Below are 55,393 nucleotides of genomic sequence, written 5' to 3'. Positions count from 1 at the left end.
GCGCACCGGCGTTGGCGGCAGGGCCACGACGGGGCCGGGTGCGGGCAGCTCGTCCAGCGCCAGGCCCTGGTCCAGGTCGAGGCTGACGCACAGCGACGGCACGCTGTCGGCGGCGCCGGGGCGTTGGCGCAGCTTCTCCTCGTACCAGGCGAGGATGCCCTGGTAGAGGTCGATGGCGCGCCCGCCGCAGTGGATCACCGGTTCGTTGTTGAACGGCGGCAGGCCGCTCCAGGCCTGCAGCGGCGGCGGCAGGATGTGCCCGCCCTGCATGCCCAGCAGGCGCACGTCGGCGCTGCCCTGGCGCAGGCACTGGCGGATCTGCAGGCCCTGGTCGAGGGGGAACAGGGTATCGCGCAGGCCCTGGATCAGCAGGGCGTCGGCGTGGGGCCGGCGGCCCTCGGCGCAGTAGCGCGCCAGGCTGTGGGCGGCCAGTTCGGCGCGCACCGGTTCGGCCATGCGCCCGCTGGCGCTGTGCAGGTAGTCGGCCTGGGCGAACTTGCCCAGGTCGTAGCCGGTGGCGATGCCCAGGCCCAGCAGCACGCCGCCCCAGCCCATCTTCAACTGGCCGCCCGGGGCCAGGGCGTCGCTCAGGTCGTACCAGGTGGCGATGGGCACTATGGCGTCGATGCGCGGGTCCTCGCTGGCCGCCAGTAGTTGCACGGCGCCGCCGTAGCTCTCGCCGAGCATGCCCACGCGCGGGTCGCCCGGGCCGTCCATGCGCAGCCGCGGCAGGTGCGCGGCGGCCCAGTCGATCACCGCGCTGGCGTCGCTCACCTCGAAGCGCGGGTCCATCATCTCGATGCGCCCGTCGCTGCCGCCCCAGCCGCGCTGGTCGTAGCTGAGCACCCAGTAGCCGGCCTTCCAGGCCTTGAGCGCGGCGCGGCCGGACATCATGTTCTTGCCGTAGAAACCCTCCGGCCCGGTCACCCGCCAGCCGCCCCAGCCGTGGGTGTGGACGATCAGCGGCGCCGTCTCGCCGGCCTTGAGCGCTGGCTGGAACACGGTGGCGGACAGCCGCGTGCCGTCGCGGGCGCTGATCACCGCGTCGTACCAGGTGGCGGGCAGGTCCTGGCCGGCGCTGGCGGAATAGTCGGGGAGGTTGTCGCGGGCGGCGCAGCCGGCGAGCAGCAAGGCGAGGCAGAGCAGGGCGGGCAGGCGCATGGGCGGGGACATCCGCTGTCGGGGAAGGCGCCGAGCTTAGCCCAGCGGGCCAGGCCACGGGCCCGACGAAAGATTGGCCCGCCGCCGTTCGCCCGCCAGGCGTGACCCTGCCCGCGCTTTGGGCGACAATGCGCCATTCGTTTTGCGGAGCCTTTCCATGTCCCAACCTGTCGACGCCATTCTCGACGCCACCGGCCTGAACTGCCCCGAACCGGTCATGATGCTGCACAACAAGGTGCGCGACCTGCCGGCCGGCGGCCTGCTCAAGGTCATCGCCACCGACCCCTCCACCCGCCGCGACATCCCCAAGTTCTGCATCTTCCTCGGCCACGAACTGGTGGAACAGCAGGAAGAGGCGGGCACCTACCTGTACTGGATCCGCAAGAAGCTCGATTGAGCTGTTGCCCGTCGCCGGGGGATGTTTTCTGGGCGTAGGGCGGATAACGCTCCGCGTTATCCGCCGTTTGGCCTTGGCCACACTCCGCTCGTTGCCGGGCACGGAGCCGCCCTCGAAGCCGCGCCGGGTTCAGCCATGGAGTGGCCGGCAAGGCAGGTGTAACGGCGGATAACCGCGAACGGTTATCCGCCCTACGTCGGCCACCACGAAACACTTCGCGCGCTTGACCTTTCCATGGCGAAAACGAATGCTGCCCGTTCTCCATCATTGGAAATGGACATGCCCGCCATGAAAGCCCTGGACATCGAGGCCGTGCAGGCCTTCGTGCTGGTCGCCGAGCTGAAGAGCTTCACCCGCGCCGCCGAGGCCCTGGCCAGCACCCAGTCGGCGGTGAGCCTGAAGATCAAGCGCCTGGAAGACCACCTCGGCCGCCGCCTGCTGGAGCGCACGCCGCGCCTGGTGCGCCTGTCCGCCGACGGCGGGGTGTTCCTGGAGGCGGCCCGCGGCCTGGTGGCGGCGCACCGCCAGGCGCTGGGCGCGTTCGCCGGCGGCCAACCCAGGCGGCTGGTGGTCGGCATCAGCCACCACATCGTCGGCGCCGAACTGCCGGGCCTGCTGCGCCAGCTCACCCGCGCCGAGCCGGGCCTGCTGCTGGAACTGCGGGTGGACAGCTCGCGGGAAACCCTGGAGCGCTTCGACCGTGGCGAACTGGATGTGGCCCTGGTGCTGCAACAGGGCCCGCCGCGTCAGGATGCGGAGGTGGTGCTGCAGGAACCCTTCGCCTGGATGGGCGCCGCCGACTTCCAGCCGTTGCCCGGCCAACCGCTGCCCCTGGCCACCCAGGCCGAGCCTTGCAGCGTGCGGCGCATGGCGGTGGACGCCCTGGACCAGGCCGGGGTGGCCTGGCGCGAGGTGTTCGTCGGTGGTGGGTTGATGACCATTGGCGCGGCAGTCAGCGCCGGGATAGCCGTGGCGGCCCTGGGCCGCCGGGTGGCGCCGGCGGGCTGCGAGGACGTGGGGGCGCGGCTGGGGCTGCCGGCGTTGCCGGGGCGGGATGTGCTGCTGTTCTCCCACCCGCGGGATGCGCAGGCGCGGGGGATGTTGCGGACGTTGGTGGCGGCGGTGCGGAGTACGGTGGGGTAGGGAGCCGATCATGGACGGACTCCTGCACCTTCCAGCAAATATGACACCCCGTAGGATGGGTTGAGCGAAGCGATACCCATCACCACGACCGCATGGGTTTCGCCAAGGCTCAACCCATCCTACGAAAAGCACCTCGGCGCAAGACAGGTGCTCCTCCACCTCCAGGGAAGCACGGGTGTAGGAGCGGACTCCGTCCGCGATGGGCTCATCGATCGCACCGGATTGTCAGGGTTGTAGAGTCCTCCCTCACCCCACCAGCACCCGTGCCACCCGCGCCACGCCCCAGGCCATGCCCAGCACCATGAAGGCGCCGAAGGCCAGCCCTGCCAGCTGTGCCGCCAGTTCCCGTTTCTGCCTGTCGTTCATGGCAGTCGCTCCAGCCCTGGCCGTGCCAGGTACAGGATTTCGTAGCCGACGCTGTCCGCACGCAGCTCCAGCGCCCCGGCGCTCACGCTGAAGCGCAGCAGCTTCCAGCGTTGCAGGTCGGCCACTACCCAGACCGCCAGCACATCCTCCCGGCCCAGCAGCGCCTCGCCGGCGGCCAGGGCGCCGTCGCGCAGGGCGGCGGCGCCTCTATCTGGCAAGGGTAGTTCTTCGCGGTACAGCGCGCGGGCCGGGCGATCGAAGGCCGGGCCGCGGCGGGCGTCCAGGGGCAGCCAGGTTTCCACCGCCGGCCTGCCGAAGGCGTCGATCACCCCCTGAAAGGCTTCGCCGGCCAGGAAGGCCGCGGCGGCGGCCGGTTCGTGCCAGAGGTAGACCGAGGCGTAGAGGTGGCCTTCGGCGCCGTGGCGGCCCTTTTCCTGGAGGACGAAGGCCTTGCACGCCAGGCCCGGCCAGGCGTCCCACTGCGGGCCCTTGGCGGCGGCGCGTTGGCGGATGGCGTCGAGATCGTGCTGCGCCGGCAGGCGGTGGCTGTATTGCATGGCGAACATGGCGGGCTCCTTTTCAGCATGGGCTGGAAGAAGTCTGCGCGGCCGCTTTCATGCGAAACAGGTATGGATGATTGTTTCAGTGATTCGATCTAGAAATCATTGAAGCCCAACTCGCCCTGGGCCTGCTCCGGTTTCGGCCGTGCCGGGCGCTGGCGGGCCGGTGGCAAGGGCGCCTTGCGTGGCGCGCTGTTTTCCGCCTCCGGCTCCGGCGGCGGCAGGGCCAGGCGGCAGCTGCGCACCGTCCACCAGCGCGGCAGCAGCTGGCGCACTTCGCTGCGGCCGAAGCGGTCGTCGATCAGCCAGACCACGCCTTCGTCCTGCTGGGTGCGGATCACCCGGCCGGCCGCCTGCACCACCTTCTGCAGGCCGGGGTAGAGGTAGGTGTAGTCGTAGCCGTCGCCGAACTGGTTATGCATGCGCTGGCGGATTTCCTCGTTCACCGTGTTCACCTGGGGCAGCCCCAGGGTGGCGACGAAGGCGCCGATCAGGCGGTCGCCGGGCAGGTCGATGCCTTCGCCGAAGGCGCCGCCGAGCACCGCGAAGCCGATGCCGCGGCCACCGTTGCGGAACTGTTCGAGGAAGCCCTCGCGCGCGGTCTCGTCCATGTTGCGCGCCTGCACCCAGACCGGCACGCCCGGCTCGTCGCGGACGAAGCGTTCGCGCACCTGCTCCAGGTAGGCGTAGCTGCTGAAGAAGACCAGGTAGTTGCCCGGCCGCTCGCGGTACTGGCGCGCCATCAGCTCGCAGATCGGCCGCACCGACTGGGCGCGGTGCTGATAGCGGGTGGATAGGTTGCGCACCACTTGCACTTCCAACTGCTCGGCGCGGAACGGCGACTCCACGTCGATCCAGGCGGTGTCCTCGGGCAGGCCCAGCAGGTCGCGGTAGTAGTGCGCCGGCGTCAGGGTGGCGGAGAACAGCGTGCAGCTGTGCGCTTCCTCGAAGCGCGGGGCGAGGAAGGGCGCGGGGATGACGTTGCGCAGGCACAGCGTGGAGTAGACGCGGCCGCTTTCGGTCTGGCGGCGGGTGATGTCGAACAGCGAGTGCTCGCCGAAGGCCTCGGCCAGGCGGCAGAAGGCCATGGCGTCGAGGTAGAAGCTCAGCAGCTCCAGGCTGTTGCCGTCGGGCTGTTCGCTGAGGTGGTCGGTGATGGCGGTCACCGCCTTCTGCAGCGCGAGGATGAACAGCTCCGGGGCCAGCGGGTAGACCTGGTATTCCAGCTCCTGGTCGCGGTGCAGCTGGTTCCAGTGGCGGCCGACGCGCTCCAGCGTGCCCTTGAGCTTGGCCGGGGCGACGCGGCGCAGGTCCTGGAAGTCGGCCTGGTCCAGCTCGCCGGTGTACATCTTGCGCCCGCGCTCCACCAGGTTGTGGGCCTCGTCCACCAGCAGCGCCACCTTCCACTCGTTGAGCGCGGTGAGGGCGTAGAGCAGGGCGCTCATGTCGAAGTAGTAGTTGTAGTCGCACACCACCACGTCGGCCCAGCGGCTCAGTTCCTGGCTCAGGTAGTAGGGGCAGATGCCGTGCTCGCGGGCCACTTCGCGGACCCGCGCCTGGTCCAGCCAGGCGCCGTCCAGGGCGGCCAGGCGCGCGGCCGGCAGGCGGTCGTAGAAGCCCTTGGCCAGCGGGCAGGAGTCGCCGTGGCAGGCCTTGTCCGGGTGTTCGCAGGCCTTGTCGCGGGCCACGTGCTCCAGCACCCGCAGCGGCAGCTCGGGCTCGTCCTGGCGCAGGCTGGCCAGGGCTTCCAGGGCCAGGCGCCGGCCGGGGGTCTTGGCGCTGAGGAAGAACAACCGGTCTAGGCCCTGGCCGGGCATGGCCTTGAGCTGCGGGAACAGGGTGCCGAGGGTCTTGCCGATGCCGGTGGTGGCCTGGGCCATCAGGTGGCGGCCGTCGCGGGCGGCGCGGTACACCGCCTCGGCGAGCTGGCGCTGGCCGTGGCGGAACTGCGGCCAGGGGAAGCGCAGGCTTTCCAGGGCGCCATCGCGGGCCGCGCGGTGGGCCATTTCGCGTTCGGCCCAGACCACGAAGCGCTGGCAGTGCTCCTCGAAGAAGGCGTGCAGTTCGTCGGCGCTGAAGCTTTCCTGGAACACCGTCTCCTTCTGCGTCATGACGTTGAAGTAGACGACCGCCAGGTCGATTTCCTCCAGGTCCTGCAGGGCGCAGAGCAGCCAGCCGTAGACCTTGGCCTGGGCCCAGTGCAGCTGGCGGTGGTTGTCGGGGATGCGCGAGATGTCGCCGCGGTGCGTCTTGATCTCTTCCAGGCAGTTGCGCGCCGGGTCGTAGCCGTCGGCGCGGCCGCGCACCAGCAGGTTGCGGTAGGCGCCGGCCAGCGGCAGCTCGGCGAGGTAGCCGGGGCCGCGGCGGCCGACCACGGTGGCGTGGCCGGCCATGCCTTCCTGGGCGCTGGGCGAGGGGGTGAAGCGCAGGTCGAGGTCGCCGACCTTGGCGGTGAATTCGCAGAGGGCGCGCACCGCGACCTGGTAGTTCATTCCGCCGGCTCCCCGGCCCAGGTCACGTAGCAGACCTCCACCGGCATGCCGTGCTCGGCGCAGAAGGCCAGCCAGCGCTTCTGGTTGTCCTGCAGGCGGTCGCCGGGGCCCTTCACCTCGATCATCCGGTAGCCGCGCTCGGCGGGGTAGAACTGGATCAGGTCGGGCATGCCGGCGCGGTTGGCCTGCAGGTCTTCCAGCAGGCGGCCGAACCAGGCCTTCAGGTGCGCCGCCGGCAGGCAGGCCAGGGCCTGTTCCAGCAGGCTTTCGTCCAGCAGCTCCCAGAACACGAAGGGCGATTGCAGGCCCTGCTTCTCGCGGTGGATGCGGCGCATCTCGTCGGCGTAGGCGTCGCTGTCCAGCAGTGCCAGGCGTGCTTCGAACAGCTCGGCGCGGCGGGCGCGGAACCGGCTGTCGTAGAGGTCCGCGGGGCCGGCGTGGAAGGGGTGGAAGAAGGCGCCGGGCAGCGGGGTGAAGATCACTTCCCAGCAGAGCAGGCCGAACAGGCCGAGGACCAGGGTGTTCTCCACGTAGTGCACCGGCGCTTCGGGGCGGGCCAGGTGCAGCTGCACGCACTGCTCGACGCTCAGGCCGGGCTGCGGCTGCAGTTCCAGGTCGATGCGTGGCGGCGGCGCGGCCTTGGCCTTCGCTGGCTGGGCGTGGCCGAGCTGGCGGCGCAGGCGCACCAGGGCGCGCTCGATCAGCTGCGCCTCGGCGGCGTCCTGGGGTTGGGCCGCGGCTTGCAGGGCCAGGTCGTAGGCTTCGGCGTGGCGTTCCAGGCGCTCCAGCACGCGCACCTGGCGCTGGCGGGCGCTGGCGTGCTCGCTGGCGGCATAGACCTGCAAGGCGCCTTCCCAGTCGGCTTCGCGCTCCAGTTGCTGGCCGATGTGGAACAGCACGCGCCCGCGGCGGCGCTGCAGCTGCGCGGTGCCGCAGTCGACGCTGGCGATCAGCGGCAGCAGTTCCTGGGCGGCGGCGCCCAGGTCGAAGGCTTCGCGGCAGCGTTGCAGGAACAGGTGCGCGTCGATTTCCTCGCGGCTGGCGAAGCCGCGGGATTCGCGGCTCAGCGGCACCGTCTCGTAGCGCAGGATGCCCAGGTCGGTGAGGACGAATTCGGTCCAGTCCTGGTACAGGTTGCCGAAGAACATCAGGCGCAGGCGCTCCACCTGGGGCGCGATGGCCAGGCTGTAGACCGCCTCGTCCAGCTGCGGGCACCAGTCAGCGAAGGTCCGCGGTGCGGGTTCGGCCTCGGCCAGTTCGGCCAGCAGCTCCGGCTTGCGCAGCTGGCGGCTGGACAGCTGGGCGCCGAAGCAGTCGAGGATTTCGTCCTTGCGCAGCAGGCCGAAGAGTTCTTCCAGGCCCAGCGCGGCGGCGCCATCCAGCCAGCCGGCCTCCAGCAACGGCGCGGCGGCCCGGCGCGGGCAGCCGATCTCGGCGTAGTCCAGCTTGCTGGCGCGAAAGTGCGGGCCCTTGCGCATGATCAGCCGCACCAGCAGGGCGCGGGCCTCCAGCGGCATGGCCTGGAAGTCGCGGAGGAAGGCGCGTTCGGCGGTGTCGAAGAGGTCGTCGTAGCGTTCTTCCAGCCAGCCGAGGGCGCGGTGGAAGTTGGCCAGGTAGTAGAAGCGCGGATCGGTCTGGAAGGGCATGGGCGAGAGCAGGGGCTGTATCTTTATACAGATATCAGGTGGGATGGGGATTGGCAATCGGCGGGGGATGGGTGGGGGCGGCGCCAAGGCGGATCGCGGACGGAGTCCGCTCCTACTCCATGAGCGAGCATGGCTTTTCGTAGGGTGGTGTTGAGCGAAGCGATACCCATCCTACGAAGAGCGCCTCGGTGCGGTCCGCAGGGAAGCACGGCCGTAGGAGCGGACTCCGTCCGCGATGGGCCCAACCCCGCGCCGGTTTCGCCCGGTATCGCAAAACGCGGCTTAAATTCTCCCGCCCCCCGGTCGCCCTGCATTTCAAATCCCCCGCACGACGAGGTCGGGTATGCGCCAGCACAACCGTATCGTATTCCGCTCCATGTTCCGCATCCGCGTGCTCGACGCTGGCGGCGAGCTGCTCGGCTATGTCGCCGACCTTTCCGAAAGCGGCCTGAAGATCCGCTGCGATGTGCTGCTGGCGCCGGACAGCCAGCTGGAGCTGCGCCTGCGCATGCGTGACCGCGAGGAGCGCATGCGCGAGGCGCTGGTGAAGGTGCGCTGCGTGTGGTCGGGGGAGAACGCCCAGACCGGCCAGTACGAGGCCGGCCTTGCGCTGGAGCAGCCGTCGGTTTCCTTCAACGAGCTGATGACCGAGCTGCGCGCCGGGCGTCGCAGCCCGACGCCCAACTGATCAGCCGAGGGTGCCGAGGACGTTCACCGCCACCCGCTCGGGTATCTCGTTCTGCGACAGCACGTGCAGTCCCGGGCTGAAGACCCTTGCATAACGCGCCAGCAGCGGGCGCAGCTGCGGCATCACGGTGAGGATCGGTGGGTGGCCTTCCTTGCGCAGCTTCTCCTTCACCACCGGCATGGTGTTCTGCAACTGGTTGAGCAGGTTCGGCTCCACCGGGATGTTGTCCAGGCTCACCGGGCCGGCCTGCTGGGCGATGGCCAGGGCGCTGAGCAGGGTGTTCTCCAGGTTGTTGTCGAGGATGAACACCGACAGCTCGCCGCGCTCCCCGGCGATGCCCGAGACGATGCTGCGGCGCAGCGCGTAGCGCACGTCGGAAGCCAGCAGCACCGGGTCCTTGGTGGTTTCGGCGGCTTCCACCAGGGTGGTGGCGATGCTCACCAGGTCGCGCAGCGGCACCTGTTCCTGCAGCAGCTGGCGGTACACCCGGTGCTGCAGGCTGAAGCTCAGCTGCGCGCGCAGGTGCTCGGCGAGCTTCGGCGCCTGGGCCGCCAGGCGCTGCATCAGGTGCTCGACGTCGTCGTGCTTGAAGATGTCCGGCAGGTGCTCGCGGATCACCTTGTTCAGGTGGGTGGCGATGACGCTGGCGCAGTCGATCACCTGGTAGCCCAGGTTGAGCGCGCGCGGCTTGTCTTCCGGGCGGATCCACACCACCGGCATCAGGTAGGCCGGGTCGTGGCCGAGGATGCCGTCGACCTCGCCGTAGGTTTCCGCCGAGGGGATGGCCATCAGGCGGTCGGCGTGCAGCTCGGCGCCGTCGATGCGCTCGCCGCTGATGTGGATGGCGTACTGCGAGGCCTTCAGCCGCAGGCTGTCGCGGATGTGGATTTCCGGCAGCAGGAAGCCCAGGCTCTCCGACAGCGTCTGGCGCACCCCGCGCACGCGCTGCACCAGGGGCGCGCCGCCGGCCTCGTTGACCAGCCCGACCAGCTTGTAGCCCAGGGAGATGGACAGCCGCTCCACCAGCGGGATGTCTTCCCAGCCCAGCTGCTGGGCGCGTTCCTGGTCCATGGCCTTGCCGATGGCCTCGACCTGCTCCAGGCTCTGCGCCTCGTCCGGCGGCTCGGCCAGGGACACGCGCCAGGCGACGAAGGCGATCAGCGCGGCGAAGCCGAAGAACGCCAGGTGCGGCATGCCCGGCACTATCGCCAGCACCGTGACTATGCCCGCCACCGTGTACAGCAGCGAGGGCGAAGCGAGCATCTGCCGGCGCACCAGCGCGGTGATCTCTGCCGACTCGTTGACCCGCGTGATGATGATCGCCGCCGCGGTGGACAGCAGCAGCGCCGGAATCTGCGCCGCCAGGCCGTCGCCGATGGTCAGCAGGGCGTACTGGCGGAAGGCGTCGGCGCCGGCCATGGCGTAGACGAACACGCCGATGGCCACGCCGCCGAACAGGTTGATCAGCAGGATCAGGATGCCGGCGATGGCGTCGCCGCGGACGAACTTGCTGGCGCCGTCCATGGCCCCGTAGAAGTCGGCCTCCTTGGACACCTCGGCGCGGCGCTTCTTGGCCTCGGCCTGGTCGATCAGGCCGGCGTTGAGGTCGGCGTCGATGGACATCTGCTTGCCCGGCAGGGCGTCCAGGGTGAAGCGCGCGGTGACCTCGGAGATGCGCTCGCCGCCCTTGGTGATGACCATGAAGTTGATGATGGTGAGGATCACGAAGACGATCAGGCCGACGATGAAGTTGCCGCCGATGACCACGTGGCCGAAGGCCTCGATCACCTTGCCGGCGGCCGCCGAGCCGGTGTGCCCGTCGAGCAGCACCACCCGCGAGGAGGCCACGTTCAGCGACAGCCGCAGCAGGGTGGTGACCAGCACCACCGTGGGCAGCAGCGAGAAGTCCAGCGGGCTGCGCGAGGACACGCTGACCATCAGCACCAGCAGGGCGATGCCGATGTTGAAGGTGAAGAGCACGTCCAGCAGCAGCGGCGGCAGCGGCAGGATGATCATCGCGAGGATGGAGAGGATGACCAGCGGGATGCCGATCCGCCCGCTGCGCAGTGTCGGCAGGAGCTGCTCGAGGAAGTTCATGGTTGGCCTCTGCTTGCCAGGCTGTCGGGGATGGGGAGGTTCTTGGCCAGTTCCGGCTTGCGCTGTCTTCGCCCCTGGCGGTAGGCGCGCAGCTGCAGGATGTAGGTGAGGACGTGGGCCACGGCGGTGTACAGCCCGGCCGGAATCTGCTGGTTGACCTGGGTGCTGAAGTAGATGGCGCGGGTCAGCGGCGGCACTTCCAGTACTTCAAGATTGTGCCTGGCGGCCATCTGGCGGATGTACAGGGCCATGTCGTCCATGCCGCGGGCCAGCACGTAGGGCGCCTGGGCCTTATTCGGGTCGTACTTGAGGGCCACGGCGAAGTGCGTCGGGTTGGTCAGCACCACGTCGGCCTTGGGCAGCACGCGGTTGATCTGGCGCTGCAGCAACTGGCGCTGCACCTGGCGGATGCGCGCCTTCACTTCCGGGCGGCCTTCCTGGGTCTTGTGCTCCTCGCGGCGCTCCTGCTTGGTCATGCGCATGCGTTTGCGGAACAGGAAGCGCTGCAGCGGGATGTCCAGCAGGGCGAAGAACACGAACACCGTCAGCAGGCCGATCAGGGTGTCGAACAGCAGGCCCAGGGCGCCGCCGATGGCGCTGCGGATGTCGCTGCGCTGCAGGGCGATGAGCTGCGGCAGGGCGTCCAGCAGCAGGTACCAGGCCACGCCCAGCAGCACCGCCATCTTCAGCAGCGACTTGAGCAGCTCGGTGAGGTTCTGCAGCGAGAACATCCGCGCAAGACCCGTGATGGGGTTGAGCTTGCTGGCCTTGAAGGCCAGGTTGGCCGAGGCGAATATCCAGCCGCCGGGGACCATGCCGAAGGCCACCACCAGCAGCGGGGTGAGCAGCAGCGGCAGCAGCAGCTGGACCATCAGCCAGATGTGCTGGCCGAGGATCAGCGCCAGGTCGTCCAGGCCCACCTCGCTGCGGTTCAGGTCCAGGTAGGCGAAGCGGAAGCTGTCGGCCAGGCCGTCGAAGAAGCGCCCGACGCAGGCCTTGAGCACCAGCAGGGTGCAGAGCAGCGCCACGGTGCCGGCCAGGTCCTTGGAACGCGGCACCTGGCCCTTCTGCCGGCTCTGGCGCAGCTTGTGCTCGCTGGCCTCTTCGGTCTTTTCCTGGGAGCCGCCCTGTTCAGCCATGGCCGGTGCCTCGCAGCAGCTGGCCGAGGTTGTCCAGCAGCGCGCGGGTGAGCTGCAGGTAGGTGTCGGGCAGGTCCGACAGGGTCAGGCGGATGCACGCGAGACCGGTGAGGATGGCCATGGGGAAGCCCAGGGAGAACAGGTTCATCGCCGCCGAGATGCGGTTGAGCAGGCCGAAGCAGAACTGCACGAGGAACATGCAGAAGGCCAGCGGCAGGCTGATCAGGGTGGCCGCGGAGAACACCCAGGCCAGGGCGTAGGCCAGGGTGGCGAAGCCGGCGTAGGCCAGGCCGCCGCCCACCGGCCAGTAGTGGAAGCTCTGGTAGAGCACGCTGACCACCAGCAGGTGGCCGTCGCTGGCGAGGAACAGCAGGGCCAGCAGCAGGAAGTACAGCTGGCCGACCACCGAGGACGAGGACACGCCGTTCACCGGGTCGTTGTAGCGCGCCATGGCCATGCCCATCTGGGTGGACACCACCTCGCCGACCAGGCTGAAGATCACGAACACCAGCTGCAGCGCAAGGCCCAGCACGGCGCCCACGGCGATCTGCTCCAGCGCCGCCAGCAGCCCTTCGGCCGACAGCGCCTCGATGGCCGGCGGGCGGGGCAGGGCGCCGGCCAGCGCGAGGGTCAGGCCGATGGCCAGGAGGATGCGCACCTGGCGCGGCAGCGAGCGGTGGTTGAGCAGCGGCGCCATGGCGAGCATGGCCATGATCCGGCAGAACGGCCACCAGTAGCGCTGCAGTTCCTGCAGGTACTGGCTGGCCTGCAGCAGCGACTCGTTGGCGTGCATGGCTAGCCGACCAGGTGCCCGGCCTGCTTGAAGGTCTCGATGAACAGGTCGCTGAGGGTGCGCAGTATCCAGTGCCCGGCGAACACCAGCATGCCCAGGGTGATCAGCAGCCGCGGGAGGAAGCTGAGCATCTGCTCGTTGATCTGCGTGGCGGCCTGGAAGATGCTCACCAGCAGGCCGCCGAGCAGGCTCGGCAGGACCAGCACGCAGACCACGATGGCGGTGATGTGCACGGCGTTGGCGATGATCTCGACGGCGTATTCCGGGGTGAGCATGGTGGCCTCAGAACGGCTGGATGCTGGAGGTGAGGGTGCCCATCAGCAGCGCCCAGCCGTCGACCAGGACGAACACCATGAGCTTGAACGGCAGCGAGATCATCATCGGCGAGAGCATCATCATGCCCATGGCCATGAGCACGCTGGCCACCACCAGGTCGATGACCAGGAAGGGCACGAAGATCATGAAGCCGAGCTGGAAGGCGGTCTTCAGCTCGCTGAGCACGTAGGCCGGCAGCAGCAGGGAGAAGTCCAGGTCGGCCTTGTCCGCCGGCATCTTCTCGCCGGCCAGGGCCAGCAGAGTGTCCAGCGAGGTCTTGCCGGTCTGCGCGAGCATGAAGCGGCTGAGGCTGGCCTTGGCCTTGCCCAGGCCTTCCTCCAGGGTGATGGCGTCGGCCTGGAAGGGCTCGTAGGCCTCGGTGTACACCTCCTTCCACACCGGGCGCATGACCAGCAGCGTCATGCACAGGGCGATGCCCACCAGCACGTTGTTCGGCGGGCTCTGCTGCAGGCCCATGGCCTGGCGCAGGATGGCCAGCACGATGATGAAGCGGGTGAAGCTGGTCATCATCAGCAGCATGGCCGGCAGCAGCCCGAGCAGCGTCATCACCACCAGAATCTGCAGCTTCACGCTCAGCTCCTGGCCGTGGCCGGTGTCGTTCAGGCTCAGCAGGGAAATCTCGCCGCCGGCGGCCAGCACCACGCCGGGCAGCATGCCGGCCAGCGCCAGGCCCAGGGCCAGCCAGTGCCGCGCGCGCTTCATCGGGCCAGGTCGTCCAGGCCGGCGCCGCACAGTTCCAGCACGCGCAGGCCGTAGTTGCCGTTCATCACCACCACCTCGGCCTTGGCGAACAGCGCGCCGTTGACCTTCAGGTCCAGCGGCTCGCCGGCCAGCTTGTCGAGGACGATGACGCTGGAGGCGTCGACCTCCATCAGCTCCTTCAGGGAAATCTCGGTGGAGGCCACCTCCAGGGTGAGGTTCACCGGAATCTTGCCGAAGAAGCTCAGGTCCTGGCGCGGCGCGGCCAGCGCCTCGGGGGCGGCCGCCGGCGCCTCGTCCAGGGCCAGGCCGGCGTCGTTGAGGAGGTTGTCCAGTTCGCTGTCGGTGACTTGGCTCATGGGCTTTTCACGCTCTCGAGGGAGGTCAGGAAGAGGCCGCCGTCTTCTTCGAAGAGGGTGCCGCGGAAGAGTTTCTGCTGGTTCACCTGCACCTCGCAGCGCTCCAGCAGGCGCACCGGCAGGATGTCCCCGGGGCGCAGCTGCAGGGCCTGGGCCAGCGGCATCTGCAGCGCGGCGATGACGCAGTCCAGGCGCACCGGCAGGTGCAATAGATGCTGCGCCGGGCTGCCGCCCAGGCGCGCCGGCGGCGGGCCGGCCAGGCGGGTGGTGAGCGCGTCGGCCAGCTCGGCGTCCAGGTAGATGAACAGCGAGGCCTGGCTGCCGGTGATGTGGCTGAGGAAGTGGAACTCGGCCACGTACTCCCAGCTCACCAGCTCGTAGTCGTTGTCGTGGGGCGTCAGCTCGCCGAAGGTGTCGCCCAGCAGCAGCGAGCGGGCGAACAGCTGGGTCACGTCCACCCCCAGGCGCTTGCGCATGCGCTGCTCGGAGGTGCTGATCGGCGGGGTGTCGTGGCTGGGCAGCGAGGTGCCGCCGTAGTAGCACTCCAGGGCTTCGGTCAGCAGCGGGCGGTCGATGGCGAAACCGACCTTGCCGGAAGGGCAGCGGAAGATGCATTCGGCCGGCCGCGGCACACTTTCCTGGACGTCGACTTTCTGCAGTTCCAGGTTGATGCGGTAACTACGCAGGAAATAATCGCTGATGATGCGCGGATGCTTGTGGGCGATCTCGCGAATATATTGCGGAACCTTGTGGTAATGCCGGCCCAACTTGTGCGGCTGCAGGCGCACGAGTCTTTCCGAGGGCACGCCGTGGTGGACTTTGGATTGGCCAGTCATGGGTTGGGTCGACTTCCGGAAGTGGGGCTGCGCAGGTGTTCGCCGGTGCGTGGCCGGGGGCTGCGCGGGGCGAACCTTGGGTGCTCGCCGCGGGCACCGGTTCGGCGCGCGGCAGAGCCTGCGGATGGGGCGGAAGTCTAGGCAGGCGGGCCCTGGCGGTTAAATCAATAGATATCAAATGAGGTTTTTGATCGTCATTCGCGGGCGCCTGAGCGGATTTGACGAAAACTGACTCGGCGGTCGCCGTGTGCGCTGGTTAACGTTGCGCCTGTGACGAGGTTCTGCTGGAAAAGTTCCCTCGCACAGTTGAAGGGCGACAGGAAAAACTCATTCCTTAAGGCCCCTTCGTAATAAAAGGGAAGGTGTTCGGTAATTCCTTCCTATAGCGGCCGGAAGTTCATTCGGCCACTGCCTGCCGGCAAATGAAAGTTCATCGCCGCCATGGCTTCGATGGAATAACCGAGTGCCGTCCCGAGGGCGGTCCAGACGCAGGAAAGTTGCATTGAAACAGTTCAGTCAATTGGCCAGTTGCAATGAAGAAGCCAGCCTGGCGGAGCAACAGGTGGTGATCGTCGGCGGCGCCGGCGAGATCGGCCTGGACCTGCTCAATGACGGCCTGGCGCGCCTGGGCCGGCGCGTGCTGCGGGTGAAGAACGCGGCCGGGCTGGACGCCGTCGACCTCGCAGCCTGTGGCCCGGTCTTCGTCTTCGCCGAGCGCCGCCCGCAACGCAGCTTCCCGCAGATCGGCGAACTGCTGCAGCGCGTGCCGCAGCTGAGCCTGGTGCCGGTGGTGGAATACGCCGACCAGGAAATGGCCGCCCAGCTGCTGGAGATGGGCTGCATCGACTACCTGCTGGCGCCCTTCAGCGAGAGCCAGCTGGCCGCGCTGCTGCACCGCCAGGAACAGGCGGCGGTGGCCGGCGAGGGCTTCGTCTCGCAGTCGCGCGCCGGGCGCCGCCTGCTGGCGCTGGCCCAGCGCGTGGCGCAGACCCGCGCGCCGATCCTGATCACTGGCGAGACCGGCACCGGCAAGGAGCTGATGGCGCGCTACATCCACCGCTTCTCCGCCGAGCCGCAGGCGCCCTTCGTGGCGGTGAACTGCGCCGCCATCCCCGAGCAGATGCTCGAATCCATCCTCTTCGGCCATGAGCGCGGCGCCTTCACCGGCGCGGTCAGCGCCCAGCCGGGCAAGTTCGAGCAGGCCAACGGCGGCACCCTGCTGCTGGACGAGATCGGCGAACTGCCCCTGGGCCTGCAGGCCAAGCTGCTGCGCGTGCTGCAGGAGCAGCGCGTGGAGCGCCTGGGCGGGCAGCGCGAGATCCGCCTGAACGTGCGCGTCATCGCCGCCACCAACCGCGACCTGCAGGAAGAAGTCAGCGCCGGGCGCTTCCGCGCCGACCTGATGTTCCGCCTCGACGTGCTGCCGCTGCACATCAGCCCGCTGCGCGAGCGCAAGGACGACATCCTGCCCCTGGCGCAGCGCTTCATCCAGCAGTACGCGCCCCAGGAGCGCCACGCCGAGCTGCTCACCGAAGCGGCGCGGCAGGCCCTGCTGGCCCACGACTGGCCGGGCAACGTGCGCGAGCTGGAGAACGTCATCCAGCGCGCCCTGGTGCTGCGCGCCGGGCTGTTCATCCAGCCGCGCGACCTGGGGCTCGCGCCGCCGGCCGAGCAGCTGGCCAGCGTGGCCGCGGCGGTGCCGCTGCCGGGCGAGGGCGGCAAGGCGGCCCTGCGCGCCAGCGGCAAGTGGGCCGAGTACCAGCACGTGATCGATACCATCCGCCGCTTCGGCGGGCACAAGACCAAGGCCGCGGAAAGCCTCGGCATGACGCCGCGGGCCCTGCGCTACCGCCTCAACGCCATGCGCGAGCAGGGCGTGAACCTGTCCTTCTGAAACGAGAGTCGCCATGAACCCCATCGAGCAGGCCCGCAGCGAGATGCTCGGGCAGATGCAGCAATTGCGCGCGCTGTCGGCGGCGCCCATCCGCCCGGCCAGCGAGGCCCCCGGCGCCGAGCCGGGCTTCGGCAACGCCTTCGAGGACGCCCTGCGCGCCGTCGACGCCCAGCAGCACCAGGCCAGCGAGGCCATGGCCGCGGTGGACGCCGGGCGCAGCGACGACCTCGCCGGCGCCATGGTCCAGGGCCAGCAGGCCAGCGTGTCCTTCAGCGCCTTGCTGCAGGTGCGCAACAAGCTCACCACCGCTTTCGACCAAGTCATGAACATGCCGCTGTGACGGCGCACAAGGGCTGAACCGTGCTGCAGAAGATCAAAGACCGCCTGCCCCTGGGCAAGCTGCGCCTGGACCCGCGCCTGAGCCTGCTGGGCCTGGCCGGCGGCGCCGCGCTGCTGGCCCTGGGCAGCACCTGGTACCTGTGGCGCGACCAGGGCGCCTTCCACCCGCTGTACGGCGCCGGCGAAGCCTACCCGGCGGCCGAGGTGATGCAGGTGCTGGACGCCGACAGCATCGCCTACCGCCTGCACCCGCAGAGCGGCCAGGTGCTGGTGCGCGACGACCAGCTGGCGCGGGCGCGCATGCTGCTGGCGGCCAAGGGCGTGAAGGTCGCGGTGCCGGCCGGCTACGAACTGTTCGACAAGGACGAGCCGCTGGGCACCAGCCAGTTCGTCCAGGACGTGCGCCTGAAGCGCAGCCTGGAAGGCGAGCTGGCGCGCACCGTGATGGCCATGGAAGGGGTGCAGCAGGCTCGCGTGCACCTGGCCATCGACCAGCAGAGCTCCTTCGTGGTCAGCCAGCGCGAGCCGGCCAAGGCCTCGGTGATGCTGCAACTGGCCCCGGGCTTCCGGCCCAAGCCGGAGCAGGTGGCGGCGGTGGTCAACCTGGTGGCCAACAGCGTGCCGCAGCTGCAGCCGGACAACGTCAGCGTGGTCGACCAGCACGGCGTGCTGCTCTCCCGCGGGCTCGCCGCCTGGGGCGGGGCGCAGCAGAACGGCCAGCTGGTGGACGACTTCCAGCAGAAGGCGGTGGCCAACGTCGAACAGGTGCTGGCGCCCATCGTCGGGCCGGGCAACTACCGCGTCAGCGTGGCCGCCGACATCGACTTCAGCCAGAAGGAAGAGACGCTGCAGAGCTACGGCGACACGCCGCGCCTGCGCCGCGAGACCCTGCGCGACGACAGCACCCTGGACGAACTGGCCCTGGGCGTGCCCGGCTCGCTGAGCAACCGCGCGCCGGTCAAGCCGCCGGAGCCGCAGCAGGGCCAGGGCAACGCCCAGGCCGGCGCCGCGCCAGCCAATAACACCCAGGACAAGGCGGCCACCTCGCAGCGCAAGGAATCCAACCGCCAGCTCGACTACGACCAGAACATCACCCACGTCAAGCACGCGCCCTTCAACCTGCGCCAGCAGAGCGTGGCGGTGATGATCAACGCCGCCGCGGCTCCCGAGGGCGGCTGGAGCGAGGAAACCCGCAAGCAGCTGGAGCTGGCGGTGAAGAACGCCGTGGGCTTCAACGCCGCGCGCGGCGACAGCCTGTCGCTCTCGGTGCTGCCCTTCGTCGCCGCCGCGCCGCTGGACGAACCTGTGCACTGGTGGGACGACGCCCAGCTGCAGGGCTGGGTGCGCCTGGGCGTGTTCAGCCTGGTCAGCCTGCTGTTGCTGCTGCTGGTGGTGCGCCCCGCGGTGCGCAGCCTGACCCAGCGCAAGCCGGTGCCGGCCACGGGCGAGGAGGGCATGGGCACGCTGCTGGGCAACGAGCACGGCGAACGCCTGCTGGCGCGGGTCGGCGATGCGCCGCGCGCCCTGGGCGTGTTCAGCGAACTCAACCCGCTCTCGGAAATCCGCCTGCCGGCGCCGGGCTCGGGCCTGGAACACCAGATCGAGCACCTGCAGATGCTCGCCAAGAACGATCCCGAGCGGGTCTCCGAAGTGATCAAGCAATGGATAGGGCGCAATGAGCGAGACCTCAACCCCGTCGGCTGACGAAGCGCGTGTGCCGGTGCGCCGGCGCGCCATGAGCTCCATGGAGCAGGCGGCGATCCTCATGCTGAGCATGGGCGACGAGACCTCGGCCGGGGTGCTGCGGCACTTCTCCCGCGAGGAAATCATCAGCATCAGCCAGGCCATGGCGCGGCTGAACAACGTCAAGCTGCCCATGGTCTCGGACGTGATCGGCCGCTTCTTCGAGGACTACAAGGAGCAGAGCAGCATCAAGGGCGCCTCCCGCGGCTACCTCGCCGGCATGCTCGGCAAGGCCCTGGGCAGCGACATCACCCGCAGCCTGCTGGACAGCATCTACGGCGAGGAAATCCGCGCCCGCATGGCCCGCCTGGAATGGCTGGACCCCAAGCAGTTCGCCGCCCTCATCGCCAACGAGCACGCGCAGATGCAGGCGGTGTTCCTCGCCTTCCTGCCGCCGTCGATGGCCAGCCAGGTGCTCGAATGCCTGCCGGCCGAGCGCCAGGACGAGCTGCTGTACCGCATCGCCAACCTCAGCGAGGTCAGCGGCGAGGTCATCGCCGAGCTGGAGCAACTGATCGACCGCAGCCTGGCGGTGCTCTCCACCCAGGGCTCGCAGGTGCGCGGCATCAAGCAGGCGGCGGACATCATGAACCGCTTCAAGGGCGACCGGAACCAGATGTTCGAGCTGCTGCGCAGCCATGATTCCGGCCTGGTGGAGCGCATCGAGGAAGAGATGTACGACTTCTTCATCCTCTCCCGGCAGAGCCAGGACACCCTGCAGGCGCTGCTCGAAGCCATTCCCCTGGAAGAGTGGGTGGTGGCGCTCAAGGGCGCGGAGCCGGCGCTGGTCAAGGCCATCCAGGGCGCCATGCCCAAGCGCCAGGCGCAGCAGATGGACGCCATCAAGCGCCGCCAGGGCCCGGTGCCGCTGAGCCGTGTCGAGCAGGTGCGCCGCGACATCATGGCGATGGTCCGCGAGCTGGCCGCCGAAGGCGAGATCCAGCTGCAGCTGTTCCGCGAACAGACGGTGGAGTGAGGCGCCCATGACGGTCAAGGTGATCCGCGGCGGCGCCCGCGACTGGCGGCCGTACCGCTTCCCGCCGCGCTGCAGCGGGGCGTTGCAGGAGCAATGGCAGGGCGGCGACCCGGCCGAGCTGCAGAAGGCGGTGGCCGACGGCTACCAGCAGGGCAGCGACAAGGGCTACCGCGAAGGCCTGGAGCAGGGCCGCGAGGCCGGCCATGAAGAGGGCTTGCGCCTGGGCCGCCAGGAAGGCCTGCGCCAGGGGCGCGAGGAAGGCCGCGAGGAGGGCCGCCGCGTCTTCGAGACCGCCGCCCAGCCGCTGGACCGGCTGTGCGAGGAATTCCGCCGCTTCGCCGAGGCCTTCGAGGCGCAGCGCCGCGAGCAACTGCTGGAACTGGTGCAGAAGGTGGCGCGGCAGGTCATCCGCTGCGAGTTGACGCTGCACCCCACGCAACTGCTGAGCCTGGCCGACGAGGCCCTGGCGGCCATGCCGGAACAGCCGGACAGCGTGCAACTGCTGCTCAACCCCGAGGAGTGCGCGCGCATCCGCGAGCTGGCGCCGGAGCGCGCCGCCGCCTGGCGCCTGGTGCCCGACGAGCGCCTGGCCCTGGGCGAATGCCGCCTGCTCACCGCCGAGGAAGAAACCGACATCGGCTGCCAGCAGCGCCTGGACAGCTGCATGCAGGTGCTCGGCGAACACCTGCTGGGCGACGACTGAGCATGGCCCTGGGCGAAAGCTTCAGCCTCGACGTCGACCAGGCCCTGCGCTCGCTGGACTCGGTGCAGCTGGCCAAGGTCAGCGGGCGCCTGGTGCGCGTCTCCGGGCTGCTGCTGGAAAGCCTCGGCTGCCGCCGCGCCACCGGCCAGCGCTGCCTGGTGGAACAGGCCGACGGCAGCCTGCTGGACGCCCAGGTGGTCGGCTTCAACCGCGACACCACCTACCTGATGCCGTTCAAGAAGCCGGTGGGCCTGGCCGCCGGCTCGCGGGTGTTCCCGGCCGAGGAACAGGCCGCGCTGCGCATCGACGAATCCTGGCTGGGGCGGGTGGTCAACGGCCTCGGCGAACCCCTGGACGAACGCGGCCGCCTGGGCGGGCGCGACGCGCTCTCGGCGCAGCTGCCCACGGTCAACCCGCTCAAGCGCCGCCCGGTGACCGAGGCGCTGGACGTCGGCGTGCGCGCCATCAATGCCCTGCTGACCCTCGGCAAGGGCCAGCGCGTCGGCCTGTTCGCCGGCAGCGGGGTGGGCAAGAGCGTGCTGCTGGGCATGATCACCCGGCAGACCAAGGCCGAAGTGGTGGTGGTCGGCTTGATCGGCGAGCGTGGCCGCGAGGTGCAGGAATTCATCCAGCACTCCCTCGGCGAGGAAGGCCGGCGCAAGGCCGTGGTGGTGGTGGCGCCGGCCAACGAATCGCCGCTGATGCGCCTGAAGGCCACCGAGCTGTGCCACAGCATCGCCGCCTACTTCCGCGACCAGGGCCGCGACGTGCTGCTGCTGGTGGATTCGCTGACGCGCTACGCCATGGCCCAGCGCGAGATCGCCCTGGCCCTGGGTGAGCCGCCGGCCACCAAGGGCTACCCGCCGTCGGTGTTCGGCATGCTCCCGGAGCTGGTGGAAAGCGCCGGCAACGGCGTGGCCGGCAGCGGCAGCCTGAGCGCGCTGTACACGGTGCTGGCCGAGGGCGACGACCAGCAGGACCCGATCGCCGACAGCGCCCGCGCCATCCTCGACGGCCATATCGTGCTGTCGCGCCGGCTGGCCGACGTCGGCCACTACCCGGCGATCGACATCGGCGCCTCGGTCAGCCGCTGCATGGCCCAGGTCGGCGAGCCGGCGCACCTGCGCGCGGCGCGGCAGTTCAAGGAACTGCATGGCAGCTACGAGAAAATCCGCGAACTCATTCCCCTGGGCGGCTACACCGCCGGCCTGGACGCCCGCACTGACCGCGCCGTGCAACTGGCCCCGGCGCTGGAGCGCTTCCTGCGCCAGGAAGTCAACGAAGGCGCCGACCTGGCCGCCAGCCTCGAACACCTGCAACAGGCCCTGCGGCTATGAAGGAACAGATCGACACCCTGCGCCGCCTGGCCAGCGTGCGGAGCAACCGCGTGCGCGAGATGCTCGGCCGGGTGAACTACCAGCGCGGCCTGTGCCAGCGCTACCGCAACAACATCACCGGCCTGACGCGCCTGTGCGGCTTCGTGGTGCCCACCAGCACCGAGCTGCAGCGCGGCAACCAGCAGCAGTACAAGGCCACGCTGTTCAGGATGCTGGCCCTGCAGAAGCGCGAGCTGGAAGTGGCCGAGCAGACGCTGGAGCGCATCCAGGGCGAGCTGCTGCAGGCCATGCGCGGCGAGAAGGTGCTGGAGCAGGTCATCGAATCGCGCCTGGAGCAATGGCAGACGCAACTGGCGCGCCAGGAGCAGAAGATCCAGGACGGCCTGGCGGCGCAGAGCTGGTGGCGGAGCCAGGGCGCATGAGGCAGCATTTAAGTTCTTCGCCGAGCCGGTCGCCTGTCGGTCGGTAGAACCCCTTTTTTCTGGACGCGAACATGGAAATCACCCGGCAACTCAAGCCCGTCATCGGCGCCCCCGCGCAGAGCGCCGCACCCCAGCGCAGCCAGCGCGAGGAAGCGGCCCGCCCCGCCGCCCAGGCGCCGGCCGGCAGCGGCGCGCTGCCGCTGGAGCAGGTCCAGGAAGCCCTGGGCGCGCTGCCGGAAGTGGACCTGGACAAGGTCGCCGCGATCCGCGACGCCCTGGCCCGCGGCGAAGTCTCCCTCGACCCCGGGGCGCTGTCGCGCAGCATGCTCGACTTCCACGGCGGCGGTGCATGAGCGAAAGACGCGCCCGCCTGCTGCAACTGATCGAGGCCGACATCCGCCTCGACCGCGCGGACTACCTGTACCTGCGCAGCGCGCTGCTGGACCTGCACGACCAACTGCTGGCCCGCGACAGCGAGGCCATCGCCCGCAGCAACATCCGCATCGGCGAACTGGTGGAAGCCGTGCGCCAACGCGCCGACCGCCGCGCCAAGGTGCTCCAGGCCTTCGGCCTGGACATCGGCCGCGCCGGCATGCAGCGCCTGCTCGAACACTTCCCCGGCGCCGGCCGCCAGCCCCTGCAGCGCGACTGGCAGGCGCTGGCCGAGCAGGTGGAGGAATGCCGCCTGCTCAATGAGCGCAATGGCCGCCTGCTGGCGATGCACAACGAGATCATCGGCCAGCTGCTGGCGGGGCAGGGCGGGCATGGGGTGTACTCGCCGGAGTATTGAGGTTTTCCTTTCGCGGCGCCTTCGGGCGCCGTTTTTTTGCCTGGGCTTTGGCTTTTCGTAGGAGCGAGCTTGCTTGCGAAGGGTGTTGCCCGGTGGCTCCAGTGTTGGGCCCAAGAGCGCCCTCTCCCCAACCCTCTCCCGCAAGCGGGAGAGGGGGCTGTCCTGAGCGGTTTGTAGGTCTGGCACCGTCCTTTCACCTCGTCATTCCCGCGAACGCGGGACGCGGCTCCATCGCGAACAGCGCTTGCGCTGGCCCGAAGGGGAATAACCCAGTGACTACAAGGTTCGCGAGCAAACTGCAGTCACAGGATCACGCCGAACCCGCAGCGCGCAGAGGACAGCCCCCTCTCCCTTCAGGGAGAGGGTTGGGGAGAGGGCGCTCTGAAGCCACCGGACAACACCCTTCGCAAGCAAGCTCGCTCCTACGAAGACGTAGGGCGCATAACCGTTCGCGGTTATCCGCCGTCGTCCATGCCACCGGGGCATCCGGCGCGGCCGGTGAATCCAATCGCGGACGGAGTCCGCTCCTACACCCGTGCTTCCCTGGAGCCGTAGGAGCAACTGTCTTGCAGGCTGCACCGGGGGCTCGCTCCTACGAGAAGCCATGCTCGCCTGCAACGCGGACTCTCGATCATCCGTCGTTGAAAACGGTTTTTACCTGGCCACCAGGGAGGCACCGCGCCTGGTTTTCCCCCAGCGCTTGCCTACGGCAAGGTGGCTGGCCAGCACCCCGACAGCCGTATCACTGACGGTCGGACAGGTCGGACTCGGCCCAGTCGATCGCCGAAACCGGTACGACCACGGCGCGCCCGGAGGCATAGAGCGCACAGAACATCGACGAGCACTCGATGATCCTGAAGTCTCCGCTTCGACCTTTCGGGTCGCTCAGCTCGACCCTCGGGGCATTGACGAAGCCGGCCTTCAGGTCCTCCGCCGCGACCTTCTTGCCAATGGCGTAGAAAGGGGAGATGGAAAGCGACAGCAGCAGGGCGATCATGAACATCAGCGCGAATACGCTGTAGCTGACGGTGAATAGCCAGAACAGGTAGAGACCGGCCTCCTTGACGTACTCCGAGAGCAGCCGGTTCTGCCTTGACGCGCTGCGGCGGCTGTCCAGCCTCTTGCCCAGCCGGGCCAGCATCACGCTCATCGGCGCCATGATGAGCACGATCACAAGAGCCATGCCCAGGACCAGGCCGTAGTGTTGCTCCAGCAGCCCGAGGACCCCTTTCAGGCCGGCGAGCATTGCATGGAACCAGCCGATGACTGCGCTTATCAGCGTCGAGGCGGTGTCCTGGGGAAACATCGAGGGCTCGAGCTTGAAATAGCCCAGGTAGGCATCGTGATAGGCCTTGCCGTTGAGGTACAGGATCGGCAGGCTCGCCGCGGTGACGAGGGGGCCCAGCAAGGACAGCATCCTGGCGGACGGCTTCGGTTTCTGTGCCTGTTCCCGGGCTTCGTTCTTTTCCATGGCGGTCAATTCGTGACTCCTTGTATCGTGGGGATTCAATGGGGGGAGCGGAGGTAGCAGCCGCCACCTTCCTCGGCAGCGATGCGCAGGCAGAGCCCGTCCACGCGCAGGGCGCGGTCGCGGAACAGTTCACCCAGGCCGATGACCGCCTTGGGCTTCAGCACCACCTGGCCACCGACGCGCCGCCAGGTGCCCTTGGCGTATCCATCGGCGGCGCCATAGGCGACATTGCCTTCGAAACTGCCGTCTGCGCGCAGCCGCAGCAGCGAGCCCATTTCCATCACGCCTTGCAGCGCATACAGGCCGGCGAGCGCCTGTGTTTCCCGGTCGGGCTTGTCCGTAGTGCACGCGGATAGAAGAGGGAGCGCCAGGGCGAATAGCAGTGACTTTTTCATGATTCCTTTTCCGTGGAGTTGTGGCTTCACCATGAGCCGTAGGGGATGCCGTGCTTATCGACATAGGCGCGGGATTCAGGCTCCAACTCCGGCCATGCGTAACGTCCGCCAGACTTGCCTTCATCAGGGCCGCGCTTGTCGATCTTGGCCTGGAAGCGCCCGATCTCCTTGAACGCCAGGCAGGGGCCGCCAAGCCAGACTTTGGCGATGCCGCCAGGAGCCATGCCGATGGAAATTATCTTGGCGAAGTCGGGTTCCACTTTTCGGGTCGCTACGCAGTAGGCTTGCTGCGGCTTGACCATCTCATCGCGAACCCATTGCGGGATATTGATGCGTACGTTGTAGGTCTGGGGTTCTACCAACGACTGCCAGCGTACGAAGATGATTTCCGGCAGGTCGACATTGCCGATGGGCTTCATTTTTCCTCCGCCCTTGTGCCAGCCTTCCGGTTTTCGGGTGTAGCTGACCACCCCTGCGTGTACCCGTTCAAATGCCAGCCCTCGTTGATCCACCACATCCACGCTTTCTACCCAGACCTCCATATAGCGGGGGGCGGCTGTCGCAATATACCAAGCGTCGTAGGGCAGTTTGGGACGGCCTTGACCAGACGTGCATCCGCTAAGAAGCAGGGCGAGAAAACAGAAGTAGAAGTTCTTCATGTAGGGCTCCCCTCACCATGATCCATAGGGGATGCCATGCTTCTCTATATAGGTACGGGATTCAGGTTCTAATTCCGGCCATGCGTAACGTCCGCCAGACTTGCCTTCATCAGGGCCGCGCTTGTCGATCTTGGCCTGGAAGCGCCCGATCTCCTTGAACGCCAGGCAGGGGCCGCCAAGCCAGACTTTGGCGATGCCGCCTGGCGCCATGCCGACAGCGATTGTCTTGCGGTAAAGATTGTCGATCCACTTGCCATCCCATTGGCAGAAGGCTCGTTGTGGTTCGACCATTTCATCGCGAACCCATTGCGGGATATTGATGCGTACATTGTAGGTTTGTGGCTCTACCAGCGACTGCCAGCGAACGAAGATGATTTCCGGTAGGTCGACGTTACCGATAGGTTTCGTTTTCCCGCCGCCGTTGTGCCAGCCTTCCGGTTTGCTGGTATAGCTGACTACGCCTGCATGTACGCGTTCAAATGCCAGTCCTCGTTGATCCACCACATCCACACTTTCCACCCAGACTTCCATATAGCGGGGTGCAGCTATGGCAATGTTCCAGGCGTCATAGGGCAGTTTGGGACGGCCTTGACCAGACGTGCATCCGCTAAGGAGCAGGACGAGAAAACAGAAGTAGAAGTTCTTCATGTAGGGCTCCCCTCACCATGATCCATAGGGGATGCCATGCTTCTCTATATAGGCGCGGGATTCAGGTTCTAATTCTGGCCATGCATAACGTCCGCCAGACTTGCCTTCATCAGGGCCGCGCTTGTCGATCTTGGCCTGGAAGCGCCCGATCTCCTTGAGTGCCAGGCAGGGCCCGCCGAGCCAGACTTTGGCGATGCCGCCTGGCGCCATGCCGACAGAGATTGTCTTGCGATAGAGGTTGTCGATCCACTTGCCATCCCATTGGCAGAAGGCTCGTTGTGGTTTAACCATCTCATCGCGAACCCATTGCGGGATATTGATGCGCACGTTGTAGGTCTGTGGCTCTACCAGCGACTGCCAGCGAACGAAGATGATTTCCGGCAGGTCGACGTTGCCGATGGGTTTGATTGCTCCAGTAACCCCGCGAGTTGGCCAGCCGCGAGTATTTCTACCGGTGTAGGAAGGCACGCCAGAATGCACTCGTTCAAATGCCAATCCGCGCTGATCCACCACATCCACGCTCTCTACCCAGATTTCCATAAAGCGTGGTGCGGCGATGCCTATGTACCAGGCATCGTAGGGCAGCTTGGGATGGCCATAACCGTTCGCACAGCCGGCCAGTATCAGGATGAGCAGACCTATCCAGAGAGCTTTCATTCCGGGTAGCCCTCCTGCGGTTTGTTATTGAATATCAGGCGTCTATTGGGCGCAGGCTTGCTCAGCAGCAGCCCAGAAGAGCTGGGTGTCCAGTGCGCGGAGATGTGAATGAAACGGCTCCAAAGCAATTGGTTCTCTTCCGGGTACAAGGTATTCGTTCCGCCCTGGGCATAGGTCAGAGTCCTTTCCGCTATCGGCCGCAAATCTGTCGGAATCGAATACTGCGAGTTTTCAGGAATCGTTCTGAATGGTACGTCATGCTTTATGGCCATCTCTCGCATGATACGTAAAGCCACTTTCGACAAGTCCCCGTATACCTTGCGCTGAATTGCCAGAGCGACCATTACCTTTTCGGTCTGGCTGTATCTGTCGTTCGGTGATTCCGGAAGTTTCCAGCAAATAGGGGTTACTTGTCCGCTGGTGGACATTCGCTCTGTCTCCCATTTGTAGGCTTCCGCCTCCAGGCGTTGCCAGGCCGAAGTCTGCTCCAGGGGGCGATTGGGTGTCAGCACTAAGACTTGTGGCTTGCTCAGCAGCAGCTTTTCCTCCATCTGCGGGAGGTAGCCGCCGCCGATATCGGAATGCGCGCCAGGCAGTTCGATTTCCTGGTGATGGGGCGCCACGCTGTTCAGGGCGAAGTTCCAGCGGCGTTCGTCGCGGGCGCTGAGTTGCAGCACCTTGCGGGCGCAACCTGGTGGCAGGTAGAGGTTGACGCCGGGGTTGAGATGGTTGGCGGGGCTGAAATCGCCGCGCCAGGGCGCGACTATGGCGGCGACGGTATCGAACAGGCCGATGAAGTTGATCTGTACATCGGTTTCCCAGTTGAGGCTGTCGGGCAGACCGAGTTGCCCGGGTTTCAATGTTTCTGCCAGAACCCCGCCCTGGGGCTTGAGTATCTCATTGGCAAAGTGTCGTGCCGCCGCTGCACCTCGGCTGAAACCGAAGATATCGAACTCCAACTGGCTAATTTTGACGGTCGGGTTTGTATCTTGGAAAGTTCGTAGCTGCTCTATTATTTTGATCGGACTTTGTTCTACTCGCCCTACCACTCCTGAGGTGCCCTGACCGCTGGCCTGGCTAAGCAACGAATCATTGTCTCCGCTGCTGGTGCCTATTCCGTCTATGTATGACTTCACATACCCCAGTCGTGCATCAGGTGTCAGTGCGTCGGTTGCATTGTCCGTATACAGATCGAAGAGCAACGCCACATTGCTCGGCGCATTGCCATAGCTGTTATTGGGCGTGGTGCTGAATACGCCTGCCTCGTTCATGTCCTTGAAGCCATATCGGGCGCAGTGCTGGGCGACGCTTTGCAGGGTTTCGTCGCTGTAAAGTTCGCGGTCGTCGCGGCGGCATTGGGCGGTCAGCGCGGCGTTCGCCTGGTTGTTGCCGGTGCCATCGAAGAACACGCCGATCCGCAGGGTGATGCCGGTTTCCTCCTTGGCTTCCTCCAGTTCCTCTTCTTCCTCCTCTTCCTGGAGTTCCGCCTCTTCCAATGCCTGGGCCAGGGCGGATGGCTGGGCGCGGGCCAGCAGTTGGCCTGCCAATGCGCTGGCCGCTGCGGCAGGTAGCCAGGGGCCGCGAAGACGCAGGCCCGAACCGCTGCCAGGCGAGCCGCCGGCGTTGATCTTCGCCAGCGGACCGAACACGGTGACACCGCTGGCGTCGAGCTTGATGAAGCTGTCGCTGGCCTTGAGGGTCAGTTCCTGGCCGGCCTCGATCACCAGTTTCTGCCCGGCCTTGAGGTGGATTTCCCGGCCGGCGCGGGTCAGCTGGGCATTGCCCAGGCGGATGTGCTGGTTGTTGGCCACCGCCAGGTGGTCGTCGAGCTTGGCTTCCACTTTGCGGTCGAGGTGGATGGTCTGGTGTTCCTCGGCCTTGAACTCGCTGTAGGCGTTGGCTTCCACGGTGTCGTGGCGCTCGTGGCCGACGCGGATCTTCTGGTCGTGCTCGATGTTTTCGTCCCAGTCGCGCTGGGCATGCAGGTAGATCTGTTCCTGGCCCTTGCGGTCCTCGATGCGCAGTTCGTTGTAGCCGCTGCCGCCCGGCGAGCTATTGCTCTTGAACAGGGTGCGGGTCTTGTGGGCCGGCAGTTCGTAGGGCGGCAGGTGCTCGGCGTGGTACAGGCAGCCGCTGACCAGCGGCTGGTCCGGGTCGCCTTCGAGGAAGTCCACCAGCACTTCCATGCCGACGCGCGGGATGGCCACGGCGCCCAGGGCGTTGCCGGCCCAGCCGCTGGCCACGCGCAGCCAGCAACTGGTCTTGTCGTCGGCCTGGCCCTCGCGGTCCCAGTGGAACTGCACCTTGACCCGCCCGTACTTGTCGCAGTGGATTTCCTCGCCCGCCGGGCCGGTCACCACGGCGGTCTGGGTGCCCAGCACCCGCGGCTTGGGGTGGGCCAGCGGCGGGCGGTAGTGCACGTCCCAGGGGGTGGCGAGGAAGCGGTTGCGGTAGCCCTGGTGGAAGTCGTCCTGGCTGTCGGCGGTGTCGCTGGTGATGGACTCTTCCAGCACCTGCGGCTGCCTGCCTTCGTGCAGCACCTCGGTGAGCAGCCAGAGGTCGTTCCATTCGCCGCGCGGGTGCTCGGACATTTCCAGGAAGTGGCCGCTGCACAGGCTCGGCTGGTCGCTGCGGCCCTCGGCCTGGCGATAGTCGGCGCGGTGCCTTTCCAGGCTGCGCTGGCTCAGCAGCTTGCCGCGCTCGCGGTCGGTGAAACGACCGGGGTAGTCGTAGTCTTCCAGGTCCGGCTGGTCCTGCTCCTGCTGCGGCCGGTAGGCCGCTTCCATGCGCAGGCGCGGTTTCTGGAAGTCGTAGTCGCGGCGGGTCACGCGGCTGGTGCGGCCTTCCAGGCGCAGGACGAAGCCCTTGATCACCGGCTCGTCGGCCACCAGGCCGGTATCGGCGATGTAGGGTGTGGGCTGGCCCAGGCGCGGGAAGGCGGTCTGGTCGTCGCCGAACACCAGCAGGTGCCCGTCGGGGCTGTGCTCGAAGTGGTAGTGGAGGCCCTCCTCTTCGCACAGGCGCTGGACGAAGTGCAGGTCGCTCTCGTCGTACTGGGTGCAGTAGTCGCGCGGCGGGTAGACGGTGGGGCCGAGCTGGAAGCGGTAGGCGTCGGCGAGGATGCCGTGCTCCTCCAGCACCCGGGCGATGATCTGCGGCACCGTCAGCTGCTGGAAGATGCGCTGGTTGCTGCGCAGCGCGAGGTAGGCCAGCTGCGGTGCCAGGACCACCCGGTAGCGGGTCAGGCGCTGGCCGGCGTCGCCTTGCCCAGCCAGTTGGATCAGCCCGTGGACGCCCGGCCCGCTGGGGCTGAAGGCGAGGAACGCGGGCTTGTGCAGCAGGGCTTCCAGGTCGAGGCCGGGGCGTTCGCTGACCAGTTCCAGCTCGAAGCGGTAGGGCTGGCTGATGGCTTCGCGACCGTGGAAGCGCAGGACCTGGAAGTCGTGCTCCAGGCCGTCGAGGGTCAGGCTGAAGTGGGTCTGGTTGGCCGGGATGAACATGCTCGGGCTCCCTGGTGCGGAGCCCGTCATTAAGGGGACGAAGCCGGGAGCTGGATGTCGGCCGTTTCCGAGAGTGTTGGAGGACGCAGGTGAAGGCATCTGCAGATGCCAAGCCGTTGCCGGTCAGCCCGGCCCGCGTATCGGCGGCCTTAACCCATGCCTGTATCCGGTCGCCTTGGAGGGAGAGCACCTCCCGCAGCGCCAGGCGGAAACGACATTTCCGGCCCGGCTTCCGGTTCCTCCGTGCGGAAGCGTCCTTTCACCTCGCCCTTGCCCGCAATGCCCGGAATACGGGCCTTCCAGGCGTTGGCACCGATATTGCTCCCAGGCTCGCAAAGGGGTACCCGACCATGGCAACCATAGATTCCGATTACGTCCAGCAGATGGCGACCCAGCTGGCCCAGTACGACATCCAGGCGTCGCAGACGCGGCTGAACCGCAACAAGACCAGCTACAACAGCGAGCTGTCCGCGGTCACCCAGCTGAAGTCGGCGCTGAGCACCTTCTCCTCGGCGGTGAGCGGGCTCAAGAGCAGTTCCAGCAGCGCCAGCAACATGCTGGTCAACAGCGCCACCTTCAGCGCCGAGGGCTATGCCACCGCCAGCGTCGGCTCCACCGCGGTTTCCGGCAGCTACCAGTTCTTCGTCAAGCAACTGGCGGCCAAGGACCAGGTGGCCCTGCAGGGCCTGAGCGACGGCGACCTGGGCAGCGGCGACCTGACCATCGGCCAGGGCAGCGACAGCTTCAGGATCGACATGAGCGGCATCACCAACCTCAGCGCCCTGGCTTCGGCCATCAACGGCGCCTCCGACAACACCGGGGTCAAGGCCACCCTGGTGCGCAGCGACGGCGCGGTGAACCTGGTGCTGACCAGTGACGAGAGCGGCGAGGACCAGGCCATCAGCCTGTCCAGCAGCAATGCCGCGATGCAGGGCTCCATCGATACCCGCAAGCAGCTTTCCAAGGCCCAGGACGCCATCGTCTACCTGGGCGGGCAGGGCGGCATCGAGCTGCGCAACGCCAGCAACACCTTCGACAAGGCCATCGACGGCGTGAGCCTGACCTTCACCAAGGTCAGCGACCCGGCCGAGGCGCCGCTGAGCCTCGACATCGGCCGCGACAAGGACGCCACCAGCAAGAAGCTGCAGGGCTTCCTGGATGCCTACAACACCCTGATGAGCAGCATCGGCACGCTGACCGCCAGCGGCAGCGGCAGCACAACCCGCGGCGCGCTGGCCGGGGACTCGGCGGTGCAGGCGATCAAGTCGGCGGTCAACGGCCTGATCCGCACCAGCTTCGGCGGCGTCAACCTGATCGGCTACGGCGTCAGCGCCGACAGCAGCGGCAAGCTGACCCTCGACAGCAGCAAGCTGGAGAAGGCCCTGGCGCAGAACGCCGACGGCTTCGAGCAGTTGTTCAGCGACAAGGGCAACCTGATCGACAGCCTGAGCAGCGCGCTCAAGACCTACACCAGCTCCACCAGCGGCCTGCTGACCTCGCGGGTGAACAGCCTGAACGACAAGCTGGCCGACATCGACGACCAGTTCAACGACCTGCAGACGCGCTACAACAACTCGTACGCGCGCTACCTCAAGCAGTACACCAACCTCATGCAAGTCATGAATTCCATGGACCAGACCTCCAGCATGTTCACATGACCTATTCGATGAACGAAGGCTACGACAGCTACCGCACCACGGACCTGGAGGCGCGCGCCGCCGCGGCGTCGCCCTACGAGCTGGTGCTGGTGCTGTTCGACGGCCTGCTCGACGAACTGGCCCGCGCCCGCGGGCATATCGAGGCCAAGCGTTTCCAGCACAAGGGCCGCTCCCTGGACAAGTGCATGAACATCCTCAACGGCCTGTCCAGCGCCCTCGACTACGAGGCCGGCGGGCAGGTGGTGCAGGACCTGGCGCGGCTCTACGACTACTGCATCTACCGCCTCTCGGACGTCAGCGTGAACCTGTCCCTGGAGGGCCTGGACGAGGTGGCCGGCCTGCTCGGCACCCTGCGCGAAGGCTGGGCCGGTGTCCATGCCGCCCGTGGCTGACCCGCGCGTGCACGCGCTGCGCAGTCTCCACGCGCGCCTGGGCGAGGTGCTGGCGCGCGGCGAGTGGGCGAACCTGGGCGAGGTCGACGGCGCCATCCGCGCGCTGCTCGAACGCCTGGCCGCCGGCCCCGCGCTGGACGCCGCCGGCATGGAGGCCAAGCGCCGCTTGCAGCAGTTGCACGAGCAGGCGCGGCGCGCCTGCGCGCAGGAGGTGGAGCGCCTGCGCCAGTTGCTGGCGAGCCACCTGGAGTATGCCGAAGGGCGCTCCGCCTACATGCAGATAGACCGCCTGCTGGCCGGGAGATGACAGTGTTGCAGCTGAACAGCCGCCTGGCCGCGGACGCCGCGCCGGGCAAGGACGCGCCCCTGCCGGCCGTGCCCGCCATGGGCGCCGGGCAGATGGCCGAAGGTGCCGCCGCCAGGGGGGGCTCGGAGGCGGCGGGCGAGGTGCTGCCGGCCTTCGCCGCGCAATTGGCCAAGGGCACGGAAGCGGCCGAAGCGCCGGCGGAAACGCCATCGACCCCCGCCGACCCGGCCGCATCGCAGGACGCACAACCGCAGCCCGACCCGAGCCTGGGCGCCTTGCCGGGCGCCGAACAGTGGCTGGCCAGCATGCTCGGCCAGCGCGAGGTGACGCTGCAGGCCCGCGATGCCGGCCAGGCCGGCGATGCCGCGAGCGCCCCGATCTCCCGCGGCCTGCCCGCCAACCTGCCGCTGCCGCAACTGCCCCAGGGCGTGGTCGAGGCCGCGCCGACGCCGGCCCAGGGCCAGCCGCTGCCGAGCCTGGCCCTGCCGGCCAAGGCCGATGAAGCGCCGCAGACGAAGACCGAAACCGCCAGCGACGAACTGCTGCGCAGCCAGCTCGACAAGCTCGCCGGCCAGGCGCAGCCGAGCGCTGCGCCGGTGCAGGCGAACGCCCCGGCCGTGGCGAGCGATGCCCAGCCGCTGCCGGCCAGCCACATGCCCGAGCGCCAGCTGAACCTGCAGGCGCCGGCCGAGCGCTGGGGCGAGCAGTTGCTCAACGCCCTGCGCGACAACGTCGAACTGCAATTACGGCATAACCAGCAGAGCGCCGCCATCCGCCTGGACCCGCCGGAGCTGGGGCGCCTGGAAATCTACCTGAGCCGGGACAACGCCGGCCTGACGGTGCAGATCCACGCCGCCCAGGGCGACGTCGCGCGTCTGCTGCAGCAGGGCGCCGAACGCCTGCGCCAGGACATCGCCGGGGCCAGCCAGCAGCCGGTGGAGGTGCAGGTCTCCGACGGCCGCGCCGGCCAGCAGCAGGCGCAACAGCAACAGGCCCAGCAGGGCCGCCCGGCGCCCTGGCTGGACGATGCGCCGAGCCGCGCGGCAGTTCTGGAACCCGAAGCGGCGCCGGACGAGGCACGCCGCCCGGGCGACGTGCTGGTCACCGTCTAGCGCCGGGCAATCAATGCAAACCGAGGATCGGGAAACCGTCATGACGATGCGCCGCATCATGTTGTTGTTCACTGTTCTGAATCTGCTGATCGCCGCCGGCGGCGTGGCCGGCACCTGGTACCTGGCGCGCCCGCTGCTGGCCGCCCAGGCCAAGGCCGGCGAGGCGGCCGGCGCCGGGCAGGACGCGGCGCAGGAAGAGGAAGCGCCGGGCGAATACGAGTTCTTCCCGGTCAACAAGATCATCGTCAGCCTGCCGGGCAGCGATGGTCGTGAGCACTATTTCGTGCTCGACCTGGTGCTGCAGGCCGAGCTGGGCACCGAGCAGAAGAAGCTGCAGCAGATCGACCCCGTGGTGCGCAACTCGGCGGTGGCGCACCTCTCCGCGCTGACCTACGAGCAACTGCGTGGCAAGAGCATCCCGGCGCTGCAGGGCGAGCTGGAGCAGGTGCTGCTGGCCGACTTCGCCACGCGCAAGGTGGCCGCGCCCTTCCAGCACGTGCTGGTCAGCAAGCTGATCGTGCAATAGGGGCCCGCCCATGAACGCCCACTGCGCCCTCGACTACCGCAACCCCGCCGAGGCGGGCCACCCGGCCTTCGCCCCGGGCGCCGAGCAGCAATGGCTGATGCGCTACCTGCCGCTGGTGCGGCGGGTGGTCAGCCAGCTGTCGCTGCAGGCCAACCAGGTGCTGGACCGCGAGGACATGGAGCAGATCGGCCTGATGGGCCTGCTGGAAAGCCTGCGCCGCTACGGCACGCCCGACGAGCAGTTCGCCGGCTTCGCCGTGCTGCGCATCCGCGGCGCCATCCTCGACGAGCTGCGCCGCCAGGACTGGCGCCCGCGCCAGGTGCGGCTGCAGGCGCACAAGGTGCGCGACGGCATCCGCGAGCTGGCCCGGCGCCTGGGGCGGGTGCCCACGGACAAGGAAATCCTCGCCCACACCGGGCTCGACGAGCGCGCCTACCAGGACTACCTGCAGGCCGAGGCCTGCGAGGCCATCGAGAGCCTCGACGCGCTGCTCGGCGAGGGCCTGGAGAACCTGGTGGACGGCGAGTCGGCGCTGGAGGCGCGGGTGCTGCGCGAGCGCATGCTGGCCCAGGCCCTGGCGCAGCTCAGCGAGCGCGAGCGTCTGGTGCTGACGCTGTACTACCAGCACGAGCTGAGCCTGAAGGAAATCGCCCTGGTGCTCGACGTGAGCGACGCCCGGGTCTGTCAACTGAGCAAGCAGGCGCTGAACAAGGCCTGCCGCTACCTGAGCGAGAGAAGCTGAATCATGCAGAAAGTCATAGGCGCGCTGATCATCGTCGCCTGCGTCCTGGGCGGCTACGCCATGGCCCACGGCGATATGCGCGTGCTCTGGCAGCCGGCCGAGGTGGTCATCATCCTCGGCGCCGGCCTGGGCAGCCTGGTGGTGGCCAACCCGCGCGAAGTGCTGCTGGAGATGCTTTCCCAGGTCAAGGGCGTGTTCGTCTACAAGCGCCGTGGCGAGGAGTTCCAGCGCCAGTTGCTGATGCTGCTCTACCAGCTGCTGGAGATGGTCGAGGTGGGCGGCCTGAAGGTGCTCGACGAGCACATCGAGGAGCCCGAGCAGAGCGAGCTGTTCGCCCGCTACCCGCTGATCCTCCAGGAAAAGAACCTGATGGCCTTCATCGCCGACAACTTCCGCCTGATGGCCATGGGCAAGATCAGCGCCCACGAGCTGGAAGGCTTCCTCGAACAGGAGCTGGACGCCATGGAGCACGCCCTGCTGCAGCCGTCGAAGTCGCTGCACAAGGTCGGCGAGGCCATGCCCGGCTTCGGCATCCTGGCGGCGATCATGGGCATCATCATCACCATGGGCAGCATCGGCGGCACCATCGGCGAGGTGGGCGCCCATGTGGCCGCGGCGCTGGTGGGCACCTTCCTCGGCATCTTCTTCTGCTACTGCCTGCTCGACCCGCTGTCCAACGCCATGGCCCAGCGGGTGAAGACCGAGCTGTCGGCCCTGGAATGCGTGCGCACCACCCTGGTCGCCCACGTCGCCGGCAAGCCCACGCTGCTGGCGGTGGACGCCGGGCGCAAGCTGATCGAGCAGGACGTCAAGCCGGCCTTCCGCCAGCTCGAGACCTGGGTCAACCAGTACGAGGACGAAAGGGAAGCGGCATGAGGAAGCGTGGCGAGCAGCCCCACGAAGTCATCATCAAGCGGCGCAGCAAGAAGGGCCACGCCGAGGAGCACAGCTCCGCCTGGAAGGTGGCCTTCGCCGACTTCACCCTGGCGATGATGGCGCTGTTCATGGTGCTGTGGATCGTGCAGCCGCGCAGCGTGGTGCAGAACCCGGCGGTGGGCGACCTGCAGAGCAACCCGCTGGTGGACGGCGGCGCCGGGGTGTTCGACGGTTCCAGCCGCACGCCGGTGGAACTGGACGGCCTGCCCATGCCGGTGCAGCCGCAGAACCCGCCGCGCACGCCCGAGGGCACCCGCGCCAGCGTCGACGGCACCCAGCCGGGCGAGGGCAGCGAGCCGCGCCACTACGATTCCAGCGTCGACCTGCAGGAACTGGCGGCGCTGATCCGCGCGGTGTCCGCACAGACCGACGCGCTTGCCAACATCGAGGTCAAGGTGGTGCCCCAGGGCCTGCGCGTGCTGATCAAGGACGACCCCAAGCGCTTCATGTTCCCCCGCGGCAGCGCCATCCTCGATCCGCATTTCCGCACGCTGCTGGCGGCCCTGGGCGGCGTGCTGGCGAAGGTCGACAACCGCCTGATCCTCAGCGGCCACACCGATGCCGTGCCCTACCGCGGGGCCAACGGCTACAACAACTGGAATCTCTCCGGCGACCGCGCCCTGCAGGCGCGCAACGTGCTGGTGGACGCCGGCCTGCCGGCGAACAACGTGCTCCAGGTGACCGCCCAGGCCGACGGCATGCCGCTGCTGCCGGAGGACCCGCAGAACGGCGCCAACCGTCGCATCGAACTGTTGTTGCTGACCGACAGCGCCGAGCAGCTGTACCGCCAGTTGTTCAGCGATGAACAGGCGCGTGTGCAGGTCGGTTCCGAGGGGGCGAAGTTCAGTGGCGGGCAGGGGGCCTCTGCGGCCAAGCCTTGATCAGGGCTCGCCGGCGAAGTGCTCGGCACAGTAAAGCTGGCGGGTTTCCTCGGCTAACAGGCAGTCGCCGTGGGGCTGCAGGTTGAGCACGCTGTCGTTGTCGCTGCCGTAGAGCAGGTTGAACAGCAGCTCGTTGTCCAGTTGCGCGGCCTGCTGCAGTTCGGCCAGCTCGCTCTTTTCCACGCGCAGGCGCAGGTGATCGAGGAAGCCCGACTCGACGCTGCCGGAGGTCTTCTGCACGGTGTCGCCTTGGCGCGTCACCGCATAGAAGCGGCCGTCGCGCAGCAGCAGGCTGTGCTCCAGGCGCAGGACGCGGCCGTCGGCGAGGATCAGCTGGCCGCTGCTGCGGTAGCGGCCGTCGAACTCGCTGGCGGAGCGGTAGTTGAGCCAGGTGGCGGTCATCCCGCTGAACAGGCCCAGGCTCAGCATTGCGCTGCCGGCGAGCAGGTGCAGACGCTTCATGGCAGGCAGCTCCGCAGTTGCTCGTCGCCCAGGCGGGCGAGCTGGTCCTGGTGGATCAGCAGCAGGCGGGTGGAGGCCTGGGCGCTGCTGCAGGCCACTTCGTAGAAGCCGGCATGGCGCGACAGGGTGAAGCGCGCGGGCTGCTCGCTCAGCGCGGCCAGGCGCGCGCTCAGGGCGCCGGTGCGTTCGCGCAGCTGGGCCAGGCCCTGGGCGCGCGCATCGAAATAGGTGAAATGCTTGTTGCCGATGTCCAGGTCCGCGCGCAGGTCCTGGGTTCGCTGCAGGGCATAGTGCAGCGTGGCGGCCAGGGCCAGCCCGGCCAGCAGCAGCGGCGCCGCCACGGCCAGCTGCTCGGGCCTGCGCCAACGGCGGGCCGGTCGCAGCGGAGGGGTGGCGGGCATGGCGGCCGGGGCTGGTTCCTGATCGGGGAGGGGCGCGTCCTCGGCTTCGACCGGTGCGCGCACGGCGAAGCGCGGGTTGAGCATGTAGCCGCGGCGCGGCAGGGTCTGGATGATCTCGCGGCGCTTCTCGTCGCCGAGTATCTGCCGCAGCGTGTAGATCTGCTGGTTGAGGCTGCCCTGGCCGACCACCCGGTCGCTCCAGGCGTGGGCCAGCAATTCGTCGCGCGCCACCACCTCGCCGGGTTCGCGCAGCAGGCGTTCGAGCAGGCGGCTGCCGGAGAAGCCCAGCTCGACCTTTTCCTCGAAGCCCTCGCGCTGCAGCACCAACTGGTACAGCTCGGGCTGGAAGTGGGCGAGGCAACCGTCGGCCAGGCCGGTACGGATGAGGCGGGCGGGAAGGGGGCGGGCGTCGGCGACGGGCGTGATCTGAATCATGTCCATGAAGCGTCTGGCGGCCTGTCCCTGTACGAATTCGTATCGGTTCTGATGAAGAGGGACGACATTCTGGCGTCAATAAAATGTAGAGACAAGTCCCATTTCTATACCTTTCTTGCTTGACAGATTGCTAATTCCACTCGCGTCGCCGGATTCCCCGGCCCCAACGGCAAACGCCCCGAACGGGTCGGGGCGTTTGCTTTCGGTCAGTTGCGCGGGGCGGATCAGCCCAGCAGGGACATGACCATGCCCGGCATCTGGCCGGCCTGCTTGAGCATGGAGATGCCGGACTGCATCAGCATGCTGTTCTTGGTCATGGCGGCCGATTCGGAGGCGAAGTCGGCGTCCATGATGGTGCCCTTGGCCACGTCGGTGTTGTCCTTCATGTTGGCCAGGTTGTTGGCGGTGTGGTTCAGGCGGTTGATGTTGGCGCCGAACTGGGCGCGCAGGGTGCCGATGCTGTCCAGGGCGGTGCTCAGCTTGTCGATCATGCCGTTGGCGTTGGCCGCGCTCAGTTCGCTGCCGCTGGCGGCGGTGGCTGCGCCGCTGGCGGCGTAGACCGAGGAGATGTCGCTGAGCTTGGTGGCGACGTCGGTCAGGTTGGTGGAAGCGTCGACCGCCAGGGTCTCGGCGCTGCTGGCGCCGATCTGGAAGCTGATGGAGGCGGAGAACTTGCCGTTGCTGCCGTTGACTTCGGTGCCGTCGCTGAACAGCTTGTCGCCGGCGTAGCTGGTGTTCTTCATGATGTTGGCCAGCTCTTTGCCCAGCTCGTCGTACTCGGACTGCATGGAGTCCTGGTCCTTGGAGCTGTTGGTGCCGTTGGAGGACTGGGTGGCCAGGTCCTTCATGCGCTGGACGATGTCGGTCATTTCGCTGAAGGCGCCTTCGGCGGTCTGCAGCAGGGACACGGAGTCGTTGACGTTGCGGGTGGCCACGGCCATGCCGCGGGACTGGGCGTCCAGGCGGGTGGCGATCTGCAGGCCGGCGGCGTCGTCGGCGGCGCTGTTCACGCGGTAACCGGTGCCCAGGCGCTGCTGGTTGGTGGCCAGCTTGGCGTTGGTCTTGTTCAGGTTGGTCTGGGTGGTCAGGGCGGAATAGTTGGTATGGATCGACAGAGCCATGGAATGAATCCTCGGATTGGGCTTGTGTAAAGCCGGCTTTGATCGCCTGCTGAAGGGGTAGGGCGACCGGGGTGGAAAAGGGCTTAAGGGCCGATTCGAGAAAATCTTGCGGGAAGGCATCGCGGACAGAGTCCGCTCCTACAGCCCCAGGGAAGCACGGCTTTTCGTAGGAGCGAGCTTGCTCGCGAATGAGCCCGGCAGCGGAGCCTGTTCGCGAGCAAGCTCGCTCCTACGAAGAGCACCTCGGCGCGATCGACAAGGCAACTGCTCCGGCCGCACCAGGGACGCACGGACGTAGGACCTTGTCCGCGATAACTGGAGGTTCCGGCGCGATTCGCGGATAAGATCCGCTCCTAGGCTGCTCCACCCGTGTCATTCCCCTGTAGGAGCGCGCCCTGCGCGCGATTCGCGGGCAGGGCCCGCTCCTACAGTCTGCCGTGAAACCTGGCATTCTCCCCCCGTAGGAGCGGACCTTGTCCGCGATAACTGGAGGTTCCGGCGCGGTTCGCGGATGAGATCCGCTCCTACGCTGCCCCACCCGTGTCATTCCCCTGTAGGAGCGCGCCCTGCGCGCGAATCGCGGGCAGGGCCCGCTCCTACGGGCTCGTTCATTCGAAGGTGCTGCTGACCACCCCCGCCTCGACCACCCGCGCCTGGATCACCTTCTCGCTGCTCAGGTTGCGTACCTTGATCACTTCGCCCTGCTGCCCGTTGGCCAGGGCCTGGCCCGGGGTGCTGGCCTGGATGCCGTCGCGGCTGGCGTTGATGCGGACCTGCTGGCCGCGCTTGACCAGTTGCGCGCTGCTGAGCACCTGCGGGGTGAGCAGCTGGCCGGCGCGCAGGCGGCGGCGGGCGCCCTGGCCGATGACCTGTTCGGGGCGGGTGAAGAAGCCGTGGTGGGCGCGGGCGATGTTCTGCGCTTGCAGCTTCAGGTCGCCGGCGCCCAGGACCTGGCCGCGGTCGATGATGGCGGCGGTCACCAGCACCGGCAGGAAGGCGTCGGCCTGGCTGCTGACCGTCACCGCCCAGCCGGCGCCGTCCGCGCAGCGGACTTCGTAGCGCTGGCGGGCCAGGGCCGAGGGTTCGTCGCTGCGCCTTTGCAGTTGCAGTGGCTGGCTGCAGGGCGCCGGCGGCAGGCTGCCGAGCAGTTCGTGGCTGAACTGGCTGCGCAGGCCCTGCCAGCCGTTGCGCCGGGCTTCTTCACGCAGCTGGGCGTCCAGTTGCGCGTTCACCGCCTGTTCGACCTGCGCGCGGACTTCGCCGGCTGCCTCGCAGGTGGGGCCGGCCAGGCCGGCGGCGAGGACCAGGAAGAGGGCGGAAAGGCTTTTTCCGCCCCGGCCCGCCAGGCGACGCGAAAGCGGAAGCCGGGGGGCGGCCGGGGGCTGGCGGTGTGGGCTGGAGGTCAGTGAAATCAAGGCTTTGCTCGCTGTTCTCAAGTTAGGCACGGTTCCTGCTGAAGAGGACGCCAGCAAGAGTCAGGCCGGAGACAGCCACCGATGAGCATACGGGTAGAAGAATCCCTCGCCGTGCACGTGCGTGCGCTGCAGGTGCGCACCCAGCGCAGCGAGATCCTCGCCGCCAACCTGGCGAACCAGGACACCCCGGGCTTCCTCGCCCGCGATATCGATTTCGCCGGCGAGATGCGCCGCCTCGACCCGCAGGCCGAGGACGCCGGCCTGGCCTTCGCCGACGACGACGCGCAGCTGAAGTACCGCATCCCCAACCAGCCGTCGGAAGACGGCAACAGCGTCGAGCAGGGCGTGGAGCAGTCGGAGTTCGCCCGCAACGCCATGGGCTTCCAGACCAGCCTGACCTTCCTCGGCATGAAGTTCCGCGGCCTCAAGCAGGCCATCGAAGGACGTTGAGCATGGCACTGGACTCCATCTACCGCATCGCCGGTTCCGCGATGACCGCGCAGACCGTGCGCCTGAACACCGTGGCCAGCAACCTGGCCAACGCCGATTCCGCCGCCTCCAGCGCCGATGCCGCGTACAAGGCGCGCAAGCCGATGTTCGCCGCCGTCTACGGCAACGACGAACTGGTGCGCGACGCCGGCATGGGCGGCGCCCGCGTGCAGGTGCTGGACGTGGTGACTTCCGGCACCGCGCCGCAACGCCGCTACGAGCCGAACAACCCGCTGGCCAACCGCGACGGCTACGTCTACTACCCGGACGTCAACGAGATCGAGGAAATGACCGACATGATGTCGGCCACCCGCAGCTTCGAGACCAGCGTCGACGTCCTCAACCGTGTACGCAGCATGCAGCAGGGCCTGCTGAAGCTGGGAGAACAGTCATGACCAGCAGCGTCAACGGCACCAACTCCGCCAGCGGCAGCAGCGCTGGCAGCGACAGCGTCGGCGTCAACCTGACCGACGTGTCGCAGCTGCAGAACAACTTCATCACCCTGATGGTCGCGCAGATCCAGTACCAGGACCCGACCGACCCGGTGGACAGCACCCAGTTCGTCAACCAGTACTCGCAGCTGTCCCAGGTGCAGAGCCTGGAGAACCTCAACACCATCCAGAAGAACAGCCTGGTGCTCGCTGACAACCTGCAGAACCTCACCGCTGCCGGCCTGGTAGGGCAGAAGGTGATGGTCTCGGTGGACAGCCTGCAGCTGGACGACGCCGTGGTCGACGGCCAGGTGCAGCTGGAGCACGCCTCCACCAGCACCACCCTGAAGCTGACCAGCGCCGCCACCGGCGAGGTCACCAAGCTCGCCCTCGGCCCGCAGGAGGCCGGCAGCGTGGCCTTCAGCGTCGACCCGCAGAAGCTAGGTCTGGCGCCGGGCAAGTACGGCGTCGAGGTCGAGACCAGCAGCGGCGAGAAGCCCAAGGTCGAGGTCGGCGGCAAGGTCAGCCACGTGCGCGTCAGCGACAGCGGCCCGGTACTGGAAGTCGAGGGAGCCGGTTCCGTGCCCTTCTACAACATCGTCGAATTCGGCAGCGCGGCTGCCTGATCCCGCCCAGGAGAACCCCGATGAGCTTCAATATTTCCCTGACCGGGCTGAACGCCGTCAGCGAGCAGCTGGACACCGTCAGCAACAACATCGCCAACGTCGGCACCGTCGGCTTCAAGTCCTCGCGCACCGAGTTCGGCAGCGTCTACGCCGACAGCCAGGCGATGGGCGTGGAAGTGCTGGGCAGCACCCAGAGCATCAGCCTCGGCGGCAGCCTCACCAACACCAGCCGCAACCTCGACCTGGCCATCTCCGGCACCGGCTTCTTCATGGTCAAGAGCGCCACCGGCGAGACCCAGTACACCCGCGCCGGGGTGTTCAACACCGACAACGCCAACTACATGGTCAACGCCTCCGGCCAGCGCCTGCAGGGCTACTCGGTGGACGCCGCCGGCAACCTGCAGGCCGGCGTGCTCGGCGACCTGCAGGTGAAGACCGCCAGCCTGCCGGCCAAGGCCACCGACAGCCTGGACTTCGTCGCCAACCTCGATGCCGACGGCGAAGTGCCGACCCTGGCCTTCGACCCGGCCGACGCCTCCACCTACAACTCCACCTACACCACCAAGGTCTACGACTCCCAGGGCAAGGAACACACCCTGACGCAGTACTTCGTGAAGACCGCCGACAACGCCTGGATCAGCCACTACTACGCCGACGGCAACGCCGTGGGCACCCAGGCGCTGAGCTTCGACAGCGCCGGCATGCTGACCTCGCCCAGCGCGCCCTTCACCCTCAACGTCGGCGGCCTGGCCGGCGGCGTGAACGCCCTGGCGATCAACGTCGACTACACCGGCACCACCCAGTACGGCTCCGACTTCGCCGTCACTACCAACAAGGCTTCCGGCTATGCCTCCGGCGACAAGACCGGCCTGACCGTCGACGAGGACGGCATGGTCTACGTCAACTACAGCAACGGCCAGCGCCTGCTGCAGGGCCAGGTGGTGCTGGCCAGCTTCGTCAACCCCGAGGGCCTGCGCGCGGTCAGCGGCACCGCCTGGACCGAGACCTCGGCCTCCGGCGGCCCGCTGGTGGGCGCCCCCGGCGGCGGCCAGTTCGGCGACCTGGTGGCCGGCGCGCTGGAAGGCTCCAACGTCGACCTCACCGCGCAGTTGGTGAGCCTGATGGAAGGCCAGCGCAACTACCAGGCCAACACCAAGGTGCTGACCACCGACAAGGAACTCACCCAAGCGCTGTTCGGCGCCGTCTGAGGCTGACCCATGGACCGCCTGGCCTATACCGCGATGAGCGCCGCCAGCCGCACCCTGCAGTCGTTGCAGGTGCGCGCCAACAACCTGGCCAATGCCAACACCCCGGGGTTCCGCGCCGACATGGAGCGCGTCAGCGCCGTGGACGTGAGCGGCTACGGCTACGACAGCCGGCACCTGGCGCGCCTGGAGAACAACGGCGTCGACATGGCCCCCGGCACCCTCACGGTGACCGGCCGCGACCTCGACTTTGCCATCCGCGGCCAGGGCCTGATCGCCCTGCAGGACGGCGAGGGCGAGGCCTACACCCGCCACGGCAGCATGCTCGTCGACAGCGAAGGGCGGCTGACCATCAACGGCCGCCAGGTGCTGGGGGAGGGCGGCCCGATCGTCCTGCCCGAGTACGACAGCGTGAACATCGGCGAGGACGGCACCGTCTCGGTGATGCCGCGCGGCGACTACCTGATGACCGAGGTGGACCGCATCAAGCTGGTCGACGCCCCGGCCGCCGAGCTGCAGAAGAACGCCGCCGGCCTGCTGGTGCGCAAGGACGGCCGGCCGGCCGAGGCCACCGACGACGTGCGCCTGGTCAGCGGCTACCTGGAGGCGAGCAACGTGTCGTCGATCGACCAGCTCACCGCGACCATGAGCCTGAACCGCATGTTCGAGACCCAGGTGAAGATGATGAAGGCCGCCGAGGACATGGCGTCCGCCGGCGACCGCCTGCTGCGCGACTGACGCGCCCCGTACAACCCGGCCGCGCCGCGCGCGGCCCGCGAAGGAGATACCGCATGAGTTCGGCACTGTGGGTGAGCAAGACCGGCCTGGCCGCGCAGGACACCGCGCTGTCGGCGGTGGCCAACAACCTGGCCAACGTCAACACCACCGGCTTCAAGAGCGACCGGGTGGTCTTCGAGGACCTGTTCTATTCCATCGACCGCCAGCCCGGCGCCCAGGCCGACCAGGTCAACACCGTGCCCTCGGGCATCCAGCTGGGCAGCGGCGTGCGCGTGGCCGGCACGCAGAAGGTGTTCACCGAAGGCAGCATGCAGACCACCGGCCAGCCGATGGACCTGGCCGTGGTCGGCCGCGGCTTCTTCCAGGTGGAAGCGCCCAACGGCGACACCCTGTACACCGAGAACGGCCAGCTGCAGCTCAATTCCGACGGCGTGGTGGTCAACGCCCAGGGCCTGCCGCTGATCCCCAACATCGAGGTGCCGGCCGGCAGCAGCAGCTTCACCGTGGGCAGCGACGGCACCGTCACTGCGATCATGGCCGGCGAGACGCAGCCGACCCAGCTGGGCCAGATCACCCTGGTCAACTTCACCAACCCGGCGGGCCTGGAAGCCCTGGGCGGCAACCTCTACCGCGAGACCGTGGCCAGCGGCCAGCCGGTGGAAGGCGTGCCCGGCGAAGACGGCCTGGGCACCCTCAAGCAGGGCGTGCTGGAAGGCTCCAACGTGCAGGTGGTGGAGGCCATGGTCAACATGATCGCCATCCAGCGCGCCTACGAGGCCAACGCCAAGGTGCTGGACGCCGCCTCCGGCATGCAGCAGTTCCTCAACCAGACCGTATGACCGCCATGAGCCGCCTGCCGACGCTGCTTGCCCTGCTGCTATTGGGCGGCTGCGCGAGCTTCAACGAGATGCTCCCGGACGAGGACTCCAGCGCCTACCAGCCGCCGACCCTCGACTACAGCCTGCCGCCCACCACCGGCGGCGGGCTGTACCGCCCCGGCTACTACGGCGGCCTGGTGCAGGACCAGCGCGCCCTGCGCGTGGGCGACGTGCTCACCGTGGTGCTGGAGGAGCAGACGCAGTCGAGCAAGAGCGCCGGCACCAGCTTCGACAAGAGTTCCAGCCTGGGCATCGGCATCCCTACCATCCTCGGCCACAGCTACGACCGCCTGGAAAGCTCGGCGGACAGCTCGCGGGACTTCAAGGGCGACGCCAAGAGCGAGCAGCAGAACTCCCTGCGCGGCGCCATCGCGGTGACCGTGCACCAGGTGCTGCCCAACGGCACCCTGGTGGTCCGCGGCGAGAAGAACCTGCGCCTGAACCAGGGCTCGGAGTTCATCCGCCTCACCGGCCTGGTGCGGGTGGAGGACATCAACCGCAACAACCAGGTGTCCTCGCAGAACGTCGCCAACGCCAACATCTCCTACGCCGGGCGCGGCGTGCTCAACGACAGCAACTCGGCCGGCTGGCTGACGCGCTTCTTCACCCACCCCCTGTTCCCGCTGTGAGGCGCTGCCGGCCATGCGAGCCATCCTGAAGTACCTGCTGCCGCTGACGCTGTTCTGCTGGCCCCTGGCGAGTCGCGCCGTGCCGCTGCTGGAACTGGTGGACGTGGAAGGCATCCGCGGCAACCAGCTGATAGGCTACGGCCTGGTGGTCGGTCTCGACGGCACCGGCGACAAGACCCAGGTGAAGTTCACCAGCCAGTCGGTGGTGAACATGATCAAGCAGTTCGGCGTGAACCTGCCGGCCAACATCGACCCCAAGCTGAAGAACGTCGCCGCGGTGAGCATCACCGCCGAAGTGCCGCCCTCGTACAGCCCCGGGCAGACGGTGGACGTCACCGTGTCCTCGCTGGGCGACGCCAAGAGCCTGCGCGGCGGCCAGCTGCTGCTCACGCCGCTGCGCGGCATCGACGGCGAAACCTATGCCCTGGCCCAGGGCGCGGTGGCCGTGGGCGGCCTCAACGCCAGCGGCCAGAGCGGCTCCAGCGTCACCATCAACACCGCCAACGGCGGGCGCATCCCCAACGGCGCGACCGTCGAGCGGATGATCCCCAGCGACTTCGCCAGCCGCCCGGACATCATGCTCAACCTGCGCCAGCCCAGCTTCCAGACCGCCGCGCACATCGTCACCGCGCTGGACAACCTGCTCGGCGCCGGCAGCGCCCAGGCCCTGGACGGCACCAAGGTCAGCGTGCGCGCGCCGGTCTCGGCCAACCAGCGCACCAGCTTCATGGCCCTGCTCGAAGGCGTGGAGGTGCAGGAAGGCCGCGAACGGCCCAAGGTGGTGTTCAACAGCCGCACCGGCACCGTGGTCATCGGCCAGGGCGTGCGGGTGAAGGCCGCCGCGGTGTCCCACGGCAGCCTCACCGTGACCATCAGCGAGAACCCCCAGGTCAGCCAGCCGGCGCCGTTCTCCGGCGGCCGCACCACGGTCACGCCGCAGTCCGACGTCAACGTCGCCCAGGACAAGAAACCGATGTTCCGCTGGCCCGAGGGCGCCAGCCTGCAAGGCATCATCGACACCGTGAACAGCCTCGGCGCCACCCCGGACGACGTCATGAGCATTCTCCAGGCGCTGGAGAAGGCCGGCGCGCTGAACGCCGAACTCATCATCATCTAGGGTGCGCGCATGAGCATCGTTTCACTCCCCACCGCGCTGAACGCCGCGCGCGGCCAGGACGGCAACCCCCAGGCGCGCCTGGAGGCGGCCGCCGAGCAGTTCGAGGCGCTGTTCCTGCAGCAGATCCTCAAGCAGATGCGCAAGGCCGGCGACGTGCTCTCGGCCGGCGGCATCGGCCGCAGCCGCGACCTGGACACCATGCACGACTTCTACGACGGCGTGCTCGCCGACAGCCTGGCCGAGCGCAAGCAGACCGGCATCGCCGCGCTGCTGGTGCGCCAGCTTTCCGGCCACGACTCCGACAGCCGCGGCGAGGCGCTGGCCGGCGGCGACCAACTGGGCCTGCCGCGCAGCCTGCAGCAGGCCGTGGCGGCCGACTGGCAGCGCGGCGTGCAGGCCGCCGGGCGGCTCTGGCAACGCGGCAGCGCGGCCTTCGGCGAACTGGTGGACAGCCTGATCGACCACGAATCCGCCGGCGACGTCGCCGCCGTCTCGCCCAAGGGCGCCCGCGGCCTGATGCAGCTGATGCCCGACACCGCGCGGGAAATGGCCGCCAAGCTGGGCCTGGAGTTCGACCCGCAGCGCCTGACCCAGGATGGCGCCTACAACCGCCAGCTCGGCAGCGCCTACCTCGACGAGATGCTGCAGCGCTACGACGGCCACCGCGCCCTGGCCCTGGCCGCCTACAACGCCGGCCCCGGCCGGGTGGACGAGTGGCTGAAGAGCAACGGCGACCCGCGCCGCGGCGAGATCAGCGGCGAGGCCTGGATCGAACGCATCCCCTTCGAGGAAACCCGCCGCTACACCCGCGGCATCCTCGACGACCTGGATCGCCGCGGCCAGGCTGCGGCGCCGGCGCCGCTTAAGCCGGCGGCCGAACCGGTCGCCTATCAACAGCAGGGCAGGCAACACCAGGCACTCTCCGCCGCCTTCGCCCAACCGATCCGCCTTCAGCCCAAAGGGAAGCAGTCGTGAGCAATTTGACGCAGATCGCCTACAGCGGCGTGCGCGCCTCGGAGATCGGCCTGTCGATCACCGGGCAGAACACCTCCAACGTCAACACTCCGGGGTTCAGCCGCCTGTCGGTGCTCACCAGCTCCCTCGGCGGGCAGGGCTCGCTCAGCCCCGGCGGCGGGGTGAAGGTGACCGGCATCCGGCGCATGTCCGACGACTTCCTCAACCAGCAGCTGTGGCGCGCCACCACCGCGCAGAACTACTACAGCAACGCCCAGCAGTACCTGGGCGCGCTGGAGGACCTGATGTCCAGCGACGGCGCCAGCATCAGCGTCGGCCTCGACAACTTCTTCGCCGCCCTCAGCGAGGCCAGCGCCACCCCGGACTCCACCGCCCTGCGCCAGCAGATCATCGCCGAGACCGGCAACCTGGCGCAGCGCTTCAACACCCTCTCCGGCAACCTCGACACCCAGCTCAAGTCCCTGCAGGAACAGCGCGGCACCATGGTCGGCGAGATCAACGGCCTGACCGGCAACATCGCCCTGCTGAACAAGAAGATCGTCGCCGCGCAGTCCGCCGCCGCCGACCCCTCGGCCCTGCAGGACCAGCGCGACGCGCTGATCACCCAGCTCAGCCAGTACAGCAGCATCCGCACCAGCGCCGCCGCCGACGGCTCGGTCTCGGTGTCCCTGGCCAACGGCCAGCCGCTGGTGGCCGGCGCCTCCGCCGCGCAGCTGAAGGTCAGCCTGACCAGCAGCGGCGAACAGGATGTCAGCCTGGCCTTCGCCGGCACCCAGTTCGCCATCCACCAGCAGGACCTGGGCGGCGCCATGGGCGCGCTGTACGACACCGAATACCAGACCCTGCGGCCGAACCTCGACAGCCTGGCGCAGATGGCCACCCAGGTCGCCGACCTGGTCAACTCCACCCTGGCCGGCGGCTATGACCTCAACGGCAACCCCGGCCAGGCGCTGCTGCAGGCCAACCCCGGCAGCACCGGCAAGCTGCTCAGCCTCACTGGCCTGCAGCCCACCGAACTGGCGCTGTCCGATAGCGCCGGGGAGAAGGGCAACAACGGCAACCTGCTGAAGCTGATCGACCTGAAGAGCCAGACCATCACCGTCGACGGCAACGCCGTGACCCTCAACGACGCCTACGCCGGGCTGATCGGCCGGGTGGCCAGCGACAGCCGGCAGAACCAGGCCGACCTGGACACCGCCAAGACCGTGACGCAGCAGGCGCAGAACCAGCGCGACAGCGTCAGCGCGGTGAACCTGGACGAGGAGGCGGTCAACCTGCTGACCTACCAGCAGGCCTACCAGGCCAACATGAAGGTCATCAGCACCGCCAAGGACCTGTTCGACAGCATGCTCGCGGCGTTCTGAACGCCGTAGCCCGCCACCCGACGAGACGCCCCATGCGCATCACCAATTCGCAGAGCACCGCCATCCTCCTGGACTCGATGAGCCGCAACACCGAGAAGATGTCGCAGCTGATGCAGCAGATGTCCAGCAGCAACCGCATCCAGCACCCCTCGGACGACCCCATCGCCGCGGTGCGCATCCTGCGCATCCAGCGCTCGGAGGCCAGCCTGGCCCAGTACGGCAGCAACATCGCCGGGGTCTCGGGCAACCTGTCGATCCAGGAAACCAACCTGCAGTCCACCTCCGACACCCTGCTGGACATCCGCGACCTGCTGCTCTGGGCGGCCAACGGCTCCAACGCCAACGAGCAGCTCGGCGCCATGGCCGGCGAGCTGTCGAACCTGGAGAAGACCCTGGTCAGCTACCTCAACGTCAAGGACGAGGAGGGCCGCTACCTGTTCTCCGGCACCCTCACCGACCAGCCGGCGGTGACCTACGACGAGGCCAGCGGCACCTACAGCGCCACCGGCAACGACAAGACGCGCCAGGCGGTGGTGGCCAACGGCGTGATGGTCGACGAGAACGTCGCCATCCGCCCGCTGTTCGGCAACGGCATGGACCTGCTCAACGGCCTCCACGCCCTGGTGGCCAAGCTGCAGGACCCGGCCCTGGACAGCAGCGACCCGGCCATCCAGCAGAGCATCGCGGCCACCCTCGACCTGCTGGACGACAGCCACGGCAAGCTGCTGTCGGCCATCACCGACCTGGGTGGGCGGCAGAACACCCTGACCCTGCTGGACAACAGCAACCAGGACATCTCCCTGGTCAACCAGAAGGTCGAGGGCGACCTCTCGGCGCTGGACTACGCCAAGGCCAGCATCGACCTGGGCAACTACAAGCTGGCCCTGCAGGCGACGCAGAAGACCTACCTGACGGTCAACGGCCTGTCGCTGTTCAGCCTGCTCTGAGGACCCTGGCGCGATGAAGGTCGAGAACCCGTTCCCGGCGGTCGCCGCCATCGACGGCCAGCCGCGCCAGGCGCCGGCGGCAGTGGGCGAGCGCACCCTGCGCCAGCGCAAGCCGGCGCGCAGCGCGGCCAGCGCTGGCGAGCGCAGTGTGGGCAAGGCTGCCGGCTTCAGCATCCAGCTCAACCAGCAGCTCAGCGCCATGCAGAGCGCCGAGGGCTACCTGGGCGAGCTGGCCGACCGCCTCAACCAGCTCAAGCTCAGCCTGGGCCGCGAACTGGGCAGCGGCCAGGGCGGCAACCGCAAGCAGCTGGAGCAGCCGCTGCAGCAGGCCGCCGAGCTGCTGGCGCAACGCCGCGAACGCAGCGCCGGCGGGCTGGACGCCAACCTCGACCTGCACCTGCACGAAGCGGCGCGCACCCGCTTCGCCATCGACGGCCTGGCCACCCTCGACGAAGCCCGCGCAGGCGGCCGCGAGACCCTGCTGTTCCAGACCGGCCGCGCCCAGGGCGAACCCGGGGTGGTGGTGCTGGACGACGCCATGAGTGACCAGCAGCTGCTGCGCAGCTTCAACATCGGCCTGGCATCCAGCGGCATCCGCGCGGAACTCGACGCCGACGGCAGGCTGAGCTTCTCCATGGCCGAGGCCGACTGGCGCAAGCAGGGCGGCCAGCTCAACGTGCAGGGGGAGGGCAAGCGCTTCGCCAAGGACCGCGCCAGCCCCGCCCGCACCCGCGAGCAGCGCCTGCTGGACCTGCCGCAGAGCCTGGCCGGCAGCGACCAGCGCGAACTGCGGCAGATGCTCGACCAGGTGATAGACGCGCTGGACCGCATCGGCACCCTGCGCGACCAGCTGCGCCAGCGCCAGGGCGAGATCCGCGAGTTCCTCGCCCGCCAGGCCGACCGCGACGAGCAGCAATGGGCGCAGGACTACGCGGCGTCGGTATTCAACCTGGTGCGCGACAGCGGCTCCAGTTACGCGGCGGTGACCCAGACCGTGGTGGCCCAGGCCAACCTGAGCCGTTTCGCGGTGGTCAGCCTGCTTTCTTGAGCCGGGCTTGTTAAGCTGCGCCGAACCCTGGGGCCGATCGACGGTCCCAGTTCGCAGACGACGGACAGGAAGGCTCCGTTCGTACCCTTGACAATGACGGTTAGGTCGATCCGCATGGTTTACGTACAACGCGATGGGCAAGGAAATCTGTTGAGAGTGGAAAGCCAGCCCTTCGAAGGCATGAACGGCACGCTGGCCTACCAGAGCGACGAGCTCAGGCAGTGGCTGGATGCGCGCACCGAGGTGCGCAGCCGGCTGGACCTGCTGCGCCAGTCCGACCTGGAAGTGATCCGCGTGCTGGAAGACGTGGTCAACGTGCTGGTCGAGCGCGGGGTGATCCGCTACACCGACCTGCCCGAAGCGGCCCGCCGCAAACTCGACGAACGCGCGGTGGCGCGCGCCGAGCTGGAAGGCCTGGCGGACCACCCCGGCGACGACGACTGAGAGGCCGTCGCACCGAGGCGCTTTTCGTAGAATGGGTTGAGCTTGCGATACCCATCGGGCCACGGTGATGGGTATCGCTGCGCTCAACGCCATCCTGCGAGAGGCCGTGCCCGTCCGTAGGGTAGGAGCGGACCTTGTCCGCGATAGCCGGAGGTATCGGCGCGATTCGCGGATAAGATCCGCTACGCTGCGCCACCCGCACCATTCCCCTGTAGGAGCGCGCCCTGCGCGCGAAATCGCGGGCAGGGCCCGCTCCTACAGGTCAGGCACGGTAGTCCTCCCCCGGTAGGAGCGGACCTTGTCCGCGATAGCCGGAGGTATCGGCGCGATTCGCGGATAAGATCCGCTACGCTGCGCCACCCGCACCATTCCCCTGTAGGAGCGCGCCCTGCGCGCGAATCGCGGGCAGGGCCCGCTCCTACAGGTTGCCGGGAGGCGAACCCATCCCCCGGGTTTGAAAGTCGGCATCGGGGCGCAGGGCGGCTGGCCGCTCGCCTAGACTGGCGGCATCGCCCCGCGGAGCCCGCCCATGACCCCACTCGCCGAGCGCATCGCCGCCCTGGACTGGCCAGCGCTGGCCGCGCGCCTGGACGCCGGCGGCCACGCCCTGGTCCCCGGGCTGCTCGACCCGCGTCAATGCCAATGGCTGCGCGCCCAGTACGCCCGCGACGAACCCTTCCGCAGCCGGGTGGTCATGGCCCGCCACGGCTTCGGCCTGGGCGAGTACCGCTACTTCGCCTATCCCTTGCCGGCGCCGCTGCAGACGCTGCGCGAGGCCTTCTATCCGTCCCTGGCGAACATCGCCAACGCCTGGCAACGCCGCCTGGGCCTGGCGCCGGAATACCCGCCGCAGCACGCCGAATTCCTCGAACGCTGCCACGCCGCCGGCCAGCTACGCCCCACACCGCTGCTGCTGCGCTACGGCGAGGGCGACTACAACTGCCTACACCAGGACCTGTACGGCGAACTGGCCTTCCCGCTGCAGGTCGCCATCCTGCTGTCGCAGCCGGGCGAGGAGTTCGGCGGCGGCGAGTTCGTCCTCACCGAACAGCGCCCGCGCATGCAGTCGCGGGTGGAGGTGGTGCCGTTGTGCCAGGGTGATGCCGTGGTGTTCGCCGTCTCCCAGCGGCCGGTGCGGGGGGCGCGTGGGGACTATCGGGTGAGCATGCGCCATGGGGTCAGCCGGTTGTTGTGGGGGGAGCGGTTTACATTGGGTGTCATCTTTCACGATGCGCTTTGAGGGGGAGTCCGCAACCCTCACCCCAGCCCTCTCCCAGAGGGAGAGGGGGCCGTTGGGCAGGGTTTGATGTTATGGCGTTAGCCGGCAGCCTCGGCGGTTTGGAGTGCGCTGATATTTCCGAGTTAGCCGGCTAGCACAGAGATTGCCGGCTGACACCAAATCCTTTCTCGGCACGGACAAGCCCCCTCTCCCTTCAGGGAGAGGGCTGGGGAGAGGGTTGCGGATTTGCGGCAAGCACCCAAGTCCCTACCTGGGCACCCCACACAAAAAAACCAACCTGAGCTGAAACCTCAATGAGGCACGGCTCCAGCATCGGCACGGACTGAGCCTGCTTAAGAGCCCCTCTCCCTAACCCTCTCCCTGAAGGGAGAGGGGACCGTTGGGCAGGGTTTGATGTTATGGCGTTAGCCGGCAGCCTCGGCGCTTTGGAGTGCGCTGATATTTCCGCGTTAGCCGGCTTGTACCGAGTTGCCGGCTGACACCAAGTTCTTTCTCGGCACGAACGGCCCCCTCTCCCTCTGGGAGAGGGCTGGGGTGAGGGTTGCGGACCCGCAGCAAACACCCAAACCCCCCACCCGAGCACCCCCCAAAAAAAAGGTTCATCGCGCTTTCCCGGGGAAGGCGGCCTTGATTTTCAGGAAAAAGTAGGCGGAGTCCCTGAAGCCATAGGCCATGCGCTTGATCACCTTGATGCGGTTGTTTACCCCTTCCAGCAGGCTGGTGTGCATGGGGAAGCGAGCGCTGGCCAGGATGCCTCGGACGTATTTGCGCAGATTGCGAGCGAAGCGTTGCAGCGGGGCCAGGCCACTGTCCCTGGCGTGGCGCAACCAGTCCCGCCAGCGGCGCCAACCCTCCCGCACGCTGGGGGCGTACCAGATTTCCTTGAGCGTATCCTTGAGCACGTAGACCGTGGCCAGTGGCTGGTTGGCCTCGAGGATTTCCTGCAACTGCACGGCTTGCTGATCCTTGAGGTTTTCGCGATTGCGCAGCAGCAACCAACGACTCTGCTTGATTACCTTGCGTGCCGCTTTGTCCTGGCGTAGCGCGTTGGCCTGATCGACACGGATGCGGTCGATCACCTCCCGGCCATAGCGAGCCACCACGTGGAATAGGTCGTAGACCACTTCGGCACGGGGGCAATGCTGTTTTACTTCCAGATCGAAGGCGGTGTTCATGTCCATCGCCACGGCCTCGATTTGCTGGCAGCGCTCACCGAGCAGTTCGAAGAACGGCTGAATCGCCTCGCGGCTGTTGCCATGCCCGACCCACAGCACGCGTGTCCGCTGCGCATCCATGATCACGGTGGCGTAACGATGTCCTTTGTGAAGAGCGAACTCGTCCATCACCAGACGGCGAACGTCACCCGGCTCGAAAGCACCGACTGCGGCCTCTAGACGACGTTTGTCGAGCTGCTTGAGCGTGTGCCAATGCAGACCGACGAGGCGACTGACGTGACTGATGGGCAGTAATTGCAGCAAAGCCTCGAGCCAGATGCGCAAGCGCTGGGTCAAGCGCGACGCTGGCTCCAGCCAGTCGATCCGCTCGGTCACCCGACCACAGCGCAGGCAGTCGACGCGGCGCACCGGCAGTTGGAGCAGGACGCGCTGGTCGAACAGATCGCGATCACGCACCCGGCGAATCCGCCGTTCGTGGATTAATGGACTGGCCTGACCGCAGCGCCCGCATTTGGGGACAGCGCTGGCGTGAGGCTTGAGCTCGATCAGCAGGGTGCTGTCGGCAGATGGGTGGCAGGCGATGACTTCGTAGCCTGGCCAGAAAGCAGCAAGATCAATAGGATGCACGGCGACAGCAGGGGGTGGGGGTTGGTTCGTTTGGCGACTGCCAATCTACCCGCTTCCCTGACTGTCAATCCGCTCTTTCCCCAGACTCCGCGAAGAACCAAAAAAAAGCCCCAGCCTGGCGCCAGGGCCGGGCCGCCATCGCGGCCCAAGGTCAGAGGTTCCCGGCTCAGTGACGCCCGAGGAAATCCATCAGCAACGCATTCACCGCTTCCGCCGCCTCCATCTGCAGCATGTGCGCCTGCTCCGGCAGCACGTGGACTTCGGCGCTCAGGCCCTGGGCGTGGCTGGCCGGGATGATCGCGTCGACCTCGCCCCAGATCACCAGCGCCGGGTGCTCGCCGGCTTCCAGCACGCCGCGCAGGTCGACCTGCTGGCGGCCGTCGGCGAATAGCTTGCCGGCCAGCTGGCGCAACGCCGCGTCCACGCCTTCCAGGCGCTTGTACTTGAGCATGTCCTCCAGCATCTGCCGGTTCACCAGCGCGGCGTCGGAGAACAACTGCACCAGCTGCGGCTTGAGGGCGTTGCGGTTACCGGCCTCGACGAAGCCCTGCAGGTAGGCCCCGTTGATCTCCGCCCCCAGCCCTGCACTGGCCAGCAGGCTCAGCGAGCGTACCCGCCGGGGCGCCAGGCGCGCGGTGTTCAGCGCCACGGCGCCGCCCATGGAGTGCCCGGCCAGGTGCACCAGATCAATGTCCAGATGGTCGAGCAGGGCCAGCACCGCGCCGCTCAGCTCATCCAGGTCGCCGCTCGCAAGCGCCTTGCCCGACTCGCCATGACCCGGCAGGTCGAGGGCGATCACCCGGCGCCCGGCGGCGAGCGCCTCGTG

At 67.9% G+C, this 55,393-nt stretch carries 57 protein-coding genes and 1 pseudogene (2 of these 58 cut by a window edge); 34 read left to right on the top strand and 24 right to left on the bottom strand.

All coding sequences use genetic code 11. The features are described from left to right. Positions 1–1,161 carry the 5' portion of an alpha/beta fold hydrolase gene (locus M8R19_RS02795; protein ID WP_249916944.1) on the bottom strand. Its footprint begins 399 nt before the window's first position, so 1,161 of the gene's 1,560 nt are visible here — the first part of the coding sequence; its start codon is at positions 1,159–1,161; the stop codon falls past the left edge of the window. A gap of 157 nt (positions 1,162–1,318) precedes the next feature. Between M8R19_RS02795 and tusA the strand changes: the two genes are divergently transcribed. After that, positions 1,319–1,558 (top strand): sulfurtransferase TusA, encoded by a 240-nt coding sequence (gene tusA, locus M8R19_RS02790; protein WP_009622807.1) that lies wholly within the window; start codon positions 1,319–1,321, stop codon positions 1,556–1,558. Between the two features lie 279 nt (positions 1,559–1,837). Beyond that, positions 1,838–2,701, top strand: a complete 864-nt coding sequence (locus tag M8R19_RS02785) for a LysR family transcriptional regulator (RefSeq protein WP_249916943.1) — start codon at positions 1,838–1,840, stop codon at positions 2,699–2,701. A gap of 362 nt (positions 2,702–3,063) precedes the next feature. Here M8R19_RS02785 and M8R19_RS02780 read toward each other — a convergent pair whose 3' ends face one another. The 3 genes from M8R19_RS02780 to M8R19_RS02770 all read right to left on the bottom strand — a co-directional run bounded on the left by M8R19_RS02780 (position 3,064) and on the right by M8R19_RS02770 (position 7,765). Further along, on the bottom strand, positions 3,064–3,633 hold the full coding sequence (locus M8R19_RS02780) for a DUF4865 family protein (protein ID WP_074981799.1): 570 nt from the start codon (positions 3,631–3,633) through the stop codon (positions 3,064–3,066). An 89-nt stretch (positions 3,634–3,722) separates the two neighbouring features. Then, positions 3,723–6,119: an ATP-dependent DNA helicase gene (locus M8R19_RS02775; protein ID WP_249916942.1), complete on the bottom strand. Its 2,397-nt coding sequence runs from the start codon at positions 6,117–6,119 to the stop codon at positions 3,723–3,725. Then, positions 6,116–7,765, bottom strand: coding sequence for a VRR-NUC domain-containing protein (locus tag M8R19_RS02770; protein ID WP_249916941.1), 1,650 nt, complete (start codon positions 7,763–7,765; stop codon positions 6,116–6,118). The genes M8R19_RS02775 and M8R19_RS02770 overlap by 4 nt, the downstream gene beginning before the upstream one ends. Positions 7,766–8,108: 343 nt before the next feature. Between M8R19_RS02770 and M8R19_RS02765 the strand changes: the two genes are divergently transcribed. Beyond that, positions 8,109–8,453 carry a PilZ domain-containing protein gene (locus M8R19_RS02765; RefSeq protein WP_249916940.1) on the top strand — a complete coding sequence of 115 codons (345 nt, stop codon included), beginning with the start codon at positions 8,109–8,111 and terminating at the stop codon, positions 8,451–8,453. On the opposite strand, the gene M8R19_RS02760 is transcribed toward M8R19_RS02765, so the two are convergent. From M8R19_RS02760 to M8R19_RS02730, 7 genes are read right to left on the bottom strand one after another with little or no spacing between them, the layout of a single operon-like run. Beyond that, positions 8,454–10,550 carry a flagellar biosynthesis protein FlhA gene (locus M8R19_RS02760; protein ID WP_249916939.1) on the bottom strand — a complete coding sequence of 699 codons (2,097 nt, stop codon included), beginning with the start codon at positions 10,548–10,550 and terminating at the stop codon, positions 8,454–8,456. Continuing rightward, a complete protein-coding gene (locus M8R19_RS02755; RefSeq protein ID WP_249916938.1) occupies positions 10,547–11,689 on the bottom strand; it encodes an EscU/YscU/HrcU family type III secretion system export apparatus switch protein in 1,143 nt (380 codons plus the stop codon). Before M8R19_RS02755 ends, M8R19_RS02760 begins: the two co-directional genes overlap by 4 nt. Continuing rightward, on the bottom strand, positions 11,682–12,482 hold the full coding sequence (fliR, locus tag M8R19_RS02750) for a flagellar biosynthetic protein FliR (RefSeq protein ID WP_249916937.1): 801 nt from the start codon (positions 12,480–12,482) through the stop codon (positions 11,682–11,684). Before fliR ends, M8R19_RS02755 begins: the two co-directional genes overlap by 8 nt. A 2-nt stretch (positions 12,483–12,484) precedes the next feature. After that, on the bottom strand, positions 12,485–12,757 hold the full coding sequence (locus tag M8R19_RS02745) for a flagellar biosynthetic protein FliQ (RefSeq protein WP_009622793.1): 273 nt from the start codon (positions 12,755–12,757) through the stop codon (positions 12,485–12,487). A gap of 7 nt (positions 12,758–12,764) precedes the next feature. Next, positions 12,765–13,520 carry a flagellar type III secretion system pore protein FliP gene (fliP, locus tag M8R19_RS02740; protein WP_074981815.1) on the bottom strand — a complete coding sequence of 252 codons (756 nt, stop codon included), beginning with the start codon at positions 13,518–13,520 and terminating at the stop codon, positions 12,765–12,767. Then, on the bottom strand, positions 13,517–13,876 hold the full coding sequence (locus tag M8R19_RS02735; protein WP_249916936.1) for a FliM/FliN family flagellar motor switch protein: 360 nt from the start codon (positions 13,874–13,876) through the stop codon (positions 13,517–13,519). Before M8R19_RS02735 ends, fliP begins: the two co-directional genes overlap by 4 nt. Further along, complete coding sequence (locus M8R19_RS02730; RefSeq protein ID WP_249916935.1) at positions 13,873–14,712, bottom strand: FliM/FliN family flagellar motor switch protein; 840 nt, start codon at positions 14,710–14,712, stop codon at positions 13,873–13,875. Before M8R19_RS02730 ends, M8R19_RS02735 begins: the two co-directional genes overlap by 4 nt. Positions 14,713–15,214: 502 nt before the next feature. Between M8R19_RS02730 and M8R19_RS02725 the strand changes: the two genes are divergently transcribed. The 9 genes from M8R19_RS02725 (at position 15,215) to flgN (ending at position 22,916) form a co-directional block, all read left to right on the top strand. Beyond that, positions 15,215–16,606 (top strand): sigma-54 dependent transcriptional regulator, encoded by a 1,392-nt coding sequence (locus tag M8R19_RS02725; protein WP_249916934.1) that lies wholly within the window; start codon positions 15,215–15,217, stop codon positions 16,604–16,606. Positions 16,607–16,619: 13 nt separating this feature from the next. Then, a complete protein-coding gene (fliE, locus tag M8R19_RS02720) occupies positions 16,620–16,946 on the top strand; it encodes a flagellar hook-basal body complex protein FliE (RefSeq protein ID WP_064582861.1) in 327 nt (108 codons plus the stop codon). A gap of 20 nt (positions 16,947–16,966) precedes the next feature. Continuing rightward, on the top strand, positions 16,967–18,649 hold the full coding sequence (gene fliF, locus M8R19_RS02715; protein ID WP_249916933.1) for a flagellar basal-body MS-ring/collar protein FliF: 1,683 nt from the start codon (positions 16,967–16,969) through the stop codon (positions 18,647–18,649). Then, positions 18,621–19,664, top strand: a complete 1,044-nt coding sequence (locus M8R19_RS02710) for a FliG C-terminal domain-containing protein (RefSeq protein ID WP_009622780.1) — start codon at positions 18,621–18,623, stop codon at positions 19,662–19,664. Before fliF ends, M8R19_RS02710 begins: the two co-directional genes overlap by 29 nt. Before the next feature lie 7 nt (positions 19,665–19,671). Next, entirely contained in the window at positions 19,672–20,367 is a 696-nt protein-coding gene (gene fliH / locus M8R19_RS02705; protein WP_009622779.1) for a flagellar assembly protein FliH, read from the top strand. Between the two features lie 2 nt (positions 20,368–20,369). Further along, a complete protein-coding gene (gene fliI / locus M8R19_RS02700) occupies positions 20,370–21,704 on the top strand; it encodes a flagellar protein export ATPase FliI (protein WP_043271849.1) in 1,335 nt (444 codons plus the stop codon). Next, a complete protein-coding gene (locus M8R19_RS02695; RefSeq protein WP_009622775.1) occupies positions 21,701–22,126 on the top strand; it encodes a flagellar FliJ family protein in 426 nt (141 codons plus the stop codon). Before fliI ends, M8R19_RS02695 begins: the two co-directional genes overlap by 4 nt. A 71-nt stretch (positions 22,127–22,197) precedes the next feature. Then, positions 22,198–22,479 (top strand): flagellar biosynthesis anti-sigma factor FlgM, encoded by a 282-nt coding sequence (flgM, locus tag M8R19_RS02690; RefSeq protein ID WP_074981825.1) that lies wholly within the window; start codon positions 22,198–22,200, stop codon positions 22,477–22,479. Next, complete coding sequence (gene flgN, locus M8R19_RS02685; RefSeq protein WP_249916932.1) at positions 22,476–22,916, top strand: flagellar protein FlgN; 441 nt, start codon at positions 22,476–22,478, stop codon at positions 22,914–22,916. Before flgM ends, flgN begins: the two co-directional genes overlap by 4 nt. Before the next feature lie 742 nt (positions 22,917–23,658). Here the strand turns inward: flgN and M8R19_RS02680 are convergent. The 7 genes and pseudogenes from M8R19_RS02680 to M8R19_RS02650 all read right to left on the bottom strand — a co-directional run. Continuing rightward, complete coding sequence (locus tag M8R19_RS02680) at positions 23,659–24,396, bottom strand: hypothetical protein (RefSeq protein ID WP_249916931.1); 738 nt, start codon at positions 24,394–24,396, stop codon at positions 23,659–23,661. Positions 24,397–24,422: 26 nt separating this feature from the next. Then, entirely contained in the window at positions 24,423–24,782 is a 360-nt protein-coding gene (locus M8R19_RS02675) for a hypothetical protein (protein WP_249916930.1), read from the bottom strand. 26 nt (positions 24,783–24,808) lie between these two features. After that, positions 24,809–25,441 (bottom strand): DUF2931 family protein, encoded by a 633-nt coding sequence (locus M8R19_RS02670; RefSeq protein ID WP_249916929.1) that lies wholly within the window; start codon positions 25,439–25,441, stop codon positions 24,809–24,811. 12 nt (positions 25,442–25,453) lie between these two features. Next, complete coding sequence (locus M8R19_RS02665) at positions 25,454–26,089, bottom strand: DUF2931 family protein (protein WP_249916928.1); 636 nt, start codon at positions 26,087–26,089, stop codon at positions 25,454–25,456. Between the two features lie 12 nt (positions 26,090–26,101). Further along, positions 26,102–26,746 (bottom strand): DUF2931 family protein, encoded by a 645-nt coding sequence (locus M8R19_RS02660; RefSeq protein ID WP_249916927.1) that lies wholly within the window; start codon positions 26,744–26,746, stop codon positions 26,102–26,104. After that, positions 26,743–28,017, bottom strand: a complete 1,275-nt coding sequence (locus M8R19_RS02655) for a T6SS phospholipase effector Tle1-like catalytic domain-containing protein (protein ID WP_249920128.1) — start codon at positions 28,015–28,017, stop codon at positions 26,743–26,745. Before M8R19_RS02655 ends, M8R19_RS02660 begins: the two co-directional genes overlap by 4 nt. Positions 28,018–28,266: 249 nt before the next feature. Further along, positions 28,267–30,246 (bottom strand): annotated as a pseudogene (locus tag M8R19_RS02650) (type VI secretion system Vgr family protein); the annotation flags it as partial. A 350-nt stretch (positions 30,247–30,596) separates the two neighbouring features. On the opposite strand from M8R19_RS02650, the gene fliD reads away from it, so the two are divergent. Genes fliD through M8R19_RS02610 form a run of 8 tightly spaced genes read left to right on the top strand, consistent with a single transcriptional unit; the run spans position 30,597 to position 36,800 of the window. Then, the gene (gene fliD / locus M8R19_RS02645) at positions 30,597–31,904 is read left to right on the top strand and encodes a flagellar filament capping protein FliD (protein ID WP_249916926.1); all 1,308 of its coding nucleotides are present in this window, start codon (positions 30,597–30,599) and stop codon (positions 31,902–31,904) included. Next, entirely contained in the window at positions 31,901–32,296 is a 396-nt protein-coding gene (gene fliS / locus M8R19_RS02640) for a flagellar export chaperone FliS (protein ID WP_009622771.1), read from the top strand. The genes fliD and fliS overlap by 4 nt, the downstream gene beginning before the upstream one ends. Continuing rightward, entirely contained in the window at positions 32,280–32,603 is a 324-nt protein-coding gene (locus M8R19_RS02635; RefSeq protein WP_249920127.1) for a hypothetical protein, read from the top strand. Before fliS ends, M8R19_RS02635 begins: the two co-directional genes overlap by 17 nt. A gap of 2 nt (positions 32,604–32,605) precedes the next feature. Continuing rightward, a complete protein-coding gene (locus tag M8R19_RS02630) occupies positions 32,606–33,715 on the top strand; it encodes a flagellar hook-length control protein FliK (RefSeq protein WP_249916925.1) in 1,110 nt (369 codons plus the stop codon). Positions 33,716–33,755: 40 nt separating this feature from the next. Continuing rightward, the gene (locus M8R19_RS02625; protein WP_009622764.1) at positions 33,756–34,241 is read left to right on the top strand and encodes a flagellar basal body-associated FliL family protein; all 486 of its coding nucleotides are present in this window, start codon (positions 33,756–33,758) and stop codon (positions 34,239–34,241) included. Between the two features lie 10 nt (positions 34,242–34,251). Continuing rightward, a complete protein-coding gene (locus tag M8R19_RS02620) occupies positions 34,252–34,983 on the top strand; it encodes a FliA/WhiG family RNA polymerase sigma factor (RefSeq protein WP_043313285.1) in 732 nt (243 codons plus the stop codon). A gap of 3 nt (positions 34,984–34,986) precedes the next feature. Further along, on the top strand, positions 34,987–35,859 hold the full coding sequence (gene motA / locus M8R19_RS02615) for a flagellar motor stator protein MotA (RefSeq protein WP_249916924.1): 873 nt from the start codon (positions 34,987–34,989) through the stop codon (positions 35,857–35,859). After that, positions 35,856–36,800: an OmpA family protein gene (locus tag M8R19_RS02610; RefSeq protein WP_249916923.1), complete on the top strand. Its 945-nt coding sequence runs from the start codon at positions 35,856–35,858 to the stop codon at positions 36,798–36,800. The genes motA and M8R19_RS02610 overlap by 4 nt, the downstream gene beginning before the upstream one ends. Here the strand turns inward: M8R19_RS02610 and M8R19_RS02605 are convergent, their stop codons facing one another. The 4 genes from M8R19_RS02605 to flgA form a co-directional block, all read right to left on the bottom strand. Then, positions 36,801–37,262, bottom strand: coding sequence for a hypothetical protein (locus M8R19_RS02605; RefSeq protein ID WP_116423216.1), 462 nt, complete (start codon positions 37,260–37,262; stop codon positions 36,801–36,803). Continuing rightward, positions 37,259–38,104, bottom strand: coding sequence for a winged helix-turn-helix domain-containing protein (locus tag M8R19_RS02600; RefSeq protein ID WP_116423217.1), 846 nt, complete (start codon positions 38,102–38,104; stop codon positions 37,259–37,261). Before M8R19_RS02600 ends, M8R19_RS02605 begins: the two co-directional genes overlap by 4 nt. A gap of 218 nt (positions 38,105–38,322) precedes the next feature. After that, on the bottom strand, positions 38,323–39,219 hold the full coding sequence (gene lafA / locus M8R19_RS02595) for a lateral flagellin LafA (protein WP_074986145.1): 897 nt from the start codon (positions 39,217–39,219) through the stop codon (positions 38,323–38,325). A gap of 608 nt (positions 39,220–39,827) precedes the next feature. Next, complete coding sequence (flgA, locus tag M8R19_RS02590; RefSeq protein WP_349654695.1) at positions 39,828–40,451, bottom strand: flagellar basal body P-ring formation chaperone FlgA; 624 nt, start codon at positions 40,449–40,451, stop codon at positions 39,828–39,830. Positions 40,452–40,715: 264 nt separating this feature from the next. Here flgA and flgB point away from each other — a divergent pair, with 264 nt between their 5' ends. From flgB to M8R19_RS02520, 14 genes are all read left to right on the top strand, one after another. Then, complete coding sequence (gene flgB / locus M8R19_RS02585) at positions 40,716–41,084, top strand: flagellar basal body rod protein FlgB (protein WP_249916922.1); 369 nt, start codon at positions 40,716–40,718, stop codon at positions 41,082–41,084. Between the two features lie 2 nt (positions 41,085–41,086). Beyond that, a complete protein-coding gene (gene flgC, locus M8R19_RS02580) occupies positions 41,087–41,518 on the top strand; it encodes a flagellar basal body rod protein FlgC (RefSeq protein ID WP_043271835.1) in 432 nt (143 codons plus the stop codon). Beyond that, positions 41,515–42,180, top strand: a complete 666-nt coding sequence (locus M8R19_RS02575; protein ID WP_249916921.1) for a flagellar hook capping FlgD N-terminal domain-containing protein — start codon at positions 41,515–41,517, stop codon at positions 42,178–42,180. Before flgC ends, M8R19_RS02575 begins: the two co-directional genes overlap by 4 nt. 20 nt (positions 42,181–42,200) lie before the next feature. Further along, positions 42,201–43,388: a flagellar hook protein FlgE gene (flgE, locus tag M8R19_RS02570; protein WP_249916920.1), complete on the top strand. Its 1,188-nt coding sequence runs from the start codon at positions 42,201–42,203 to the stop codon at positions 43,386–43,388. 9 nt (positions 43,389–43,397) lie between these two features. After that, positions 43,398–44,123 (top strand): flagellar basal body rod protein FlgF, encoded by a 726-nt coding sequence (locus tag M8R19_RS02565; protein ID WP_249916919.1) that lies wholly within the window; start codon positions 43,398–43,400, stop codon positions 44,121–44,123. Positions 44,124–44,176: 53 nt separating this feature from the next. Then, the gene (gene flgG / locus M8R19_RS02560) at positions 44,177–44,962 is read left to right on the top strand and encodes a flagellar basal-body rod protein FlgG (RefSeq protein ID WP_009622739.1); all 786 of its coding nucleotides are present in this window, start codon (positions 44,177–44,179) and stop codon (positions 44,960–44,962) included. Between the two features lie 5 nt (positions 44,963–44,967). After that, a complete protein-coding gene (gene flgH / locus M8R19_RS02555; RefSeq protein ID WP_024128717.1) occupies positions 44,968–45,630 on the top strand; it encodes a flagellar basal body L-ring protein FlgH in 663 nt (220 codons plus the stop codon). Positions 45,631–45,643: 13 nt separating this feature from the next. Further along, on the top strand, positions 45,644–46,747 hold the full coding sequence (locus M8R19_RS02550) for a flagellar basal body P-ring protein FlgI (protein ID WP_074986158.1): 1,104 nt from the start codon (positions 45,644–45,646) through the stop codon (positions 46,745–46,747). Positions 46,748–46,756: 9 nt separating this feature from the next. Next, positions 46,757–47,722, top strand: a complete 966-nt coding sequence (locus M8R19_RS02545) for a lytic transglycosylase domain-containing protein (RefSeq protein ID WP_249916918.1) — start codon at positions 46,757–46,759, stop codon at positions 47,720–47,722. Beyond that, positions 47,719–49,086 (top strand): flagellar hook-associated protein FlgK, encoded by a 1,368-nt coding sequence (gene flgK, locus M8R19_RS02540; protein WP_116423224.1) that lies wholly within the window; start codon positions 47,719–47,721, stop codon positions 49,084–49,086. The genes M8R19_RS02545 and flgK overlap by 4 nt, the downstream gene beginning before the upstream one ends. Before the next feature lie 32 nt (positions 49,087–49,118). Continuing rightward, positions 49,119–50,033, top strand: coding sequence for a flagellar hook-associated protein FlgL (gene flgL, locus M8R19_RS02535; protein WP_249916917.1), 915 nt, complete (start codon positions 49,119–49,121; stop codon positions 50,031–50,033). A 13-nt stretch (positions 50,034–50,046) separates the two neighbouring features. Further along, on the top strand, positions 50,047–51,081 hold the full coding sequence (locus tag M8R19_RS02530; RefSeq protein ID WP_249916916.1) for a hypothetical protein: 1,035 nt from the start codon (positions 50,047–50,049) through the stop codon (positions 51,079–51,081). A 114-nt stretch (positions 51,082–51,195) separates the two neighbouring features. Then, positions 51,196–51,525 (top strand): tryptophan synthase subunit beta, encoded by a 330-nt coding sequence (locus M8R19_RS02525; RefSeq protein ID WP_074986169.1) that lies wholly within the window; start codon positions 51,196–51,198, stop codon positions 51,523–51,525. 529 nt (positions 51,526–52,054) lie between these two features. After that, entirely contained in the window at positions 52,055–52,765 is a 711-nt protein-coding gene (locus M8R19_RS02520; RefSeq protein WP_249916915.1) for a 2OG-Fe(II) oxygenase, read from the top strand. A gap of 599 nt (positions 52,766–53,364) precedes the next feature. On the opposite strand, the gene M8R19_RS02515 is transcribed toward M8R19_RS02520, so the two are convergent. Together M8R19_RS02515 and M8R19_RS02510 are read right to left on the bottom strand one after the other, a co-directional pair. Further along, positions 53,365–54,567: an ISL3 family transposase gene (locus M8R19_RS02515; protein ID WP_249916914.1), complete on the bottom strand. Its 1,203-nt coding sequence runs from the start codon at positions 54,565–54,567 to the stop codon at positions 53,365–53,367. A gap of 166 nt (positions 54,568–54,733) precedes the next feature. Continuing rightward, on the bottom strand, positions 54,734–55,393 hold the 3' portion of the coding sequence (locus M8R19_RS02510; protein ID WP_249916913.1) for an acetoin dehydrogenase dihydrolipoyllysine-residue acetyltransferase subunit. Its footprint extends 453 nt past the window's final position; 660 of the gene's 1,113 nt are visible here — the last part of the coding sequence; its start codon lies beyond the right edge, outside the window; it ends in the stop codon at positions 54,734–54,736.

Source organism: Pseudomonas sp. R3.Fl, assembly GCF_023516765.1.
Classification (GTDB): domain Bacteria; phylum Pseudomonadota; class Gammaproteobacteria; order Pseudomonadales; family Pseudomonadaceae; genus Pseudomonas; species Pseudomonas citronellolis.
The sequence above is the reverse complement of the archived record's forward strand: the minus strand, read 5'-3'. Positions and strand labels throughout refer to the sequence as shown.

Coding starts and splice junctions, on each gene's coding strand:
- tusA (WP_009622807.1), top strand. CDS start 1,319: ATGTCCCAACCTGTCGACGCCATTCTCGACGCCACCGGCCTGAACTGC.
- M8R19_RS02785 (WP_249916943.1), top strand. CDS start 1,838: ATGCCCGCCATGAAAGCCCTGGACATCGAGGCCGTGCAGGCCTTCGTG.
- M8R19_RS02780 (WP_074981799.1), bottom strand. CDS start 3,633: ATGTTCGCCATGCAATACAGCCACCGCCTGCCGGCGCAGCACGATCTC.
- M8R19_RS02775 (WP_249916942.1), bottom strand. CDS start 6,119: ATGAACTACCAGGTCGCGGTGCGCGCCCTCTGCGAATTCACCGCCAAG.
- M8R19_RS02770 (WP_249916941.1), bottom strand. CDS start 7,765: ATGCCCTTCCAGACCGATCCGCGCTTCTACTACCTGGCCAACTTCCAC.
- M8R19_RS02765 (WP_249916940.1), top strand. CDS start 8,109: ATGCGCCAGCACAACCGTATCGTATTCCGCTCCATGTTCCGCATCCGC.
- M8R19_RS02760 (WP_249916939.1), bottom strand. CDS start 10,550: ATGAACTTCCTCGAGCAGCTCCTGCCGACACTGCGCAGCGGGCGGATC.
- M8R19_RS02755 (WP_249916938.1), bottom strand. CDS start 11,689: ATGGCTGAACAGGGCGGCTCCCAGGAAAAGACCGAAGAGGCCAGCGAG.
- fliR (WP_249916937.1), bottom strand. CDS start 12,482: ATGCACGCCAACGAGTCGCTGCTGCAGGCCAGCCAGTACCTGCAGGAA.
- M8R19_RS02745 (WP_009622793.1), bottom strand. CDS start 12,757: ATGCTCACCCCGGAATACGCCGTCGAGATCATCGCCAACGCCGTGCAC.
- fliP (WP_074981815.1), bottom strand. CDS start 13,520: ATGAAGCGCGCGCGGCACTGGCTGGCCCTGGGCCTGGCGCTGGCCGGC.
- M8R19_RS02735 (WP_249916936.1), bottom strand. CDS start 13,876: ATGAGCCAAGTCACCGACAGCGAACTGGACAACCTCCTCAACGACGCC.
- M8R19_RS02730 (WP_249916935.1), bottom strand. CDS start 14,712: ATGACTGGCCAATCCAAAGTCCACCACGGCGTGCCCTCGGAAAGACTC.
- fliE (WP_064582861.1), top strand. CDS start 16,620: ATGAACCCCATCGAGCAGGCCCGCAGCGAGATGCTCGGGCAGATGCAG.
- M8R19_RS02710 (WP_009622780.1), top strand. CDS start 18,621: ATGAGCGAGACCTCAACCCCGTCGGCTGACGAAGCGCGTGTGCCGGTG.
- fliH (WP_009622779.1), top strand. CDS start 19,672: ATGACGGTCAAGGTGATCCGCGGCGGCGCCCGCGACTGGCGGCCGTAC.
- fliI (WP_043271849.1), top strand. CDS start 20,370: ATGGCCCTGGGCGAAAGCTTCAGCCTCGACGTCGACCAGGCCCTGCGC.
- M8R19_RS02695 (WP_009622775.1), top strand. CDS start 21,701: ATGAAGGAACAGATCGACACCCTGCGCCGCCTGGCCAGCGTGCGGAGC.
- flgM (WP_074981825.1), top strand. CDS start 22,198: ATGGAAATCACCCGGCAACTCAAGCCCGTCATCGGCGCCCCCGCGCAG.
- flgN (WP_249916932.1), top strand. CDS start 22,476: ATGAGCGAAAGACGCGCCCGCCTGCTGCAACTGATCGAGGCCGACATC.
- M8R19_RS02675 (WP_249916930.1), bottom strand. CDS start 24,782: ATGAAAAAGTCACTGCTATTCGCCCTGGCGCTCCCTCTTCTATCCGCG.
- M8R19_RS02670 (WP_249916929.1), bottom strand. CDS start 25,441: ATGAAGAACTTCTACTTCTGTTTTCTCGCCCTGCTTCTTAGCGGATGC.
- M8R19_RS02665 (WP_249916928.1), bottom strand. CDS start 26,089: ATGAAGAACTTCTACTTCTGTTTTCTCGTCCTGCTCCTTAGCGGATGC.
- M8R19_RS02660 (WP_249916927.1), bottom strand. CDS start 26,746: ATGAAAGCTCTCTGGATAGGTCTGCTCATCCTGATACTGGCCGGCTGT.
- M8R19_RS02655 (WP_249920128.1), bottom strand. CDS start 28,017: ATGAACGAGGCAGGCGTATTCAGCACCACGCCCAATAACAGCTATGGC.
- fliD (WP_249916926.1), top strand. CDS start 30,597: ATGGCAACCATAGATTCCGATTACGTCCAGCAGATGGCGACCCAGCTG.
- fliS (WP_009622771.1), top strand. CDS start 31,901: ATGACCTATTCGATGAACGAAGGCTACGACAGCTACCGCACCACGGAC.
- M8R19_RS02635 (WP_249920127.1), top strand. CDS start 32,280: ATGCCGCCCGTGGCTGACCCGCGCGTGCACGCGCTGCGCAGTCTCCAC.
- M8R19_RS02625 (WP_009622764.1), top strand. CDS start 33,756: ATGACGATGCGCCGCATCATGTTGTTGTTCACTGTTCTGAATCTGCTG.
- M8R19_RS02620 (WP_043313285.1), top strand. CDS start 34,252: ATGAACGCCCACTGCGCCCTCGACTACCGCAACCCCGCCGAGGCGGGC.
- motA (WP_249916924.1), top strand. CDS start 34,987: ATGCAGAAAGTCATAGGCGCGCTGATCATCGTCGCCTGCGTCCTGGGC.
- M8R19_RS02610 (WP_249916923.1), top strand. CDS start 35,856: ATGAGGAAGCGTGGCGAGCAGCCCCACGAAGTCATCATCAAGCGGCGC.
- M8R19_RS02605 (WP_116423216.1), bottom strand. CDS start 37,262: ATGAAGCGTCTGCACCTGCTCGCCGGCAGCGCAATGCTGAGCCTGGGC.
- M8R19_RS02600 (WP_116423217.1), bottom strand. CDS start 38,104: ATGGACATGATTCAGATCACGCCCGTCGCCGACGCCCGCCCCCTTCCC.
- lafA (WP_074986145.1), bottom strand. CDS start 39,219: ATGGCTCTGTCGATCCATACCAACTATTCCGCCCTGACCACCCAGACC.
- flgB (WP_249916922.1), top strand. CDS start 40,716: ATGAGCATACGGGTAGAAGAATCCCTCGCCGTGCACGTGCGTGCGCTG.
- flgC (WP_043271835.1), top strand. CDS start 41,087: ATGGCACTGGACTCCATCTACCGCATCGCCGGTTCCGCGATGACCGCG.
- M8R19_RS02575 (WP_249916921.1), top strand. CDS start 41,515: ATGACCAGCAGCGTCAACGGCACCAACTCCGCCAGCGGCAGCAGCGCT.
- flgE (WP_249916920.1), top strand. CDS start 42,201: ATGAGCTTCAATATTTCCCTGACCGGGCTGAACGCCGTCAGCGAGCAG.
- M8R19_RS02565 (WP_249916919.1), top strand. CDS start 43,398: ATGGACCGCCTGGCCTATACCGCGATGAGCGCCGCCAGCCGCACCCTG.
- flgG (WP_009622739.1), top strand. CDS start 44,177: ATGAGTTCGGCACTGTGGGTGAGCAAGACCGGCCTGGCCGCGCAGGAC.
- flgH (WP_024128717.1), top strand. CDS start 44,968: ATGAGCCGCCTGCCGACGCTGCTTGCCCTGCTGCTATTGGGCGGCTGC.
- M8R19_RS02550 (WP_074986158.1), top strand. CDS start 45,644: ATGCGAGCCATCCTGAAGTACCTGCTGCCGCTGACGCTGTTCTGCTGG.
- M8R19_RS02545 (WP_249916918.1), top strand. CDS start 46,757: ATGAGCATCGTTTCACTCCCCACCGCGCTGAACGCCGCGCGCGGCCAG.
- flgL (WP_249916917.1), top strand. CDS start 49,119: ATGCGCATCACCAATTCGCAGAGCACCGCCATCCTCCTGGACTCGATG.
- M8R19_RS02530 (WP_249916916.1), top strand. CDS start 50,047: ATGAAGGTCGAGAACCCGTTCCCGGCGGTCGCCGCCATCGACGGCCAG.
- M8R19_RS02525 (WP_074986169.1), top strand. CDS start 51,196: ATGGTTTACGTACAACGCGATGGGCAAGGAAATCTGTTGAGAGTGGAA.
- M8R19_RS02520 (WP_249916915.1), top strand. CDS start 52,055: ATGACCCCACTCGCCGAGCGCATCGCCGCCCTGGACTGGCCAGCGCTG.